Source organism: Richelia sinica FACHB-800 (genome assembly GCF_014698825.1).
Taxonomy (GTDB): domain Bacteria; phylum Cyanobacteriota; class Cyanobacteriia; order Cyanobacteriales; family Nostocaceae; genus FACHB-800.
Map to the genome: position 1 here is coordinate 1 of NZ_JACJTT010000005.1, position 57,671 is coordinate 57,671.

General features: G+C 39.4%; 55 protein-coding genes and 1 pseudogene (1 of these 56 running past the window's edge). 30 read left to right on the top strand and 26 right to left on the bottom strand.

The features are described 5' to 3' along the window. The first annotated feature begins 116 nt into the window (after positions 1-116). The 4 genes from H6G73_RS05845 (at position 117) to H6G73_RS05860 (ending at position 3,988) form a co-directional block, all read left to right on the top strand. Positions 117-1,163 (top strand): CobW family GTP-binding protein, encoded by a 1,047-nt coding sequence (locus tag H6G73_RS05845; protein WP_190602195.1) that lies wholly within the window; start codon positions 117-119, stop codon positions 1,161-1,163. A 109-nt stretch (positions 1,164-1,272) separates the two neighbouring features. Then, the gene (gene folE, locus H6G73_RS05850; protein ID WP_190602197.1) at positions 1,273-1,923 is read left to right on the top strand and encodes a GTP cyclohydrolase I FolE; all 651 of its coding nucleotides are present in this window, start codon (positions 1,273-1,275) and stop codon (positions 1,921-1,923) included. A gap of 156 nt (positions 1,924-2,079) precedes the next feature. Further along, a complete protein-coding gene (locus H6G73_RS05855; RefSeq protein WP_190602199.1) occupies positions 2,080-3,267 on the top strand; it encodes an AAA family ATPase in 1,188 nt (395 codons plus the stop codon). A 1-nt stretch (position 3,268) separates the two neighbouring features. Next, positions 3,269-3,988 carry a hypothetical protein gene (locus tag H6G73_RS05860; RefSeq protein WP_190602201.1) on the top strand — a complete coding sequence of 240 codons (720 nt, stop codon included), beginning with the start codon at positions 3,269-3,271 and terminating at the stop codon, positions 3,986-3,988. A gap of 108 nt (positions 3,989-4,096) precedes the next feature. Here H6G73_RS05860 and H6G73_RS05865 read toward each other — a convergent pair whose 3' ends face one another. The 7 genes from H6G73_RS05865 to H6G73_RS05895 are packed head-to-tail and all read right to left on the bottom strand — an operon-like array spanning position 4,097 to position 7,992. Then, positions 4,097-4,759 (bottom strand): Na(+)/H(+) antiporter subunit B, encoded by a 663-nt coding sequence (locus H6G73_RS05865; RefSeq protein WP_190602202.1) that lies wholly within the window; start codon positions 4,757-4,759, stop codon positions 4,097-4,099. After that, complete coding sequence (locus H6G73_RS05870) at positions 4,756-5,322, bottom strand: DUF4040 domain-containing protein (RefSeq protein ID WP_190602204.1); 567 nt, start codon at positions 5,320-5,322, stop codon at positions 4,756-4,758. The genes H6G73_RS05865 and H6G73_RS05870 overlap by 4 nt, the downstream gene beginning before the upstream one ends. After that, positions 5,315-5,593 (bottom strand): monovalent cation/H(+) antiporter subunit G, encoded by a 279-nt coding sequence (locus tag H6G73_RS05875; RefSeq protein WP_190602206.1) that lies wholly within the window; start codon positions 5,591-5,593, stop codon positions 5,315-5,317. The genes H6G73_RS05870 and H6G73_RS05875 overlap by 8 nt, the downstream gene beginning before the upstream one ends. After that, positions 5,590-5,847, bottom strand: a complete 258-nt coding sequence (locus tag H6G73_RS05880; protein WP_190602208.1) for a hypothetical protein — start codon at positions 5,845-5,847, stop codon at positions 5,590-5,592. Before H6G73_RS05880 ends, H6G73_RS05875 begins: the two co-directional genes overlap by 4 nt. Next, complete coding sequence (locus H6G73_RS05885) at positions 5,844-6,230, bottom strand: Na+/H+ antiporter subunit E (RefSeq protein WP_190602210.1); 387 nt, start codon at positions 6,228-6,230, stop codon at positions 5,844-5,846. The genes H6G73_RS05880 and H6G73_RS05885 overlap by 4 nt, the downstream gene beginning before the upstream one ends. Beyond that, the gene (locus tag H6G73_RS05890; RefSeq protein ID WP_190602212.1) at positions 6,227-7,660 is read right to left on the bottom strand and encodes a cation:proton antiporter; all 1,434 of its coding nucleotides are present in this window, start codon (positions 7,658-7,660) and stop codon (positions 6,227-6,229) included. The genes H6G73_RS05885 and H6G73_RS05890 overlap by 4 nt, the downstream gene beginning before the upstream one ends. Continuing rightward, on the bottom strand, positions 7,657-7,992 hold the full coding sequence (locus H6G73_RS05895) for a cation:proton antiporter subunit C (protein ID WP_190602214.1): 336 nt from the start codon (positions 7,990-7,992) through the stop codon (positions 7,657-7,659). The genes H6G73_RS05890 and H6G73_RS05895 overlap by 4 nt, the downstream gene beginning before the upstream one ends. Before the next feature lie 186 nt (positions 7,993-8,178). On the opposite strand from H6G73_RS05895, the gene H6G73_RS05900 reads away from it, so the two are divergent. Further along, a complete protein-coding gene (locus H6G73_RS05900) occupies positions 8,179-9,297 on the top strand; it encodes an ATP-binding protein (RefSeq protein ID WP_390839267.1) in 1,119 nt (372 codons plus the stop codon). Between the two features lie 46 nt (positions 9,298-9,343). On the opposite strand, the gene H6G73_RS05905 is transcribed toward H6G73_RS05900, so the two are convergent. From H6G73_RS05905 to H6G73_RS05915, 3 genes are read right to left on the bottom strand one after another with little or no spacing between them, the layout of a single operon-like run. Then, positions 9,344-10,567: a Kelch repeat-containing protein gene (locus H6G73_RS05905; protein ID WP_190602217.1), complete on the bottom strand. Its 1,224-nt coding sequence runs from the start codon at positions 10,565-10,567 to the stop codon at positions 9,344-9,346. A 41-nt stretch (positions 10,568-10,608) separates the two neighbouring features. After that, positions 10,609-12,003 (bottom strand): 1-acyl-sn-glycerol-3-phosphate acyltransferase, encoded by a 1,395-nt coding sequence (locus tag H6G73_RS05910; RefSeq protein ID WP_190602219.1) that lies wholly within the window; start codon positions 12,001-12,003, stop codon positions 10,609-10,611. A 13-nt stretch (positions 12,004-12,016) separates the two neighbouring features. Then, the gene (locus H6G73_RS05915; RefSeq protein WP_190602220.1) at positions 12,017-12,217 is read right to left on the bottom strand and encodes a hypothetical protein; all 201 of its coding nucleotides are present in this window, start codon (positions 12,215-12,217) and stop codon (positions 12,017-12,019) included. A 58-nt stretch (positions 12,218-12,275) separates the two neighbouring features. On the opposite strand from H6G73_RS05915, the gene proS reads away from it, so the two are divergent. The 4 genes from proS (at position 12,276) to H6G73_RS05935 (ending at position 16,600) form a co-directional block, all read left to right on the top strand. Next, positions 12,276-14,084, top strand: a complete 1,809-nt coding sequence (proS, locus tag H6G73_RS05920; protein WP_190602222.1) for a proline--tRNA ligase — start codon at positions 12,276-12,278, stop codon at positions 14,082-14,084. Between the two features lie 284 nt (positions 14,085-14,368). Further along, on the top strand, positions 14,369-14,650 hold the full coding sequence (locus H6G73_RS05925; protein WP_190602224.1) for a UPF0175 family protein: 282 nt from the start codon (positions 14,369-14,371) through the stop codon (positions 14,648-14,650). Then, the gene (locus H6G73_RS24935; protein ID WP_190602226.1) at positions 14,647-15,132 is read left to right on the top strand and encodes a DUF3368 domain-containing protein; all 486 of its coding nucleotides are present in this window, start codon (positions 14,647-14,649) and stop codon (positions 15,130-15,132) included. Before H6G73_RS05925 ends, H6G73_RS24935 begins: the two co-directional genes overlap by 4 nt. Positions 15,133-15,304: 172 nt before the next feature. Next, the gene (locus H6G73_RS05935; protein WP_190602228.1) at positions 15,305-16,600 is read left to right on the top strand and encodes a YcjF family protein; all 1,296 of its coding nucleotides are present in this window, start codon (positions 15,305-15,307) and stop codon (positions 16,598-16,600) included. A gap of 116 nt (positions 16,601-16,716) precedes the next feature. Here the strand turns inward: H6G73_RS05935 and H6G73_RS05940 are convergent, their stop codons facing one another. Next, positions 16,717-17,430: a rubrerythrin family protein gene (locus tag H6G73_RS05940; protein ID WP_190602230.1), complete on the bottom strand. Its 714-nt coding sequence runs from the start codon at positions 17,428-17,430 to the stop codon at positions 16,717-16,719. 371 nt (positions 17,431-17,801) lie between these two features. Between H6G73_RS05940 and H6G73_RS05945 the strand changes: the two genes are divergently transcribed. Then, positions 17,802-18,953, top strand: coding sequence for a glycosyltransferase family 4 protein (locus tag H6G73_RS05945; protein WP_244997446.1), 1,152 nt, complete (start codon positions 17,802-17,804; stop codon positions 18,951-18,953). A gap of 64 nt (positions 18,954-19,017) precedes the next feature. Beyond that, complete coding sequence (locus H6G73_RS05950) at positions 19,018-19,377, top strand: hypothetical protein (RefSeq protein ID WP_190602554.1); 360 nt, start codon at positions 19,018-19,020, stop codon at positions 19,375-19,377. 169 nt (positions 19,378-19,546) lie between these two features. Here H6G73_RS05950 and H6G73_RS05955 read toward each other — a convergent pair whose 3' ends face one another. After that, a complete protein-coding gene (locus H6G73_RS05955) occupies positions 19,547-19,978 on the bottom strand; it encodes a hypothetical protein (protein ID WP_190602232.1) in 432 nt (143 codons plus the stop codon). Between the two features lie 478 nt (positions 19,979-20,456). On the opposite strand from H6G73_RS05955, the gene H6G73_RS05960 reads away from it, so the two are divergent. Beyond that, positions 20,457-20,792 (top strand): hypothetical protein, encoded by a 336-nt coding sequence (locus H6G73_RS05960; RefSeq protein WP_190602234.1) that lies wholly within the window; start codon positions 20,457-20,459, stop codon positions 20,790-20,792. Positions 20,793-20,847: 55 nt separating this feature from the next. Then, positions 20,848-22,950, top strand: a complete 2,103-nt coding sequence (locus H6G73_RS05965) for a pentapeptide repeat-containing protein (protein ID WP_190602236.1) — start codon at positions 20,848-20,850, stop codon at positions 22,948-22,950. Between the two features lie 814 nt (positions 22,951-23,764). Here the strand turns inward: H6G73_RS05965 and H6G73_RS05970 are convergent. Together H6G73_RS05970 and folK are read right to left on the bottom strand one after the other, a co-directional pair. Next, positions 23,765-24,313, bottom strand: a complete 549-nt coding sequence (locus tag H6G73_RS05970) for an NUDIX hydrolase (RefSeq protein WP_190602238.1) — start codon at positions 24,311-24,313, stop codon at positions 23,765-23,767. Positions 24,314-24,402: 89 nt separating this feature from the next. Continuing rightward, entirely contained in the window at positions 24,403-24,930 is a 528-nt protein-coding gene (gene folK, locus H6G73_RS05975; protein ID WP_190602240.1) for a 2-amino-4-hydroxy-6-hydroxymethyldihydropteridine diphosphokinase, read from the bottom strand. 297 nt (positions 24,931-25,227) lie between these two features. Here folK and H6G73_RS05980 point away from each other — a divergent pair, with 297 nt between their 5' ends. Together H6G73_RS05980 and psb35 are read left to right on the top strand one after the other, a co-directional pair. After that, the gene (locus H6G73_RS05980; RefSeq protein WP_190602556.1) at positions 25,228-27,540 is read left to right on the top strand and encodes a transglycosylase domain-containing protein; all 2,313 of its coding nucleotides are present in this window, start codon (positions 25,228-25,230) and stop codon (positions 27,538-27,540) included. Between the two features lie 154 nt (positions 27,541-27,694). After that, positions 27,695-27,916, top strand: coding sequence for a photosystem II assembly protein Psb35 (gene psb35 / locus H6G73_RS05985; RefSeq protein WP_190602558.1), 222 nt, complete (start codon positions 27,695-27,697; stop codon positions 27,914-27,916). A 25-nt stretch (positions 27,917-27,941) separates the two neighbouring features. Here the strand turns inward: psb35 and H6G73_RS24735 are convergent, their stop codons facing one another. The 5 genes from H6G73_RS24735 to H6G73_RS06005 all read right to left on the bottom strand — a co-directional run bounded on the left by H6G73_RS24735 (position 27,942) and on the right by H6G73_RS06005 (position 31,702). Further along, positions 27,942-28,064: a hypothetical protein gene (locus H6G73_RS24735; RefSeq protein WP_256443767.1), complete on the bottom strand. Its 123-nt coding sequence runs from the start codon at positions 28,062-28,064 to the stop codon at positions 27,942-27,944. Positions 28,065-28,219: 155 nt separating this feature from the next. Continuing rightward, positions 28,220-28,642 carry a tellurite resistance TerB family protein gene (locus tag H6G73_RS05990; RefSeq protein WP_190602243.1) on the bottom strand — a complete coding sequence of 141 codons (423 nt, stop codon included), beginning with the start codon at positions 28,640-28,642 and terminating at the stop codon, positions 28,220-28,222. A gap of 57 nt (positions 28,643-28,699) precedes the next feature. Continuing rightward, the gene (locus tag H6G73_RS05995) at positions 28,700-30,046 is read right to left on the bottom strand and encodes a 16S rRNA (cytosine(967)-C(5))-methyltransferase (RefSeq protein WP_190602245.1); all 1,347 of its coding nucleotides are present in this window, start codon (positions 30,044-30,046) and stop codon (positions 28,700-28,702) included. Positions 30,047-30,173: 127 nt separating this feature from the next. After that, positions 30,174-31,109: a nucleotidyl transferase AbiEii/AbiGii toxin family protein gene (locus H6G73_RS06000; RefSeq protein WP_190602247.1), complete on the bottom strand. Its 936-nt coding sequence runs from the start codon at positions 31,107-31,109 to the stop codon at positions 30,174-30,176. After that, entirely contained in the window at positions 31,106-31,702 is a 597-nt protein-coding gene (locus tag H6G73_RS06005; RefSeq protein ID WP_190602249.1) for a type IV toxin-antitoxin system AbiEi family antitoxin domain-containing protein, read from the bottom strand. The genes H6G73_RS06000 and H6G73_RS06005 overlap by 4 nt, the downstream gene beginning before the upstream one ends. A 268-nt stretch (positions 31,703-31,970) precedes the next feature. Between H6G73_RS06005 and H6G73_RS06010 the strand changes: the two genes are divergently transcribed. The 8 genes and pseudogenes from H6G73_RS06010 to H6G73_RS25085 all read left to right on the top strand — a co-directional run. Continuing rightward, a complete protein-coding gene (locus H6G73_RS06010; protein WP_190602251.1) occupies positions 31,971-32,498 on the top strand; it encodes a Ycf51 family protein in 528 nt (175 codons plus the stop codon). A gap of 532 nt (positions 32,499-33,030) precedes the next feature. Next, positions 33,031-34,221 (top strand): iron-containing alcohol dehydrogenase family protein, encoded by a 1,191-nt coding sequence (locus H6G73_RS06015; RefSeq protein ID WP_190602253.1) that lies wholly within the window; start codon positions 33,031-33,033, stop codon positions 34,219-34,221. Continuing rightward, on the top strand, positions 34,218-35,423 hold the full coding sequence (locus tag H6G73_RS06020; protein ID WP_190602255.1) for an aspartate aminotransferase: 1,206 nt from the start codon (positions 34,218-34,220) through the stop codon (positions 35,421-35,423). Before H6G73_RS06015 ends, H6G73_RS06020 begins: the two co-directional genes overlap by 4 nt. A gap of 671 nt (positions 35,424-36,094) precedes the next feature. Further along, positions 36,095-36,787 (top strand): hypothetical protein, encoded by a 693-nt coding sequence (locus tag H6G73_RS06025; RefSeq protein WP_190602257.1) that lies wholly within the window; start codon positions 36,095-36,097, stop codon positions 36,785-36,787. A 112-nt stretch (positions 36,788-36,899) separates the two neighbouring features. Beyond that, entirely contained in the window at positions 36,900-37,661 is a 762-nt protein-coding gene (locus H6G73_RS06030; RefSeq protein WP_190602259.1) for an acyl-CoA dehydrogenase family protein, read from the top strand. 105 nt (positions 37,662-37,766) lie between these two features. Then, complete coding sequence (locus H6G73_RS06035) at positions 37,767-39,530, top strand: methyltransferase domain-containing protein (RefSeq protein ID WP_190602260.1); 1,764 nt, start codon at positions 37,767-37,769, stop codon at positions 39,528-39,530. Positions 39,531-39,685: 155 nt separating this feature from the next. Beyond that, on the top strand, positions 39,686-39,868 hold the full coding sequence (locus tag H6G73_RS25080; protein ID WP_390839277.1) for a hypothetical protein: 183 nt from the start codon (positions 39,686-39,688) through the stop codon (positions 39,866-39,868). A 15-nt stretch (positions 39,869-39,883) separates the two neighbouring features. Beyond that, a pseudogene (locus H6G73_RS25085) lies at positions 39,884-40,048 on the top strand (Rieske 2Fe-2S domain-containing protein); the annotation flags it as partial. Between the two features lie 75 nt (positions 40,049-40,123). On the opposite strand, the gene H6G73_RS06045 reads toward H6G73_RS25085, so the two are convergent. Together H6G73_RS06045 and H6G73_RS06050 are read right to left on the bottom strand one after the other, a co-directional pair. Beyond that, positions 40,124-40,465 (bottom strand): ArsR/SmtB family transcription factor, encoded by a 342-nt coding sequence (locus H6G73_RS06045; protein WP_190602262.1) that lies wholly within the window; start codon positions 40,463-40,465, stop codon positions 40,124-40,126. A gap of 76 nt (positions 40,466-40,541) precedes the next feature. Beyond that, positions 40,542-41,792 (bottom strand): CCA tRNA nucleotidyltransferase, encoded by a 1,251-nt coding sequence (locus H6G73_RS06050; RefSeq protein WP_190602264.1) that lies wholly within the window; start codon positions 41,790-41,792, stop codon positions 40,542-40,544. Between the two features lie 87 nt (positions 41,793-41,879). Here H6G73_RS06050 and H6G73_RS06055 point away from each other — a divergent pair, with 87 nt between their 5' ends. The 3 genes from H6G73_RS06055 to H6G73_RS24940 all read left to right on the top strand — a co-directional run bounded on the left by H6G73_RS06055 (position 41,880) and on the right by H6G73_RS24940 (position 44,236). Beyond that, the gene (locus H6G73_RS06055) at positions 41,880-42,128 is read left to right on the top strand and encodes a Ycf34 family protein (protein WP_190602266.1); all 249 of its coding nucleotides are present in this window, start codon (positions 41,880-41,882) and stop codon (positions 42,126-42,128) included. Between the two features lie 201 nt (positions 42,129-42,329). Then, on the top strand, positions 42,330-42,974 hold the full coding sequence (gene tsaB, locus H6G73_RS06060; protein ID WP_190602268.1) for a tRNA (adenosine(37)-N6)-threonylcarbamoyltransferase complex dimerization subunit type 1 TsaB: 645 nt from the start codon (positions 42,330-42,332) through the stop codon (positions 42,972-42,974). A gap of 650 nt (positions 42,975-43,624) precedes the next feature. Then, a complete protein-coding gene (locus tag H6G73_RS24940) occupies positions 43,625-44,236 on the top strand; it encodes a hypothetical protein (protein ID WP_190602270.1) in 612 nt (203 codons plus the stop codon). Positions 44,237-44,263: 27 nt separating this feature from the next. Here H6G73_RS24940 and cobO read toward each other — a convergent pair whose 3' ends face one another. Then, complete coding sequence (gene cobO / locus H6G73_RS06070; protein ID WP_190602272.1) at positions 44,264-44,941, bottom strand: cob(I)yrinic acid a,c-diamide adenosyltransferase; 678 nt, start codon at positions 44,939-44,941, stop codon at positions 44,264-44,266. A 416-nt stretch (positions 44,942-45,357) separates the two neighbouring features. On the opposite strand from cobO, the gene H6G73_RS06075 reads away from it, so the two are divergent. Next, on the top strand, positions 45,358-46,509 hold the full coding sequence (locus tag H6G73_RS06075; protein ID WP_190602274.1) for a homospermidine biosynthesis protein: 1,152 nt from the start codon (positions 45,358-45,360) through the stop codon (positions 46,507-46,509). A 321-nt stretch (positions 46,510-46,830) separates the two neighbouring features. Here the strand turns inward: H6G73_RS06075 and fabG are convergent, their stop codons facing one another. Then, positions 46,831-47,526, bottom strand: coding sequence for a 3-oxoacyl-ACP reductase FabG (gene fabG, locus H6G73_RS06085; RefSeq protein WP_190602276.1), 696 nt, complete (start codon positions 47,524-47,526; stop codon positions 46,831-46,833). 323 nt (positions 47,527-47,849) lie between these two features. On the opposite strand from fabG, the gene H6G73_RS06090 reads away from it, so the two are divergent. Next, positions 47,850-49,538 carry a potassium channel family protein gene (locus tag H6G73_RS06090; RefSeq protein WP_190602278.1) on the top strand — a complete coding sequence of 563 codons (1,689 nt, stop codon included), beginning with the start codon at positions 47,850-47,852 and terminating at the stop codon, positions 49,536-49,538. A gap of 84 nt (positions 49,539-49,622) precedes the next feature. Here the strand turns inward: H6G73_RS06090 and hisG are convergent, their stop codons facing one another. Continuing rightward, positions 49,623-50,267 (bottom strand): ATP phosphoribosyltransferase, encoded by a 645-nt coding sequence (gene hisG, locus H6G73_RS06095; protein ID WP_190602280.1) that lies wholly within the window; start codon positions 50,265-50,267, stop codon positions 49,623-49,625. 74 nt (positions 50,268-50,341) lie between these two features. Between hisG and rppA the strand changes: the two genes are divergently transcribed. Then, the gene (gene rppA / locus H6G73_RS06100) at positions 50,342-51,025 is read left to right on the top strand and encodes a two-component system response regulator RppA (protein WP_190602282.1); all 684 of its coding nucleotides are present in this window, start codon (positions 50,342-50,344) and stop codon (positions 51,023-51,025) included. Between the two features lie 329 nt (positions 51,026-51,354). Beyond that, positions 51,355-55,470 (top strand): response regulator, encoded by a 4,116-nt coding sequence (locus tag H6G73_RS06105; RefSeq protein ID WP_190602284.1) that lies wholly within the window; start codon positions 51,355-51,357, stop codon positions 55,468-55,470. Positions 55,471-55,479: 9 nt separating this feature from the next. Here H6G73_RS06105 and H6G73_RS06110 read toward each other — a convergent pair whose 3' ends face one another. Both H6G73_RS06110 and H6G73_RS06115 read right to left on the bottom strand, forming a co-directional pair. Then, a complete protein-coding gene (locus H6G73_RS06110) occupies positions 55,480-56,460 on the bottom strand; it encodes an ABC transporter ATP-binding protein (protein ID WP_190602286.1) in 981 nt (326 codons plus the stop codon). Positions 56,461-56,465: 5 nt separating this feature from the next. Continuing rightward, positions 56,466-57,671, bottom strand: partial view of an ABC1 kinase family protein gene (locus H6G73_RS06115; protein ID WP_190602288.1) — the 3' portion only. It continues 438 nt past the right edge of the window; 1,206 of the gene's 1,644 nt are visible here — the last part of the coding sequence; the start codon falls outside the window, past its right edge; its stop codon occupies positions 56,466-56,468.

Consider the following 57,671-nt stretch of genomic DNA (forward strand, 5'->3'; position numbering starts at 1 on the left):
TGATACTTATTTTCATTAACTCTCTTAGGACTTAAATAAGCTTTAGTTCTTGTGTACTATTTTGGTGGCTTTTTTTGATGTGTGACAGTTAGGGTGCGGAAGGTGGGTTGATAACTATGACTGACATTATCTCTGCTGTAGATCATGCCCCGAATATCCCCAAAATGGGAATGCCTGTAACCATTATCACAGGGTTTTTAGGCAGTGGTAAAACTACCTTACTCAATCATATTCTCAAAAATAAACAGGATTTAAAAATTGCTGTCTTAGTCAATGAATTTGGTGATATTAATATCGACAGTCAATTGCTAGTTTCCGTAGACCAAGATATGGTAGAACTAACTAATGGCTGTATTTGCTGTACGATAAATGATAGTTTAATTGATGCAGTATATAGAGTTTTAGAAAGACAAGAACGCATTGATTATTTAGTTGTAGAAACTACTGGTGTTGCTGACCCACTACCAATTATTTTAACTTTTTTAGGAACAGAATTAAGAGATTTAGTTAGCCTCGACTCTATTTTGACGGTAGTAGATGCAGAAGCATTTAACCGAGAACATTTTCATAGTGAAGTAGCAATCAAACAAATTACCTATGGAGATTTTATTATTTTAAATAAAACTGATTTAATCAATCATGAACAATTGGTAGATTTAGAAAATTACCTGCAAGAATTGAAGGCGGGAGCTAGAATTTTACATAGTAATTATGGGCATGTACCATTACCTTTAATTCTTGGTGTAGGTTTTACCCCCGTCGAACATTATCTTTCGGAATTTAAGACAAATAATCATGAACATCATCATGACCATGACCATGACCACAACCATGACCATCATCACCACCATCACCACCATCACCACTCTCCACACTTAGAAAATGACGGATTTGTGTCAATTTCTTTCCAGAGCGATCGCCCCTTTGATGTCCACAAGTTTGAACATTTTTTAAATGAACAAATGCCAGAAAATATATTTCGTGCTAAAGGCATTCTCTGGTTTAGTGATAGTGAAAAAAGACATATTTTTCAAATGAGTGGGCCACGCTATAGCTTAAATGCTGATGAATGGCCAAATTCACGCAAAAATCAACTGGTTTTTATTGGTAGAAATTTAGAACATAGCCAAGTTTCCCCACAATTGAATGAATGTTTGTTATGATTAAGATATGTTAAATTACACTTCTTTACAGATTTATCGATTTAAAAAAAGAAGTGTTTTTTGATTTGCATTTAACCATTGATTAAATCATACCCATTCAACAGAGAAAATGACTTTATCGACTCGTCCCGATATCAATTCTGCTGCTCAATTAATTTCATCTGTATCTACTCAGCAACAGCCAACAGTAACAGAAGCAGAAATGATTCAGGCTGTACGTACCTTGCTGATTGGACTAGGAGAAAATCCCGACCGAGAAGGATTAAAAGACACTCCCAAACGAGTTGTTAAATCTTTGCAATTTCTCACCAAGGGATATCACGAATCTTTAGATGAATTGCTCAATGGAGCAGTTTTCACAGAAGATGCCAACGAAATGGTACTAGTTCGGGACATTGATATTTTTAGTTCCTGTGAGCATCATATTCTTCCTATTCTTGGTCGTGCTCATGTTGCCTACATTCCTAATGGAAAAGTCATAGGACTATCGAAAATTGCCCGCATTTGTGAAATGTATGCCCGAAGATTACAAGTACAAGAAAGGTTGACTGCACAAATTGCAGATGCACTACAAGGTTTACTCAAACCTCAAGGTGTTGCAGTAGTTATAGAAGCTAGCCATATGTGTATGGTGATGCGGGGTGTACAAAAACCTGGTTCTTGGACTACAACCAGCGCGATGCGGGGTATCTTTGCAGAAGATGGACGAACTCGCGAAGAGTTCATGAATTTAATCCAGCATAAAGTCAGTTTTCATTAAAAACCTGTTGTTGGTATCGATATAAATTTGGCACTTGTGTGTTTTGTAGAGACAGAAATTTTCTTTGTCTCTACTTTTTTATATGAGCATTGGGTGAAAAAGATATACTATAAAGAAGCCAGTAAATAAATTCTTTATTCTAAACTACACACATTTATGACTCTTAAACTCATATCTGCAAAAATTAAAAATTTTAAAAGCTTAGGAGATGTCGATTTAAATTTCCGAGATTTAACAATTCTAGTAGGAGCTAATGCTAGTGGTAAATCAAACTCTTTAGAAGCTCTAGGTTTTCTTAATAGGCTTTTGATGGCTACAAAGCTACCTCCTGTAGAGTATATGGATAGAATTTTAAGAATTGGTCAAAAACAAATATTCTATGAAATTACTATACAAGATGATGAAAATAATAAAGCAGAATATAGTATTTCAGTTAGCGTCAATGAAAATAACACTTTAATTGATAAAGAGTATCTTTTAGTTAACGGAATTGAAGTAATTAATATTAATAATGGCAAAGGAATAGTGAATGATGAAAATGGCGAAAATTCTCAAACATACCAATCAGATTCTGATGGTGATGGATTGGCATTAACAGATGCTGGTAAATATGGTAATAAACCGTTTACTAAAAAGTTAGCCAGCTATATCAAAGATTGGAAATTTTATGATGTAGATCCTGATAGTGTCAGAATATATCCTAGAGTTCAAAAGAGAACTATAATCTATAAATCTTTACAAAGTGATGAAATAATACCTAGCCTAAATCCCAATGCTAGTAAAGCTCAAGAAATTTTACAGTATTGGGCTAAACATGATAAAAATAAATTTGATGAAATCAGTCAAGAACTCTATGAGTGCCTCAACTTTAAGTTAGATATAGTGGAAGAAAAAGATGAAAACCCACTGATTACAGTCCTTGAAGAAGATGGTAAAAAAATAGCCTTATCTAATATGTCAGATGGTACTTTGAGATTGATAGCTTATTTTATCCTGCTTTATCAATCTGATGTTCCATCTCTTATTGGGATTGAAGAACCTGAGAGAAATTTTCATCCTGGTATTTTACAAGATATTGCTGATATGATCAAAAGGTTATCCAAAAGAACACAAGTGATTTTTACCACTCATAGTTCTCAATTACTTGATTGTTTTTCTCCTGAAGAAATATCATCCGACATTTCAGTAATTCTTTTAAGTCAGAACCGAGAAATTGGCACAAAGGCTTGTCTACTTGATAGATTAGCAGCAAGCCGGGATGATTTTTCTGATTGGATGAATGATTTTGGATTAGGTAGCGCAATTTATCATAGTCACTTAATTGAAGAAATTTTTGCTGATTAATATGCCTAGTGTTCGTCTTTGGGTGCCGGAATCTGACTATGATAGTAAGGCAGTCTGCTGTATTGCTAAAAAAATAGTTGCGTTTTATGGTCGTAATGATATAACAATCCAATTTGCCGATAAACAAGGCTTTAACCAAGCCATACATCCAAAAAATAAAGACGGTTTAAAGAAAGCAGTTAATAATTATTTAAATAATAATGATTTAGTAATATTTCTACTAGATTCAGATGGTACACAATCGCAAGCTCAAAGACGCAGGGAAAAAAATTCTTTAGTTAATCGAATTGAAGAAGTTGTTAACTCTTTTGAAGGCAGAGTGAAATTTTTTCGGATGGTTGAAGAACTTGAAGCTTGGCTATTAATTGATTGCTTGGGTATATGTTGCTATTTTACAAACAATGCTGATAATCGAGATAACCAACAATGGATAAAATTTGCCAATAAAAGGCAACATGGTCAAACTGATTTGATAGCAGAGGCAGAATCAGGGGGAAATGGTGCAAAAGAATATCTGGAAGAATTATCTAAGGAAATATTAATTAAAAAAAATCCTGATTTCAAAGACAAACCCAGAAATTTGGAAGAACGGAAATATAGGGAAAGTCAATCATCTAAAATTGCCGAATATATTGAAATTAATAATCAAACTCTGAAAAAAAATAAATCACTGCTGGAATTTGCCAAATGTTTGGAACAATTAGCTGATAGCAGACAATAATTGATCAATATTATTAATTTAGTATGGTGTGAAATTTACTAAATAATAAGGTGGACATTGCCCACCCTAATATTTCTCGTCTTTGCACGAAAACCATCAAATGCAAAACTACAATAAACCCCGATAACGAATAAAAATCAAAACCACAGCCCAAGAACCCAAAGCCACTTTAATGGCAACGATAATATTGAGTATTGGCAAAATTCCACCACTAAAAAGTGTTCCTAACTCCCCATGGGGTAATTCTATTCCTGACAAAGTGATGACTGATAAAACAATAAAAACTAAAACCGAAATTTTCTCCCAAGTAGCAGCGTGCCAACGTTGGTAAATATCCTGCATCGACTGATAGGATGAAGTTATGGCGATTAACCCTATTGCTGTTCCACCTGCGACACCAGCAGCAAAACCACCACCAGGACTTAAATGTCCCCTAATTGCTAATTCAATGCCTACTAAAGCCGCAATTGTTGCCCCCAACCGAGCTAAGATGATGGATGGCTGATCCTTGAATTGGTAGATAGTACAGGATGGGGTTTCGTTTGCCAGTAAAAAGTTTGCACCGAGAATAGCGATGGTAAATACAATTACTTCAAAAATAGTATCATAGAGGCGATTGCGGAAAATAATTCCTGATACAGCATTGGAAACACCACTTTCTTTCACTACTGTTTCCACAATGGAAATATCTGATAAATTCGCTTCTCCATCAGGCAAAATCAATATTTTTATAAACAAAGCTATTCCCGCAACAATGTAAACCCATTTCATAGATGTTTTTCCCCTGATTCTAAAACATTGATATAAGCTAAACTTGTATTTGGCGATGACAATTCACTTTCCATAATGTTGTATATACGCTGCACTCTAATCTCTGTTTGATAGCTTGTCTGGGGTTGATTAGTTGTTAAAAATGGGGTGCAGGTAGCGTGAACTTCTTTGGATATTAAAGCCTGTTTTAAAGTTTGGCTATTTGGATAAGGTACTAGTTCCAGTCGCATATAGTGTTTATTAAAAACGCTGCGAAACTCTTGGACAATTTGTGAAAAAATACTGTCTTGATTTTTGTCTATTAATTGGTCTTCAAGTACACCCAGCCGTAAAACTAAGGATGAACGCACAGCAATGGCATAGAGAGTAATGGATAACATAGTTCCCATTAATGCTTCTGTTAATGCCACATCTGCTGCCCCTAAAATGGCATCTACCATGGCAGCTATTGCACCCAATACCCCGCGCATAACTAAGGCATGATAGGGGTTGACCTGAGTTATTAATAAGCCGGCGGTTAAAGGTAACAAAGCAATGATGATATAAAGATATGAATCATTCATTTTTTGCCTCTTCAGTAGAACAGTATGCTAAAACATAACCGAGCATGGTATTCCAAATTGCTAAGGAAATAATGCCCAAAATTAGTAATGGCCATTTGCTAGGTATTTTTAGTAAAATACCCAAAATAATCATCATGGAACCAAGGGTATCAGCAACGGATAGACCATGCAATTTGAATAATACTGATCTGTTGCTAATTAAATGAGATGTTCCCCAAAACCAAAAGATAATACCTATAGTGATACAGGTATAGCTGATAAGGTTGATCATGCTTCACTCAATCTTCTTAAAATATGTGCTAACAACATCAAGCCTGCATTACCGACGCTCAACATAATCGCTGCTACTACACCAATCATCCAGTCGTCTCTGGCTACGGAAACCAATAAAATCATGATTGCTCCTTTACTGGATATACTGCCAAAAGCAAGCATTTTTTGCCATGTATCATCAGTTTTCCAGGCTTCATAAATGGGAATGAGTAAGGCTACAATCATAGCGATTAAGACTATTTCTAAATTCATAATGATTTACTCTTTGGGGTAATTTTATGGACTGCATACCAGCCTTCTTCATGGTGTTTGACAACTATGGTTTTAGGCGTGAAAGTAATTAGGAATATATCGATGAACACCAGTAGGGGTGACCGCTGATGTTTGACTTTTTCCATGATTATTTCTTCGTGTTGATGGGGTCTTAGGATAATTTCAAATGCCTCGATAAAAGCTACAGGAATAGCGACAATGATTTGCCAACTTACCTTTAACCATTCTTTTAATTTTTCTGGTGCGGTGTAACCCCGTGGTAAGGCTAAGGCAATAACTATACCAATGATAGTATTGGTTAAACTGAAATCTGATGTGAGTAAAAACCAAATTGATAGTCTGAATATTAAATGTCCGATCATGCTAATGCTATCCAAAAGAGCAGAATTAATGTGAGACTCATGACACCAACTAAATGCTCGAATTGCTCGAAGATGCGTGGCAAATAAATTGATAAATGTTTGAACAGCAAATGATATGCTAACCAACCTATAGCAATGGTAACGATAGCTTTGGTAATATCGGTAATGTTATAGGCAGGAATATAGATAATATTTGCTATACATAAACCAGTTAACAAGAAAATTATTGCTAACCAAAAACCTGGTTTATCTTGCTGTTCTCCATCAATTTTATGGGGGAGAAAGATGAATTTAGCAAAGGATATAGCTGTGCCAACTGCGGCTATATTCATTGCTATTACTTGCCAAGATAATAAGTTTTTTATGGTTAGAACTTTGGCTGCAAAACCTGCCAATAAAGGAAAACCAGATATTGACAAACTAGCGATAACTAAGCACATCCAAAGTTTTGTATTAATTGGCTTATGTTGCAGTTCTTTGAAGTTGCGGCTGGGTAAGGAACCTGCACTCAAAAATAAAGATGATTTGACTAGTCCATGGGAGAGTGTATAAAAGCCTCCGACTGCTGGTGCAGCTAAAATTAAGCCTAACTGGGATATGGTGTGAAAAGCCAACATCCGCTTGGTGTCTTTTTCTAAAACTGCATAGGAGACACCCATTAAAGCCGTACCTACACCGAAAATTCTCACGATGGTGTCAATTTCTTCAGAAATGCCTGCACAACGCAACAAGGGCAAAACGCTGGCTTTAACGACAATACCTGATAGTAAGGCGGAAACTGGGGTTTCTGATTCAGAATGTGTTAAGGGTAGCCATAAGCCAGAAATAAAGACACCAGCTTTAATGAGGAGTCCTAGAAAAATCAACGCTAATGCTTCTGGCGGTGAACCCTGTAAACCTGCAAAGCTAAAGGAATGATGGGTTTGATAAACCAGCACTGCACCAACCAGGTAAAATAACATGGCTGTGTTGCTGATAAAAAGATAGCGTAAACCGACCCAAATTGAGCGATCGCTTCGAGGATAGGCAATTAAAAGAAAAGCTGCAATCCCACTGACTTCTAGTGCTACATATAAACTAATGAAATCTGCACAGACAAAAGCAGCATTTAAACTACCATGGACAAGTAGAGTTTGAGCATAGAAAAAAGCTGTTTTATCACTCTGCCAACAATAGAAAACGACCGCAGCTGTAACTAAGGCATTAGTTAAAATAAAGTAGCCACTTAATTGGTCAACTTCTAAAGTTACACCAAAACTATCTAGTAAGTTTAGTTTAATTGGTGATGGTTCTAAAAATAGTTGAAATCCATAGGCAGCAGAGGCTATACACCCCCAAAGGGTCAAATGTCGGTTGAGTTTGGGGACAAGAAAAATGATGAACCCTAGAAAGAATGGAATACCGATCCAAGCAATGGTGATACTATTCATGGTGTGTTATTTTTCTCAATTTCGTCGCTTTCCAAGGTGGGGTTATCCCGTGCCAATTTCATGACACCAACTAGCATCAATGCCTGAATAGAAAAGCCGATGACGATAGCTGTTAAAATTACGGCTTGGGGCACAGGATCGGCATAGGCAATATTTTGGACATTGGAAATAATGGGAGTAAATAACCCCCCCTGGGATGCAATTAGCACAAAAAAGGCAATTACTCCTGTACTCATCACATCCATGGAAACAATCTTCATTAGCAGGTTTTTTTTCAAAATGATGCCGAAAAATCCACACAGTATAGTTGCCAATACGCAAGCTTCTAACACATTAGTTACCTTTTAAACCCATTTATACACATAAGGAATTGAGTTTCTTGACTGAGAGAAACATAATTTACTGTTTTTTTAAGAGTTAAAATATTTTTAGCACGAAAGATTAGTGTCAAATCATGTAAGACACTCATTTATTTTGATGCTAACCATAGTTACCATTAATGATTTATGCTTTCCCTGATGCTTGCAATCAAAAAAACTGAGGTTAAAACACCTGTGAACTTGGATGTGGCTACTTCTTTACAATTAATTGGGCGATCGCTAGAATTTCAAAAGATTGTGGAAATTTTGGCACAGGATGGAGACTTACTAATTACAGGTGTACCAGGAAGTGGCAGAAGGACTTTAGTCAGGGTTGCAGCCCAGGAAGTTAGTGCTGTTGTATTAGATATAGACTGCATCCGTGCTACAGATGGGGAAAGATTTTTGCAATTACTAGCAGAAGCCATTAACCAAAACTGGGAAGTCCAAAAAATTGAAAAATGGGTGAAGGAAAGTGCAAGTGAGTTCTTTATTTTCAACATTGAAACTAAACTGAAATTAGTACGTTCTCTAACTCAAAAACAACTATGGCAAGCCTTTACTTGCTTACTAGAATTACTGCAAATTATGGCAGTAGATTTAAACCAGCGAGTAGTATTAATTTTACAAAGTTTTCCGCATATTCGCTCTTGGGATCGTAATAATTTATGGGAAGAAACCTTCCGTAGAGAAGTTAAAAATCATCCTTCTGTAAGTTATATTTTAATAGCTACAATTGCCGAAAGCAGTCAAAAAACTGATGATACTAACTATCCCTTAGAAACAATTCAATTAGCCCCATTATCTAGAGATGTATTGGCTATGTGGGCTAGAGAAATGTTACACGCACATAAATTGAAATTTGATACTCGTTCTCCAGCATTATCGCTCTTTTTAGATGCAGTGCAAGGACATATCGGTGATGCCATGACACTAATTCGCCGATTAGTCACGTTGTGCCATCCTGATAGTTTAATTACAGAAAAAGAAGTACAGCAAGCAATTGATGGATTACTCAAAGATTTATCAATGACTTATGAATCCTTGCTCATGCTACTACCAGCTAATCAAGTACATCTTTTAGAATCATTAGCCCTTGACCCTACAGATAAACCCCAAAGTAAAGAATATATTCAAAAGCATGGACTTTCTAGGGGTGGAAGTTTACAAGGTGCTTTAATCGGGTTACAACACAAAGGCTTAATTTATAGTGCTGAACAAAGTTATCGACTAGCATTACCAATACTAGCTTTATGGTTGCAGCAAAGATTGAGTTAAATGCTCTCCTTATCAGTTTATTTTTCTGCTCAATGAGTCAGTTAATTTATAATACTTTCTCTAGGCTTTCCAAAATATATACATCATTATCATGTTGATGATTACCACAATAAGTGTCTAACCATATACCACCAAAAATAATCATTTGTTGATGAAATTGAATTGTTGAATGACCGAATCTAGGAGGAGGGAATTGGCCTTCTACCTGTGGAATCAAACCAGTATAAGTACCAGTATTAGCTTCGTCATGACTAGGAAGATGTAGCATTACTAAATCGTTAATTGTGGCATGACTAACTCCGTTACCAGGTGCCACACCTGCATATAAAACTAAATTGTTGCCAAATTCTCCATAACTGTGAATAGTGCGATAGGGAATTCCATCTCCAAAATCAACGATTTCCTCATCATCATCTAAATAATCATCTTCTATATCTTCATCTTCCTCATCATCACCTAAATAATCATCTTCTATATCTTCCTCGTCATCATCGAAATAATCATCTTCCATTTCTTCCTCATCACCTGAAGCATCTGGAGGGATAGGAACTTTATAACTGTAGTTTTCAATGGCTTGAAAATTAGCTGGTTGGAAACTTAATTTTAATGGTTTAGTAAAATCTAAATTTGTTAAATCTAAAGTTAAAACATCAGAACAAAATCCCTGATAAGCACCATCACCAAAGAATCTGATTAATGTATTACCATGAACTTTTAATCCAGGTAAAGCAACAGGATGACAAAGTTCAAGTTCCACGGGTAGCCAACGCTTTTTCCTTAAATCGAGAATGTATAGGTCGTTGAATGACGCATATATATCGTAAGCACCACCATGAATAATTAATTTATCCTGAAAGATAACTGCACTATGGTGAGAACGGGCTTCTGGTAAAGTTCCCATTGGGGTCATTTTTGACCATCGCCAAGTTTTTAAATCGAGAATATGTAAATAAACATCGTTAAATTTGAAACTACTACTAATTAATTCTTTATAGCCTCCCCACACCAGCATTTTATCTTGATATAACACTGCGGTATGGTAGCTGCGCGGAGATGGAACTTGTCCAGTTACTTTTGGTTTCGTCCATTTCCAAGTTGTCAAATCAAGGACATGAACATCTTTTAAGGATTTATCAGTAATAATATTTGTGCCACCAAAAATAATCATGGAATTGTTGTAACAAATGGCGGAATGTCCATGGCGAGGTCGAGGAATTCGACCTGTAATTTTGGGCTTTTTCCAAATAAATTGAGGTGTTGTTATGTTCATGGCTATGATTTTCAGATATCACCACAAATATTGATGAATAATTAGCCTTGAGTAACTAAACTTTCTAATTGCTGCTGTAAATCATTAGTTAAATCAGCTACTGCTTGTCTAGCAGCAAGACGACTAGTTTTATAGGTTTCATAGCGTCCAGATACAGAAATGGGTTCACCAACTGTAATTTTGACTTGTTGTTTACCCAATTGGGGACGTTGTAAAGGATTACCACCTTTAATTTTTCTGAACATATCCCATAAAATTAACGTTGTTTCTGCAAATCTATCTACAGTTGGTTTTTGGCGAACGTAATTACCAGAAACTGCTACAAAGGTTTCAACTAATCGCATGTGCCACATTCTAGAAAATGCTTCTTCTGCTACTCTATCTCCCAAATTTTTATCTAGTAGTGATAAAGATTTAATATCTTTAAAATCTTCTCTATATATATAGTTCCATGCTGCTTGTTCTACTCTTCTACATCTATCAGTCCAATTACCTCGCGCTGGCAAATCGAAATATTGCTCAGATATAAATAAAGCCGCATTCATCACTGCCTGTAAGCGATAGGCTAAGGCTTCATTTCTATCAGTAATTTCTCCTTTGATAATTTTTTCATCTGGCAGTTTTTGGTGATAGAACCTGGTGTAAAACTTCTCCATGGTTCCTAATAGATGTTCTGCCAAACTTAATAACCGGGGATAGAGAGATTCTAAAGAAAGATTAGTATTATCCGACTTGACAACTAAACCACTAGCTGTCTCTAATTCAGTTAATAAATTAGCGATATTTTCCCAAGGTTCATTAACGTAACTGTACTTTAGTCCCACTGGCACAATTACAACTTCTTCTATCCGTCCTGCTTTTTGCAAATCTTCAGCGCACCAAAAACCTAACTGTGCAATACCAGGTTCCAAGGGACTGATAATTTCAGACAACCCATTTGTAGCACCTTCTGGGGCAGCAGCCATAGGGAAATTGCCATTGACAAATAAATCTCGCGCTGAACGTAACCCTGTCCAGTCAGCCTTCCCCCGTTGAATGGGTGTTCCACCCAAATTAGCAGCTAACCAACCTATATGGGAACCTGCCCACAGAGGTATGCCGCGATCATAGATAAAATGAGCATGAAGCGGATATTGTAGCTGTATACCTTGCTGTCGTGCTACCTTAGGCACGAGTTGAGAAAGTAAATACTCTAAACACAGAGGGTCATCTGTTTTGGGATGGCGAAACGCCAGCATAAAACGGACTTTACCCGCTTGAAACTGACTATAGAGATTAGCCAAAACTTCCACATTCTCAGCTTCAATATGGCTAATAGCTGTTCGCCAGCGTATCCAGTTGGGTAGCAACAAATGAACAAATTTGAGCAATAAGGGGTTAAATGCTGGCGGAATAAATTCTAAAGGTGGTTGTGCTTGATAAATTGCATCCGACAAGATGGTTTTCTCCTTACTTGATAGTTGACAGAAAGAAAAGTAGGGTAAGCAGGGAAACAAATGAATTTATTCTGGACTTCTGTTCGCGCAGCGTGCCATAGGCATACTCCTGTTCGCGCAGCGTGCCATAGGCATACTCCTGTTCGCGCAGCGTGCCGTAGGCATACTCCTGTTCGCGCAGCGTGCCGTAGGCATACTCCTGGACTCCTGACATGGAAACATTTTAGACTTAACTGATTTGAGAAATTAGCGAATTTGTAAAGGTAAAAACGATGCGACTGTCACAAATGTTATTTGTTACTCTGCGGGATGACCCTTCAGATGCGGAAATTCCCAGCCATAAGCTATTACTCCGCGCTGGTTACATCCGTCGCATCGGGAGTGGTGTCTATGCTTATCTACCTTTTATGTGGCGGGTTTTACAGAAAGTTTCCCAAATTGTTCGGGAAGAAATGAATGCCACTGGCGCACAAGAGTGCTTATTACCTCAATTACAACCTGCGGAGTTGTGGAAGGAGTCGGGACGCTGGGACACCTACACGAAGGCTGAGGGAATCATGTTTTCCCTGATAGATAGACGAGAACAACAGTTAGGACTTGGCCCCACCCATGAGGAAGTTATCACAACTGTTGCCCGTGATATGATTCGCTCATATCGTCAATTACCGCTACATCTATATCAAATTCAAACGAAATTCCGCGACGAAATTCGTCCCCGCTTCGGGTTGATGCGCGGACGAGAATTTATCATGAAGGATGGTTATTCCTTCCATGCTGATGAAGATAGTCTGAAAAAAACTTACCAAGATATGTACCAGGCTTATAGCAATATGCTGCGGCGTTCTGGTTTAGCTTTTCGCGCGGTAGAAGCTGATTCTGGTGCTATCGGTGGTTCTGGTTCCACTGAGTTTATGGTGTTAGCAGATGCAGGAGAAGATGAAGTTCTCTACACCGAAGATGGTAAATATGCTGCTAACGTGGAAAAGGCGGTTTCTTTACCTGCTGATGCAGAATTATCAAGTTTTACCAGCTATGAGAAACGGGAAACACCAGGGACGGAAACGATAGAAAAACTTTGTCAAGTTCTCAACTGTTCTCCTACCCAAGTTGTGAAAAACGTTTTATATCAAACTGTCTATGATAGTGGCTTAACTGTGCTGGTGCTGGTAAACATTCGTGGGGATCAGGAAGTTAATGAAGTCAAATTACAAAATGAACTGACCAAATTAGCTCCCCAATTCAGTGCTAAAACTGTCCTTTCTCTCAGTGTACCTACTACAGAAGCAATTGGGGGTTGGGCTGCGAAATCTTTACCTTTAGGTTACATAGCGCCGGATATTGATGACGAGTATATTGCTGGTAGTAAAGATGTCAGTGGGAAGTTTGTTAGGTTAGTTGATCAAACGGCAGTGGAGTTAAAGAATTTTGTCACCGGTGCCAATGAAGCTGGTTTCCATGTGGTGGGTGCTAATTGGGGTGAGCAATTTAAGTTACCAGAAATAGTAGTAGATATTCGTAAGGCAAGACCAGGCGATCACTCGGTGCATGACCCTAGCCAAACCTTACAAACAGCAAGGGGGATTGAGGTTGGTCATATTTTCCAACTGGGGACAAAATACTCGCAAGCAATGGGAGCAAATTATACCAATGAACAAGGGGAAGAGAAACCTTTAGTGATGGGTTGCTATGGTGTGGGTGTCTCCCGCTTGGCACAATCGGCGGTGGAACAATCCTATGATAAAGATGGGATAATTTGGCCAGTAGCGATCGCACCTTATCACGCCATTATCTCCGTTCCCAACATCAACGATGGGCAACAGGTGGAAATTGCTGAAAAACTCTACACCGAACTGAACAAAGCAGGTGTAGAAACCTTGCTAGATGACCGCAATGAACGGGCTGGTGTTAAATTCAAAGATGCTGATTTAATTGGTATTCCCTATCGGATTGTCACAGGTAGAGCGATCGCCAATGGTAAAGTTGAAGTAGTTAAACGTGCCACCCGTGAATCTCAAGAAATAGCTATTGAGGAAGTTGTCAGTACATTACAACAGTGGATTAGAGCAGCAATAGCAGGGTAGAATTTAATTATTGTGAGGCAGGCATCTTGCCTGCCATTCGATAAGTTACCATTAGATAATATTTCCATAGATAAGTTAGATAGATATCAAAAATACATTAAAACTATCCTCCAAAGAATATAGTCCATATGAGCCATCCTTCGGAGATGTGGAATTACGATGACTGCTTGACCCAAAACACGATTCTAATCATTTTTGCTTATTAATAGGAGATGAAGTATGAGAATATAGTTTGATTTTATCTAAGTAAACCTAAATTTGAAAAACTAGGATGCTTAAACAAAATGGCTAGCACAGAGATAAAATTTACCCTTAAATTACCCGAGGTACCGGAAATTCATCGTTTAGAAGCCGAAAAAAAAGCTAAAGAAGCTTATATTATGACATTATTACGTCATGGAGATATCAGTGCGGGACGTGCCGCAGAGTTATTAGAAATTGAACGGTGGCAACTTTCTGATTTGATGGATATATATAAGGTATCCCCCTTTCCTACACAAACTAAGGAAGAACTACTGGAAGAAGTCACTCAAATCTTAGATGTTTTCAATCAGTATAAAAAGTGATTATTGTTTCTGATACTACTCCTTTAAGTGAATTAGCAAAAGTGGGTAAAATTGAGTTACTGCGCGATATTTTCGGCACAGTTATTATTCCTGAAGAAGTTTATATAGAAGTAACCACAGGGAACCATCCAGCAGTTAATTTAGTAAAGTCGGCAGATTGGATAGAAATAAGAGCAGTAAGTGATTTAGAAAAATTATCTAATCTCAGAATAGTTACAAATCTAGGCGCAGGAGAATGTGCTGCGATGATTTTAGCTGAAGAATTAGAAGCTCATCAATTGTTAATGGATGATTTAGATGCTAGAAGAGTTGCTTTATCTAGAAATTTAAAAATTATTGGCACAATTGGCATTTTATTAGTAGCAAAACAACAAGGTTTAATATCATCAATTAAAGATATATTAGATGCTTTAATCGCCGAAGGTAAACATATCAGTTCACGGCTATATGAAGAAGCTTTAGCTGCTGCTCATGAGTTATAGTCTTGAATGGGAATAAAGTTATGTAACTAATAATTAATCCTTTTTATATGCCAATATCTTTTTCTATCAAAATACACTGATTTTACTACACATTAATTCTGAGATTTGCACATAGCCTACCACCAAAAGCTATACTGGAAAAGGCGGCAAAGTCTAATAGCAAACAATAGGTATGACTGAGCAACCTAAATCTAACTCATCAAATCAATCACCACAGGCAGCAACTACCCAGTCTGAACAAGAAGATTGGCAAAATCGTTTTATTAGCATTTGGAACAAAACTACATCTGGCTTAACCCAACTCTTACCAGTCAACCAAGTCGCACAAACAGTAACGCAATGGTTTAGTGTTAGCGATGCTGAAGTAGCAGAGATTTTAGAGAAGGTCCGGTCAGAATTACCAACTACAGAAGCATTATTAATTGGCAAACCTCAAGCGGGTAAAAGTTCAATTGTGCGGGGACTGACAGGAGTTTCTGCGGAAATTGTCGGACAAGGTTTTCGTCCCCATACCCAGCATACCCAACGCTATGCCTATCCTAATAATGATTTACCGTTACTGATTTTTACAGATACGGTGGGACTAGGAGATGTTAGTCAAGATACGGAAACAATTATTCAAGAGTTAATTAGTGATTTAGAAAAGGATAATGATGTTGCTAGGGTTTTGATTCTGACAGTCAAAATTAATGATTTTGCTACAGAAACATTACGACAAATAGCAGAAAAATTACATCAAAAATTTCCCCAAATTCCTTGTTTATTAGTAGTCACTTGTTTACACGAAGTTTATCCGCCAAATATTGATAACCATCCAAATTATCCGCCAGATTTCCCCGAAATTCAACGGACATTTTCCACCATTAAAGATAATTTTGCTGGATTATATAATAGGGCTGTTTTAATAGATTTTACCTTAGAAGAGGATGGATTTAGTCCTGTCTTTTATGGTTTGGAAGCACTGCGTGATTCTTTAGCAGAAATTCTACCCGAAGCAGAAGCTAAAACCATCTATCAGCTATTAGATAAGCAAGCTGGGGAAAAATTGGGTAATATCTACCGGGATGCCGGAAGACGCTATATTTTGCCATTTTCTATTATGGCAGCAACTTTAGCGGCAGTTCCCTTACCCTTTGCAACTATGCCAGTATTGACAGCGTTGCAAGTCTCGATGGTGGGACTTTTGGGTAAATTATATGGGCAGACATTGACACCATCTCAAGCTGGAGGTATTGTAAGTGCGATCGCTGGTGGTTTTTTAGCTCAAGCTGTAGCACGGGAGTTAATTAAATTTGTCCCTGGTTTTGGTAGCGTTATTGCAGCTTCCTGGGCCGCAGCATATACTTGGGCATTGGGTGAAGGTGCTTGTGTCTACTTTGGTGACTTGATGGGTGGCAAAAAACCCGACCCTCAGAAAATTCAAGTAGTTATGCAAGAAGCATTTGCTAAAGCAAAAGAACGTTTTTAAATTTGAGAAACCAACACAGGAAAACAACTCTAACTGAAGAAAAATAAAACCCTCTTCTGTATTTTGTATATTTTCCCAGAAGAGGGGCTAACACTATATTGATCTAACTTTCAACTTTAAGCTGCAACTTTTTCTTCCAAAGGCTTAAAAGTCTTCTTAGTAGCACCACAAATCGGACAAGACCAATCTTCAGGAATATCTTCAAAAGGTGTACCAGGTGCAATACCTGAATCGGGATCACCAACTACAGGATCATAAATCATACTGCATTGTCTGCAAATCCATTTGCGAGTTGCGGGATCTTCACCTGCAACTCTGGTTACAGCTTGTCCACCATTTAATACTTCCAATGCTTCAGAATAGCGGTCTGCATGGTAGTTTTCAATGAATTTCAACAAACCAAATCTGTGAGCAGCTGCGCGGAATGTGTTAGCATGTTCGCTGGATTCTTGCGCTTGCTTGAGAAATTCTTCAGCTGCGGGGTTGTCTCTATCTTTTTGGGCCGCAGCAGCAAAATCAGGATACATGGTGGTGTATTCGTAGGTCTCCCCTTCAATTGCTAAAGATAAACAGCGGGAGATAATTTCTTTCTTTTGTTCTTCTGTTAAAGCAGTAGCATCTGCAACCACTAATTCTGGATGCAACAACTCAAAATGTGCAAATGCGTGTTCTGTTTCTTGGTCTGCTGTCTCTTTAAACAGTTTTGCTAAGTCTGTAAATCCTAATTTACGTGCTACATTTGCAAAAAATAGATACTTGCGATTTGCCATTGATTCTCCAGCAAAGGCAGATTCTAAGTTTTGAAGTGTAGTAAAATTTGACAAATCCATAAGTTAACGCCTGTTCAGTGTTATTGCATGGTATAATACAGACTTTAAAACTGGGTTAAACAAGCTGTGTCTCTAGAGTTGAGGCAAATGTTGAGACAAGGTTTTGCAGCTTATTTTTCATGACCCGTTTACCCGACTGCTTAGAAAGATTATAAAACCGAAAATATTGAAGCGTTGATTTATTTTCTGCAAGATTTCAACCAAGTTTTGACAGGTGATAAAAGAGAGGATGGTAAGTGGTGATCATCAAGGTATTGTAACTGAAGTGTAAAAGATGGAAATTGAAATTTAAATTTTTCATCAATTTCCGTAATTAGGTATCCAGGATTTGCAAAAATAATACGTGACAATATAAAAAACACCTGAAAGCAGTGGTAGATAATTTATTTTTAACAAAAAACATACAACAAAAAACTAATCATGTTTTTGTATTTTTAGAAATTTTTGCCTTAGAAGGTGGTATTCAATCTTACGTCAAAGATATCTTTCGTGCATATCAAGGCTTAAATTCAAACTTCAGTGCTGACGTTTTTTTATTAAGAGATGTTCCCAGTTGTGAAAATAATTTTGCCTCGGAAAATTTAAGATTTCATTATTTCAAAAGTAAATCTCCAGTGGTGGGGAGACTGAAGTTAGCTTTTGCCTTATTGCAGTATTTATTACAGCAGCAACCAGCACAAGTCTTTTGTGGTCATATCAAACTGGCTGTACTCATCCAAACCCTTTGTAAACCCTTGGGTATTCCCTACACAGTTTTAACCTATGGTAAGGAAGTTTGGGAACCATTACCGGAAATAGAACGCCGTGCTTTAGTAGGTGCGAAAAACATTTGGACAATTAGCCGTTACAGTCGCGATCGCGCTAGTGTTGCGAATAAAATAGACCCTGATAAGTTCCAACTTCTACCTTGTGCCATTAATGGGCAAAAATTTACCCCTGGCCCCAAGCAACCAGAATTAGTAGCAAAGTATGGCTTGCAAAATGCCAAAGTATTAATGACCGTAGCACGATTATGGTCGGGGGATATTTACAAAGGAGTAGATGTCACTATTAGGGCTTTACCGCGCATCCTGGCAGCGTTTCCAGAGGTAAAATATTTAGTGATCGGTCGGGGTGATGACCAGCCCAGATTGGCCCAATTAGCCCAAGATTTAGGCGTAAGCGATCGCGTCATCTTTGCCGGTTTCGTACCTACAGACCAATTAATGCTGCACTACCGCCTTGCCGATGCCTATATTATGCCTTCTCAAGAAGGTTTCGGCATAGTTTATTTGGAAGCTATGGCCTGTGAAATTCCCGTATTGGCTGGTGATGATGATGGTTCAGCAGACCCCCTTCAGGATGGTAAGCTAGGATGGCAAGTCCCCCACCGCAACCCTGAAGCTGTAGCCGCAGCTTGTTTAGAAATCCTCCAAGGTGAAGACCAACGTTGTAACGGCAAATGGTTAAGAGAGCAAGCGATCGCTATATTTGGTATAGAGGCTTTCCAAACATGCCTGCAACAACTACTGATTGCCTCTTGATCACTTGCTTATGGGTAAAAGTTCCCTACCCAACACTCACTCACCAATGGCCAAATAACAAATGATGAATCAATATAGCTTTCAACTTCTTCGTCCTTGGCTAACCTTGTTAGCAGTTATCTGGTTGCTAACATCATTTGGTTTAGGTTGGCTGGTTAATTCTTTGCTATTTTTATTCGGCTTATTATTACTTGCACCTGTCGTCTTCTTTTTCGGTTTTCGCTGGTGGCTACAAACGAATTTAGTTACTGACCAATGTCCTGTATGTAGCTATGAACTCACAGGTTTAAATAACAGCCAATTGCAATGTCCCAACTGTGGAGAACGGTTAATCGTTCAAAATCGCCAAATACAGCGGTTTACACCAGATGGGACTATAGATGTCACCGCAGTAGAAGTTCAAGCCCAAGTCCTGGAAGATTAACCTGTTTCTGACTGACCTGGTTTGAGGTTGTGCTGATGCGTCAGGAGACGCATCTTAGTATTTAAGGCAGGAGGCAGGAGGAAAAGTTTTTGTTGTCTGAGTTTTCAGGTTCAGGTTGTACTTGATTAACTGAAGAGTCAATACTGTTTCTCCTCCCAGCAAAATTTTGTTAATTTTTGTTAACAGAGATTGACAAAGTATATTTATGTTTTCCAGGAATTAACTCACCAATATAAACCAAGTACCTGCCGGGTTGCCAGAACCCAGCTAACTCTGGTTTACCTCCAGTGTAATTATCTGCCAACACGCAAAAGCGTCCACCAGGTCCATCAATTAACAAAGTTGGTTTTCCCTGTCCTTCTACCGTTAAACGCAAATAAGGTAGAGATTCTTTCACCTGAATCACTTGGGTGGGTGCGTCAGTGATGTTACCGCAGTTACTAGCGACATTTCCCCCAGACTGACCATTGACAATCATCGGGTCAGTTTTCAGGCTACGACTCACTTCAATCACGGGTATCTCAGCATAAGTAGCTTGGTGGTAAAACAAATTCAGCACCAAAGCGACGGGAACAAAGGCTAATAATTGAAGATTTTTCATATTTATTCATGCTCCCGACAGTTAAACGAGCAATTTTATGATTATTCATATTTCTAATATATAGACGAAAATCTTCCGTTTTTGTTCCGAAGCAAGAGTATAAAATTTTATGGGCAAATTCACCAGCAAGAGAATTGCAGATTAAATTATCCTGAATTGAGTCAATCTACACAGAAAATTTTGGCTGATCCCTGTTGATCCCTCATTCTTACTACGTGTTTTCCCAATTCATCTAGAAGTGGATAAATTGCTATTTTTCCGTACTGATACCCATGGGAAATCATCATGGCGACAAATAGATTGACAATAGCTGTCCCCCAGAGAATCTTCCCAATTGACAATCTCAAATCCAAATTTACAAATGGTATGAGGTGTGAGATAGAAAGACATTAGCTAAAATCACAGACACAACCACCAAGTTAAAGAAGTGGTTAAACTATTGTCGTCTACGTGTCTTAGCTGAGGTAAACACAAGATTATGAACTCTCAACCTGAAGAAGAATTACAACGCCGTCTGGAACAGTTAGAGGCAGAAATTAAATCCGCCCAAGTAGTTCCACCAGAAGTGAAAACCCAAGCCAAAGCCACATGGTTTGCCTTTAACTCCTATGTAGAAAAATTTCAGGCGTGGTTTCAGGGTTTAGCGGGAATGAAAAAAATAGCTGTCGTGGGTGGAATGGTGCTATTAACAGTTTGGATACTACAACTATTATTCAAACTAGTTTCGGCTGCCATCAGTCTGGCACTGTTGGCGGTGTTGGTGTATGTTGGATACAAATTTTTTGTGTCTAGTAGCTTTCAGAACAAGCAATAGCATATATTAATCACGCCGCTAGGGGCGTACAAATAAACTCAAAGGGAATTATGTAATGGCGACCCCAATTGTCAAAAAAAATAATAATCAATCTAGTCAATCTAAAGCAGCAGATAAGACTAATGGCATATCCTTGTCAACCAGAAGGTTGGCTGCGTGGATAGTGGAAATGACCCTAGTGGGGGCCAGTGGCTTAATACCTTTTGGATTAGGGGCCTATCTCAATTCCCGTAGTGATATCAATCGTGTGCCTTTAAATCCAGTGTTGGTATTGACTGAGAGAGCGATCGCCCGCCCCTTGGCTCTACCTGTTAGTTATGGTATCCGTAATGTAGCTTGGCCGACTAATTTCCTCTGGACAGTGGCTTTATTTGCGCCCTTGTCCCTTTCCTGGTGGCAATTGTATTTACTCAGCAAAAGCGGTAGCACTCTCCCTAAACGTTGGTTGGGAGTGCGTGTAGTCAACGAAGACGGTAACGCCCCTGGTTTAGGAACTGTGGTAGTTCGAGAAGGTTTAGGACGTTGGGCAGTTCCTATGTCTATTGCCTATCTTCTGTGGCGTTATAGCTTTGCCTATCCCAATTTAGCCCTATTTACTTCCCTAGCGGTGTTAATGGTGATTGGGGAAGGAATGGGTTGGCCTTCCCAACGCCAACGTCGTGCCTTCCACGACCAAATTGCCGGGACTTATACTGTCGATGCTAAGACTGGAAAACCCAAGGCTGCTACTACCAGTTCTAAAGATGCCGCAGCAACGGCTAAAGCCGCTAAGAAGCCTACGGTGATAGCGGGCATTCATCTCAACCCCAATGTCACTTTATTTTTGGTGGGGTTAGTCAGCATGAGTGCGGTGTTATCAACTTTAGTTGGTACACAAATTTATATCCAAAGCCAAGAAAGTCAAAGACGCACCCAACAAGTTAACGGTCAAAAGTTCCTGGAATTAGTCAGACAGTTAAGTCCCAATTCTGGTGTTACACCGGAAGAACGCCAAAGTGCAGTTTTAGCGTTAGGTGGTCTGAATGATACCCAATCAATCAAGTTTCTGGTTGATTTGCTAGTGCAAGAAACTGACCCAGTCATGTTAGATAAAGTGCAACAAGCTTTAGCCAATAGTGGTATTCAAGCATTGCCAGAATTAAAACGCATGAATCAATTTTTAGCTGGGGAATTGGAATCTGTAGGTAGTAGCCCAGAGAAAGAAGTACGAAAAAAGCAATTAGCTTTTAATCAACAGGCATTAAACAAAATTTTGGCAGTTTATAGCGGCAAAATCAAAGATATTGATTTAAGTAAAAGCCAATTAGGTCCGAAAGGTGCAGGTGAAGGTTCATTGTTTAATTTAGTTTTAGAAAACACCGATTTATCAGGTGTTGTCTTCAAATCTGCCAACTTGAACCAAGCTAATTTACAAGGTAGTCGCTTCCGTAGCCCCGGAGAAGACGGAAAATGGGATACATTTGATGATGCGATCGCTGATTTAAATCAGGTCGAACTCAAACAAGCTAACCTCACTGATGCTAACCTCAGTCGCGTATCCCTCAACCGCAGTGACTTAAGCCGCGCTAACCTTAACAAAGCTAATTTGTCCAATGCCCGGTTACTAAATGCTAACCTTAGTAGTGCCCAATTTGTAGGTAGTGATTTACGTAACGCTATCCTCGAAAATGCCAGCCTCACCGGTGCAGATATCAGTGATGCGAAATTAAATGAAGCTAATTTGTATGCTGCCCATCTGGGTCGTGTTTCTGCCATTGGCACACAATTATCTTTCGCTGACTTAACAAAAACTGATTGGCAAGGTGCTGACCTGTCAGAAGCTTATTTAGACCGCGCAAATCTCACCGATGCTAACTTGAGTGCCACCCGTCTCACAGGGGCAGTTTTACGTTCTGCCAAATTAACAAATGTCAACCTGCGAAATTCTGATTTAAGTCGTGCAGACTTGCGAGGAGCAAATGTAGATGGTGCAGATTTTCAAGATGCAATTCTCTTTCCTCCCAAACAAGACCCTGGTGATCAATTTGTTCAAACCAATGATGTAGGTTCACAAGCAGCCATAGTTAAAGGTGTTGACTTTACCGAAGCCAAAAATTTAGATGCTAAACAATTGGCGTTTATTTGTACCCAAGGTGGGATTCATCCCCGTTGTCCTTAATAGATATCTCCGAAAAACTTTGTAGAGATGTTCCATGGAACGTCTCTACCAGGATGAAAAAAACGCAAAAGCTGTAGATAAGACAGTTAGGAAGTTAACTGAAACTGAGACACCCAAAAGCTTGTAGCACTGTTACATTTCAACTGTCGCAAGTGACAGACCGCCATTTTGATAAAATAAAATGTCCGCAATTGCGGACATAAATTAAGGGCTTCTGTCACTTCTGTTGGCTACAATCATGTATGGAACATGCTTTTTTTATTCTTGATTAATTCTTCAATAAAATCAATAGTAAAAACTAAAAATAGTAGACATAATACCTGTTAACACATCATAAATAAAAATTAAAAATTCCTATTAGACAAGGGGTTTAAGAGTTTGAAAAATTATTGATAATTTTAGACAAAATAACTGGATTTTTATCCTTGAAATTGTGGAACAATTGTCTAAATTAACCTCAGTTCGGGTTGATTAGGGCTATTCGGGCGATAACTTCGAGTTAAGGTGATTCAACGGAACCCGCAAAAATTTGAGCAATTAATTACCGAAATACTGGATTGTAGTGCGTAAATTCGGATTGTTCAGTTGATTTCGTCCTTTGAGTAAGGATTATGATTTGTCTACAGATTTGAGTGATGCTATTCTCCAGGTTTATTGTTTGGACATCAAAGGTATAGCTGCTAGGAAAGACGATGTAGAGATGTGCCAAATATAGGTACTGGTAACAAAATCATTGCTTGGGCATATTCAAATTTTGCACCATCACCATCGTCAAGTGCTGAATCTAGCAGCTTATAACTATGACTGGAAAATATCAGCTTAAAAAGGAACGGGCCAGGAAAAAGCTAGCAATAGATTTAGCATCTACTGGTTCCCCTTCTAAAATAGCTTTTTCTAATTCCTGGGGTGTTAATAAGATGGTTTCAATGTCTTCATCCTCATCGTGTTGGGGAGGAGTTTCTAATTTCTCTAAATCTCTCGCTAAAAAGGCGTAGATAATTTCATCTGAATAACCAGGAGCAAGGAAAAATTCGCCTAATTTATCCCATTTATGGGCACGATAGCCAGTTTCTTCTTCTATTTCCCGTTGTACAGTTCCTAAGGGGTCTTCATTGAGTTCTACTGTTCCGGCTGGGAATTCTAGGAGTCTGCCTTGAACAGCAAAGCGATATTGACGGACAAGAACTAATTTACCATCTGAAGTTACGGGCAAAGCCAGAGCGCCACCAGGATGACGAATACACTCCCATTCTCCTTCGGATTTATTAGGTAAACGCAAGCGGTTGACTTCAAAGTTAAACTTGCGTCCTTTGTGGAATAGACGTTGTTTGAGTAGCTGTGGTAATTCTCTACCTAGTGGCATAGTAAAATTCTGTTGACCGAGAAATACAGATAAAATATACGTGGCTTGTTTGTGTCATCAGTGTTCTTCTGTCTGGGAAGAGGGTAAATTTAATTGCCATTCCATACCTGAACATCGGAACAGTTGACCTCTTGCAGCAGAGATTGAATTGCCCGATGAGATACTGGCTCTATCCAGTTAGGGGCAATTTCTGCCAGTGGTACTAACACAAAAGCTCTCTCCCGCATTCGCGGATGGGGGATTTGCAGACTGGGTTGAACTAAGATTAAGTCATCATATAACAATAAGTCCAAATCTAGGGTGCGTGGTTCCCACCTCCCATGACGTACACGCCCAAAATAATGTTCTATTTCTAACAATGTTGCCAATAATGCTTGAGGTGGCATGGTAACTTGCAAGATAGCGCAACCATTGAGGTAATCTGGCTGGGGTGGGCCAACGGCTTTAGTTTTATACCAACTTGATTGAGACTCTAAGGTAATACCAGGTGTTTGGGCAAGAGTTTCTAAGGCTGCTGCTAAGATAGCTGGAGAATCGCCTATATTACTACCAAGAGCGATCGCACTTCTTTTATACTGTTTACCCCCCTCTAATTCCTGCCTGGGGTGAGAATTCACTGATCTTGTTCCTGTGACTATCAATGGATATTAACTTAATCGGGGATCGCTAAACCAAATTCCTTAAAGGTTTCGCAAAAAACATAATATCGCACTGAATTAAGTTAATTGTTTATGGGATATTATACTAACACGAAGATAGCACCCTAATGCTAATTTTTTGCCTAGCCCTTAGCGGTCGCTACCTTAGTTGCACATTAACTAAATTAAGGTAACGCTAACAAGGAGAAACTGCGCTTGCCCCTTGGGAATCATCACAATAACGAGGAATCCACCCATGAAAACCTACCCCCAACAATGCTGGTGAAGGCGAAGCAGTTATTAACCCAGGTGACGACTATTTCATCTGGAATGGTTGGCAGAATAGTCATGGGCGAACGGCCATTTTACCGTCGCTTTTGGTTTTGGGCAGGTTTAAGTGTAGGTGGTGGCATTATTGCCTACAATTATGGCATCGCTGCCATAGACCGGTCATTACCGAATAAGGCGACTCTGAATGCGATTATCCGAGAACAAACTTTAACGATTAAAGCCGCTGACGGTACGGTTCTCCAACAACAAGGAGAAGCCACCAGGGAACAACTTAAGTTAGAACAAATACCAGATACTTTAAAAAAAGCATTTATCGCCTCAGAAGACCGCAGATTTCAGCAACATAACGGAGTTGATCCCCAAGGTATTATCAGGGCAGTTTTAAGTAATCTGCGATCGCAAAACGTTGTCGAAGGTGGTAGTACCATTACTCAACAGTTAGCACGTATTCTCTTCCTCAAACAAGAACGCACCGTTTGGCGCAAACTGAAGGAAGTGCGGCTAGCCCAAAAAATGGAAGAAGAACTCACCAAAGACCAAATTCTAGAACGTTATTTAAATTTGGTGTACTTGGGTTCCGGGGCTTATGGTGTAGCTGATGCAGCCTGGGTATATTTTAGTAAACCTGTAGATCAACTCACTTTATCGGAAACAGCAACTATTGCCGGACTTGCACCTGCACCGAATATCTACGCCCCTGATAAAAATCCTACAGCAGCATTAATGCGGCGGGATTTGGTTTTGCAGAGAATGGCAGAAGATGGGATCATTACACAGGCACAACAACAAGCTGCACTCCAGGAACCGCTGACCGTTAAAAGTAATGCACCCAGGCGCTTCCAAGTAGATTTTCCCTACTTTACCATCTATATTCAACAAGAACTACCTAAGTATGTTTCCGCTGATGTTCTCGCTGGGGGAGGATTAGTGGTAGAAACTACCCTCAATCCCACTTGGCAAAAAGCAGCAGAGGCAGCTGTGGCGAAAACTTTAAGAAATCAAGGGCGTTGGGAAAACTTTAAAGAAGCAGCTTTAGTGGCTATTGACCCCCGCAACGGTGAAATTTTAGCCATGGTAGGGGGAAAAGATTTTACTAATAATCAGTTTAATCGGGTGACACAGGCCCAGCGTCAACCAGGGTCTACATTTAAAGGCTTTGTCTATGCCACAGCGATCGCTGCTGGAAAAAGCCCCTACGATAGTTATTTAGATGCCCCCTTGGTGGTAGATGGTTACGAGCCGAAAAATTATAGTGATAAATTTTACGGCTGGATGAATATGAGAGATGCTCTCACTCGCTCCATTAATATTGTGGCCGTGAAAATATTGATGGATGTGGGATTTGAGCCGACAATCAAACTAGCCCATGATATGGGAATTAAATCAGAACTCAAGCCTACCTATTCCTTAGCACTAGGTTCCAATGAAGTAAATTTACTGGAATTGACCAGTGCCTATGGTACTTTTGCTACCGAAGGTAAACATATAGAAGCCCATGGAATTAGGCGCATTCTCAACCGTCAAGGTCAGGTAATTTGGTCAGCGGATTTTCAACCCAAGCAAGTTTTGGATGCAGACAGCGCCAATATTATGACTTGGATGCTACGCAATGTCGTACAAAATGGTACTGGTGGGCCTGCCCAATTAAACGACCGCCAAGTGGCTGGGAAAACTGGAACATCAGATGAAGCCCGTGATTTATGGTTTATTGGCTATATTCCCCAAGTTGTCACAGGGGTGTGGTTAGGTAACGATAATAACCGTCCTACCTGGGGAAGTAGCGGTAGTGCAGCTTATACATGGCATGAGTTTATGGAACAGGTCGTGGAGGGAATGCCTGTAGAAAAGTTCCCAAAACGACCTGACTTAGAAAATCGCAAGGGCACAATTAAAGCTCAACCCATCAAAGCGAAAAGAATTAAAATTGGTTCTATTCAGGATGATGATGAAAAAACTAACGATGATAATTCTAGAGATACGGATTATTCTTCCAGACGCAGACGCAGAAGGTCTTCTACTCAAGTAGAGGAACAACCATCGGAATCTACTCCTAGAAGAAGACGGCGTTACCGACAACAAGAGACTTCGGAACAGGAGCAAGAAAGACCAAGCAGAAGAAGACGCGATCGCTCCTCAGAAGCCAGTAGCGAATCTAGCTCCGGTTCCTCTGGTCGCCGTAGACGTAGCTCTACAGGAGATGCTAATCCACCTGCTCAAACCACTCCTAGGGGTGATTCCTCTGCTCCTAAACCTTCTTGGCGGGAAAGACTCAAGCCCAGCACATCTGCCGATAATTAGTCGAAATTAGTAACAATTCTTTATCACCCTATGTGTATAGAGATAGGAGTTTTTCCTCGAAAAACCCCAATTAGTTCAAACTAGAGGGGGATGTAGGTGGTAGGCTAGTTTTATAGTTTGTAAAGAAATGTTACCTACCAGAGGTTTATTAGAAATGCAGTTATTCCTTGAAGTAGCAGCCCCTGTAGCTGGCCCCCATTTTCCATTAGCTTTTACCCTCGTTTATGTAGTTGGTTTTATTGCTGCTGTTACCATTGGTTCCATTGCTTGGTACAACTCCAAACGTCCACCTGGTTGGGAAAGCAAAGAACGTCCTAACTTCGTACCCAAGGTAGATAAAGAAGAAACTCCTGGCTTAGGTGAACCCAAGGCATAATTGGGTGATGGATGAACTGGAGATTTTAGATTTTGGATTGGCACAATTCAAAATCTAAACCAGTTTCTATATACAGGAAGAAGACAGAAGTTACAGAAGTTGCAGGAGTTACAGAATAATTAATGCCATTGCTGACGAATTCTGGCATTTTTAAACTCCTGTTCGCGTAGCGTGTTGGAGGCATTGCTCCTTCGGAGTCACCGGTGAAAGTGCTAGGAGCGTTTTAGGGTGTAAGTTTGAGCATGGGTTAATTTGGTAACTTTCTTGTTCTTTGCTATATCTATAAATTTGCTATCCATTCTCCTAATTTTGAACTTCTACCCAACGACGGTAAAGTTTTTGAATTTGTTTTAGTAGGGCAGTATAAGCAGGTTGATTAGCATCCCTAGCCTTGCTTAACTCTTCTAACTTGGCTAGTAGTCTAGCTTCTTCGATGGCTACTTCACCGTCACTGTAAATCAAGCCACTGATGGCTTCAATTAAACTTTCACAATCTTCTAGACTAGGGCGATCGCCCAAATATTCCTTCACCCATTCATAACACTCTTTTGGCTGTACTGGAACTAGTTCATACAACCAAGGCTTAATTTCTGGGTCGGTAGCTAATCCCTTCGCTTGAGCTATTTCCCGTAAATACTGTCTTTCTTCTGGCTGGATTCTGCCATCAATCCAAGCTGCTCCAATCAAGATTTTAACTAAATTTTTAACATTGGAGTTTTTAACCATTTTTGCCTCCTCTATTAGATTCCGGCTTTTATCAAATGGTACAGTCATCGGCAGTATTCACTCGGAATCGTTGGTTTTTCTTAAGCGCACCATGAAAAAACCATCCATATCTTGGTGATGAGGCCAAACTTTCAGCCCCAAGGAGGAAGTATTAGTTTCTACTTTCGGTAAGTTCAAACTAGGCAGTTGTTGCCAATGGGGATTTGCCGCTAAAAATTTGGCAATTACCTGTTCATTTTCCGCCGGATGGAGAGTACAGGTAGCATAAACCAAAACTCCACCAGGTTTAACAAAGCTGGCTGTATGGGTCAATAATTCCTGTTGAAGCAAGGCTAATTCTTTCACCGATTCTGGTGTTTGTCGCCAACGTGCATCAGCGTGACGGTGGAGAGTCCCTAAACCGGAACATGGGGCATCAAGTAACACCCTGTCAGCAATGTGGTGAAACTGGGTAAAATGACGACTGTCACCTGTACAAATTTCAATGGATTGTAAATGCAGACGTTGGGTATTTTCTTTAAGTTTACGCAACCGAGAGGCAGTGCGATCGCACGCCCAGATTTTGCCCTGATCTCCCATTAACTCTGCCAAATGTGTAGTTTTACCTCCCGGTGCAGCACAAGCATCAATCACCACCTCCCCTGGTTGCGGGTCAAGTAAATGACCTACCAATTGAGCACTACTATCTTGGATAGTCCACCAACCCTCACGAAACCCAGGTAAATTTTGAATCGGCCCAGTATTACCAATTAACCTTAGACCTTGGGGAACATGGGGAATAGGTCTAACCAAAACACCAGCATTTTTAAAGGCTAATTCTACTTTTTCTACAGAACTCCGCAGAATATTTACCCGTAAATCAATAGTCGGGGTTTGATTCATCCATTCACATAATTTTTCTGTTTCTGCTAACCCTAATTGGTCTAACCAAACTTGAATAATCCAGTCAGGAAAACTATATAGAATCCCCAATTTTTCTACCGGATTTTCTGGTAATTTTAAAGGTTCCGGTGATTTTTCTACCAAGCGCAAATACTGACGCAATAACCCATTCACAAAACCTGTTAGTCCAGTAAAACCATTTTCTTTTGCTAATTCAACTGTTGTATTAACACTAGCGGAAACAGGGATTCTTTCTTGATAACGCAGTTGATAAAAGCCTAAATGGAGAATCGTGCGGAGGTCTTTTGGTTGTTGATTGGCTGGCTTAGTTGCTAACTGGTCAATTAGTGCATCAAGAGTGCGCTGTCTTCTCACACTGCCATACAACAATTCTGTCATTAAACGACGGTCATGGTCAGGTAACTTAAACTTTTGCAGCACCCGATCCAGGGCAACATCAGCATAAGCACCCTTGTGAACATCTCGCAGGGCAATAAAAGCTAGTTGACGGGGGTTATTCATGGAATATAGGATTTCCTAGTCTAATGAAGTACAAAATTATCTACGGTTATCTGCGTCCATCTGCGTTTAATTATTACTGCTTGCACCTCACTTGAATATGAAAGATGACAATTTCAACTGGTTTAGATTAATTGTGATTTGCATCTTGCCAACTTCCTGATGTAATCCATAATTTGTCAAATTTTTGGTTTTGGGCAACAGCTAGACAAGGTGGCATGATAAATTTTTGAATTTCATTAATTACTTCGCTAAATGAATTCGGAGTTAGACCGATTCTCGATTTACTTAAAAAAGCTTGCCACTGCTTTTGCTTATCTGAACTATTAACAAATTCTTGTGTTAAGGCTAAAGGTTCTTGCATTGGTATTGCTGTTTTGCGCCTCTCAAAAGTTTTTTTGAATGCTTGACAAAGTAAGTTACCTTGAAATTCATAATTTCTGGAAAGAAACCAAATATCATAAAAATCTTTCATGCGACTATTTTTGATGCCTAGATAAACCATTGCTTGAAACTTTTCAGCTATGACTGTTTCACGAGGATATATTCGTAAAAGCGGTTTTGGTGTGTCTAAGATAGGTTCGATTTCTACTTCTTTCGCATCAGGTGTAACAGCGTCACCAAATCCAATATCTACTTGAATAGTAATTGGTTTGCTTGTACCCAATTTCCCTTGCAAATTAATTCTTACACCTTCATATTCTTGGTCTTCTTTTATGATTTTTCCTTGAACAGATTCAGGCAGAAATATAACTCCATCTTCTGGACAATGAATTAAGCAAATTTCCTTAAATATCTTGTCTAAATCTTCAATTTCATTGTTACCAAAACAAAGTAAGTCTAAATCTTTCGTTGCTCGATGAGGCTCACCATTCCAGACTCTAAAAAGAGTGGCTCCTTTTAAAATAAATTTTTTTTGATATTGGGAGCGACTAATTCTATAAAGCAGCCTTTCACCAAAATACCGCATTAACAAGTAGTTATAATCTTCTTTTCTTTCCTGACGTAATTTCTGTAATTTACCTTGGATAGAGGCTGCTATATTAGTAATCTTTTTTGAACTCATCCCAATGACTCAAGATAAGGACGCATCACGTTATGTACTCGGCAGATTTTAGCATAATGCCATAGATCATCTATTGAGCATCTTTTTTCTTTCCAGCATTCTTGGAGGGCTTCAATAGCAACATCGAGACCAATTTTGTTGCGAAATTTAAAGCAATCTGCCACTGTTTTTGGCAAGGAATAGACACGAACTGGAATACCTTCTACTTGATGTTCTTCTATGCCCTCTTCCAGTGATTTTCCTGACATATAAACAATTCTGAGTGGTAGTAGATCATCTTTAGGAGAACGGGACTTTTGAGGGATAGCAAGCCATACTTCAAAGGGTGTTTGTGTGGTTAGTTCATAGAAACTCAACGCAGATAGAAGACAAACCACTCCATTAGGAATTCTTGTGGCAGCTTCAGCTAGGGTATGATTTTTTGTAATATTCGCATTGGCAAAAGTGTAAACACCACGGGCCGAACGGATAAGTATTCCCTGATCTTCTAGCCGTTTCAGGTGTTGTCTGTGAATGCCTTTTGCTTGTATATCTTTTGCTTTAACTACTCCTAGCTTGCAAGCATAATTTACTATCTGCCGTTTTTTCGACATAGTTATACTGCTCTGTTTAACTACTTGACAACAATACTACGAAATTGATTTTTGTGACAAAACGTTGGTACTTGTTCATAAATGCCTACATTTTATCACATTATTTTGGCTGAAAAGTAGTTATGGCATAGCTTTGAGATTTGTTCAGGTTGCTTGTGAGTGACTTGCCCTATTCTCTGCATCAGTCTTTGACCGCAATGATATGAGGGTGCATTCTGTAAAATAGGTGTGTTCAGCGATAATATCAAACACCGCAGTAGCCAATAATATGCTCACAACGGCTGATTTTCTGCAATATACCCAATGGTCAGGCATTGCTACCTTAGTATTTGCATTCCTGGCAATCTTAGCTTTTGTCTTCAAATGGGGTATCCGCTTTCGCCTAGTGGGTACAACTGGCTTTATGATCGTCCTCACAGGTGGTCTATTTGCACTTTCCCTTGTACCTTTGAGTCGGACGGTGATTCCTGGTGCAGTTAAATACACCCTTGTGTATGATAATGGTGCTACTGAAGCAGTAATTACTACCTCAAAAACAATTACCCCAACTGAATTAGAAGCCACTTTACGCCAAGCTGCGAGTAATCTCTATTCCCCTGGTCGTTTAGGTAGTAAAGGCAACAACTTCTTGACTGTTCGCGCCCGCACTATATTACATCCCGAACCAGGCTTATCTGTCCCATTATATTTGGGAGAAGTCAAGCGATCGCTCACCAGCCGTGACGACAGCACAATGGCTGTGGAAGTATATACAGATCAGTTTGCTAAATTACCAACACAACCAACCGCTTCATAATTACGTGCGGGTGACGGGGAACAGGTGAACCAGCCCGGTCATGGGGGTTTACCCCATGACCGACTGGCGTTCGCGTAGCTTGCTGGAGGCATTACTCCGAAGGAGTGATAGGTAACATGTATCTATGTCTTCTTCTAGAGAAACATCCTGTAAATAGAGGATGATAGGATTTTTTTGTCAAGCACAATACAATAAAGATTATTTTTAGATTAAGATATTAACACTTTAGAATTTTTACTCATGGAAAGAGTTTTATGCGCTGGGAGGTATTGGGCATCATGGGCTATTCCCCAAATCCCACTCCCTCGTCGGTAATTAGCAACTGCTTTTCCAGAGTATTTGATAGTGGTAATGTTATTTAGTTATACGGTAATTCAAAACTTTGATACTTGGAAAATACAGACTCATGGTGAGCATCGAGTCCAATTTTACTATCTATATGTTTTATCAAGTTGTCTAATCAGGGTGGTAGCTAGCATTCTTAGCCATAGTCGTATAGGGCAAATATCAAGGTTTTGACAGACGAATCATCATGCCTAATCAACTTTCTACTCAAACTTTGTCTAATCAAACTTCTAGTCCGTTCTTGACGCTGGCAGTTTCCCCAGCAAAAGTGATTCGCGGTGCAGGTGTTTTGGCATCTGTAGCGGCAGAAATTGCCCAATTAGGTACTAAACCGCTAATTGTGGCAGGAAATCGCACTCTCAACATTAGTCAGGAGAGTTTACAACCGCTGTTTCAAGCCCAACAATTACAAAGTCTTGCGGCTTCCTATGGTGCAGATTGCTGTGAAGTCAGTCTCAAAGCTCTACGCAAGGCAGCCAAGGAACATAAAGCAGATGTCATTATCGGTGTGGGTGGTGGTAAAGCACTGGATACCGCTAAATTAGTTGCCCATCAGTTGCAATTACCAGTGGTGACTATTCCTACTTCTGCCGCTACCTGTGCAGCTTGGACAGCTTTGTCAAACGTTTATTCAGAAACCGGGGCTTTTCTCTATGATGTGGCCCTGTCTCGTTGCCCTGATTTGCTGATTCTCGATTATGATTTAATTCAAACTGCACCGCAACGAACTTTGGTAGCAGGAATTGGGGATGCGATCGCTAAATGGTATGAAGCCTCTGTCAGCAGTGGACACCTCCAGCAAACCCTGATTATTGCTGCTGTCCAACAAGCGCGGATTTTACGAGATATCCTGTTGCAAAAATCCGCAGCAGCTTTACAATCTCCAGGAAGCGAAGTTTGGCAAGAAGTAGTAGATGCCACTGTACTTTTAGCTGGTGTGATTGGGGGACTCGGTGGGGCCCAATGTCGTACTGTTGCTGCCCACGCTGTTCATAATGGCTTGACTCATATTGCCGGACACACCAGCATTCACGGTGAAAAAGTCGCCTATGGAATTTTGGTACAACTACGGCTAGAGGAGATGGTTCTTGGTAATCAACTTGCTACCACCGCACGGCAACAATTGTTGAAATTTTACGCAGAGATTGGACTACCAAAAAATTTAGCAGATTTGGGATTAGGTAATATCACTTTGAGTGAGTTACAAACATCTGCGGAAATTACTTTAGCACCTAATTCTGATATCCATCGTCTACCCTTCAAAGTGGCGTTGGAACAATTAATGGCAGCAATGGTTTCTACCACTGCACCTATCGATAATCGTGAAGTAAATAATCGTGTTTCCACCAGGGCAATGAGTGAAGAGGTGACAGAATGAGTTTAAGTTGGATTACCCCGGCAGAACGTGTACAGAAATTGCCCCCATATGTGTTTGCGCGACTAGATGAACTCAAGGCTAAAGCCAGAGAACAGGGTTTAGATTTGATTGATTTGGGGATGGGTAATCCCGACGGGGCAACACCGGAACCTGTAATAGAAGCTGCCATGGCGGCTTTAAAAAATCCTGCTAATCATGGCTATCCGCCCTTTGAAGGTACAGCCAGTTTCCGCAAGGCTATTACCCAATGGTACAATCGCCGTTATGGTGTAGTCCTTGACCCTGATAGTGAAGCTTTACCTTTACTGGGTTCTAAGGAAGGTTTAGGGCATTTAGCGATCGCCTACATCAATCCCGGTGATGTGGTTCTGGTTCCTTCACCAGCTTACCCTGTGCATTTTCGCGGACCCATCATCGCTGGGGGAGTAATTCACAGCTTAACTCTCAAAGAAGAAAATAACTGGTTAATTGATTTAGCTGCCATTCCCGATGAAGTAGCCAGAAAAGCCAAAATCCTCTATTTCAATTATCCTAGTAACCCCACAGCTGCCACCGCACCCCGCGAATTTTTTGAGGAAATCGTCGCCTTTGCCCGTAAGTATGAAATTCTGTTGGTGCATGACTTGTGTTATGCCGAGTTAGCTTTTGATGGTTATCAACCCACCAGTTTATTAGAAATTCCCGGTGCAAAGGATATTGGTGTAGAGTTTCACACCCTATCTAAAACCTATAATATGGCAGGTTGGCGGGTTGGTTTTGTCGTTGGCAATCGTCATGTTATTCAAGGGTTACGAACCCTCAAAACCAACTTAGATTATGGTATTTTCTCCGCGTTACAAACTGCCGCAGAAACAGCTTTACAACTTCCCGACAGCTATTTACATGAAGTCCAGCAACGCTACCGTAGCCGTCGCGACTTCCTGATTGAGGGTTTGGGTAAATTAGGCTGGAATATTCCCAAAACTAAAGCCACAATGTATTTGTGGGTGAAATGTCCCCCAGGATTGAATTCTACAGACTTTGCTTTGCAAGTTTTACAACAAACTGGTGTAGTAGTGACTCCTGGTAACGCCTTTGGTGCAGGTGGAGAGGGATATGTGCGGATTAGTTTGATTGCGGAGTGCGATCGCTTGGGTGAAGCCTTAAGAAGATTTGAACAAGCAGGAATTCGCTATCAACCAGAAGCTGTAGTTACTGCATGATCATAGAAGTGACAGGTGATAGGGAGTAGAAGGCAATCTTACCAATCACCTGTTAATTTTCCCCTTGATTTAATCAATTTAATCCATAGAGTAATTTATATTGATCAGAATTTTGGCGAAATCCTATTCCCTTAATAATGATTTTCATCAAAAATTGATACTAACTTGAAGTTAACTTGATTATTAAATGGTAATCTGTATTTGTGGGTCAAAAAAATTAGCAAATTTTTGCAGTATTACTGTTAAGTAATGAAAGCCACTGCAAATGATTTATCGATGGCATTGCAATCATTCGTGATTGGCAAATTTTATATTGCAGGTGGCATCATCTTCGCTTTTTTACCAGAACAGGGTCAACATTTTTGATAAATACATCTCTCATCGATAGGTATGTTGGTAAATATTTAACTTACATTATTATCTACCAGCAAAATTTCTTTGTATCTATGGTGAGTACAACCATCAATCTGTATAAAGCAACTGAAATTTACATTAGATATCTCCAATAGATAATGTAAGCATTGTCCATGAAACGTCTCTTCAATGATTCTAGAGGCACTATATTTCATGTCTGGAGATTTCTATAAACTTACCAACTCTTGCTCCTTCTCTACATTTAGAGTTTGAGTCGAAAAACATGTGGTTATTTAGCAAACAATGAGGTTTAAACTATGGCTTACTTACTTGTAGATAACTTGAAAATTAAACTGCGTGAAACTCTATTCAGTAATCGTCAATTTTCCCAAATTTACTACTCTTTGAGCTTTTCTCGTCCAGTCCTTCCCCATCGGGTCGGTGCTGTGTATTACCGGACTAAATCATCTTGGGATTTAAAACCTCATGAGTGTCCTTGCGATTTAGAGTTTCTAGAATATTTGCACAAATTACACATCCAAAATCAAACTATATTTCATTTTGGTACAGGTGCTCATCATATTCTTGGTTTAGAAAATCAAAAATTAGAGTATCCCAATGAAATTATTGGCATTACAGCTTCAACACCTGAGCATGAAGAATATGTTCGCCTTTGTTTAGAAGACCGAAGTTTCAGTAAATATTATAAAGTTATTTGTGCTGATATCTACAATCTAACAGCAAAGTCTTTACCAATGTTAGATATAGTTTCCCTATTTCATTTATGTGAATTTTACATGCCAGAAGAAGCTAAATTTGTGCATCACGATGATGCCTCACTGTTAGATTTATTTCTTTCTAAGTTAAACCCTGGTGGTAAAATTCTGTTTTATCAAGAATCTGTAGGTTGGGGTAAAGCTAAAAATATTGTTCATTCATTTGTTGAGCAAGGAAAAATTCAAAAGATAGATGTATATAAAAATTTGTTGATTTATACCAAAACAAATTAGAAATCATTTTATCTGCTTCCTATTCTCGCCAATGATAAGCTGGAATTTTAGGTATAATTGATCATATCTAAAAAAATCAAGCTAAAAATTGACAAATACTTAGGTAGTGTTTATGTCGTCATTGGAGCAAGCAATTCCAGCAATTGTTTTACCCACCAACTGGAAGAATATTCCCGATCTATTTGAACGAGTGGAAATAATTGCCAAAGATTTTGCTACCCGTGCGGCCATACATGATATAGAAGCTTCCTTTCCCTTCGAGAATTTTAAGATTTTGCATGAAGCAGGACTACTCAGTTTGACTATTCCTCAAGAATTGGGTGGACAGGGTTTAGGACTAGCTCACATTTGTCGGATCATTGAGAAAATAGCTCAAGGTGATGCTTCAACTGCATTAGTGCTGACAATGCACTATGTCCAACATGCTCAAGCATCCCGTCACCGTCGCTGGCCACCAGAAATTTACCAACGTCTGTGTCGTGAATCTGTTGAGGGTATTGCCCTGATTAATGCTGCTCGTGTTGAACCAGAATTAGGAACACCAACTAGAGGGGGAATACCTGCAACCACTGCCAAAAAAACATCAACCGGTTGGGAGTTAACTGGACACAAGCTATATACCACTGGCAGTCCCCTTCTCAGCTATTTTATTGTTTGGGCAAAGACTAATGAACATGAACCCCAAGTAGGTAGTTTTCTCGTTCCTCGTAACTTACCTGGTGTGCAAATTGTCGAAACATGGGATCATCTGGGGATGAGAGCCACAGGTAGTCATGACCGAGATGTTCTATGCAGTCGTATCCATACACCACAAAATGATGTCGTCTGTCAGTCTTTAGGAAAATCTCTACTGACAGATTCTCACTCATCTTGAACTCCTCAGCTAACCGCATATTTTTATAAATCTTGATTGTCAATCAAAAATTGAGCTAAGTTGGAGCGATAACCTGAATACTAAGTATAAACAAGGTATAAATAAATGGTTAATCAGGAACAACTACCTCTTTCCCAGTCGATAACAACAGTTGACAACAAAGATATTCAGCAAAATTCTTTAGATTATTACGATCGCATCAACCCCGATTTATTAAAATTAATACCAGCCGATGCAAAAGTTATTGTCGAAGTAGGTTGTGGTGCTGGAGCATTAGGAGCGCAGTACAAAAGAATTAATCCCCACTGTCAATACATTGGACTAGAAATCAATCCTACCGCAGCGGAAATTGCCACCACCAGACTAGACAGAGTTATTGTTGGCAATGCAGATGACCCAAACTTGGCCACAGGAATTGACCTGGAGAGTGTTGATTGTCTTGTGTATGGAGACGTGTTAGAACATATGCAAGACCCTTGGACAGTCCTGAAACGTCACCTCCTTTGGCTCAAACCAGAAGGACAAGTCTTAGCCTGTATTCCCAATATCCAACATTGGAGTTTAATTATTAAATTATTGCGTGGTGTCTGGGAATATGAAGACGAAGGACTACTAGACCGTACCCATCTCCGCTTTTTTACCTTAGATAGTATTAAAAAATGGTTTGCTGAAGCTGGATTACAAATTTACGAAATTCAGACAAGGGGAAGAAAAGAAGAAAATTATCAAGCATTCCAGCAAATTCTGGCACCTGTAATTAAAAATTTGGGTATAGATCCCACGCAATTTGCTATCCAAACTGGGGCTATTCAGTATGTTGTTAGAGCGTTAAAATCACAACAGCCTCTTCACCGTCTCTTCATTCAAACTATGATGATGGCTCCCTTAGCTTGTGATAGGGTGCGAGTATTAGAACCAGACCGTTTTAGCTCAACTATCCCTGGTGTTCGCACCTTGGCAACGGTGAAAACTGCTGATTTAAGTGTTCCCCAACCAGGAGAAGAAAAAGTATTTATTTGGCAAAGAAGCTGTTTACAATTTCCAGAGGATCTGCCGAAAATTCAAGAACTGCTGCGAAGAGACTATTTAATTGTCGCAGAAATTGATGATGATCCGATGCGTTGGCCTGCTCATATAGATAATCAGTTTCTTACTTATCGTGCTTGTCATTGTATTCAAACTTCCACTGAGCCATTAGCAGAGTTTTTGCGTCAAATTAACCCTAATGTTGCTGTTTTTAGCAATCAACTTGCATATTTACCCCCACCAAGACAATACAGCAGTGATGGCAAGGTTAAGTTGTTTTTTGGAGCATTAAATCGAGAAGAAGATTGGGAGCCAATTATGCCTGCTCTCAACCGGATTCTAGCAGATTATCCAGATAAAGTTTCAGCCCAAGTAATTTATGACCAGAAGTTTTTTGCTGCCTTAGCTACTAACCAAAAACAGTTAGAACCCTTGTGTTCCTATGAGCGTTATCAAGAATTAATGAGAGAGTGTGATATTGGTTTATTACCATTGAATCCTACTCGTTTTAATAGCATGAAATCAGACCTCAAGTTGATTGAATGTGCTGGTCATGGTGTGACGGTGTTGGCCAGCCCAACTGTCTATGAAAAGTCTATTATGGAAGGAGAGACTGGTGTAATTTATAGTTCACCAGAAGATTTTGCAGAAAAGCTCAGACAATTAATTGAAGATATAGCATGGAGACAAAAGTTAGCCACAAATGCCTATGAATGGGTCAAAAATCATCGCTTATTATCTCAAAATTATCGTCAGCGTCGGGATTGGTATGTGCAAATGCGCGCAGATTTACCAAGGTTAAATCAAGAGTTGCAAATGCGAGTACCGGAATTATTTAGTTAGTCTAGTTTGGGATTTTGATTTTTTCACACACCTCTCCAATCCAGTAGAGACGTTACATGTAACGTCTCTACAATGGTTATGGAAACCATATATTTATTTGATAAATAGTCCCTGATATAAAAGCACACATAAAAAATAATTGCATAACCAAATTTATGATGGATACACAACTAGAGGCAGAAATTCTTCCAGGAGGAAATGACTCTGAATTTTTCCAAGTGCAGGAGTCATGGTATCCAGTTCATTATATTAAAGATTTAGATAAATCAAAACCTACTCCTTTTACTTTGTTGGGTCAAGATATTGTGATTTGGTGGGATAAATTTACTCAATCTTAGTTAGCATTTGTAGACCAATGCCCCCATCGTCTCGCGCCGCTTTCAGAAGGTAGAATTAATGAGGATGGGTTGTTAGAGTATTCTGAGCACGGTTGGACTTTTGCACCCCAATTCGATGATAATGGTGGGAATAGAAGCGATCGCACCTCTATATATTTGCAGCAATCTGGTTACAGTTGAGTCGCCTAGAACAGCAATTCTACAATGGACGACTCGTACCACCACGGAATTTACCAGAAAAAGGCTGAAAAAAAATTAGCGGCGTAGGCTTTCTAGTTGTTCTAACTGTTGGGTTTGTTCTTGTAAACGTACATTCAGGCGTTCACAGACTAACTCACATAGGTCAAATATCACTGGGTCAACGATTTGATAAAACACTGTTGCACCCTTTGGTTGTCTAGAAACAATACCTGCTTGTGTTAAAAGTTTAAGATGCTTAGATACGTTAGCTTGCCCCATTCCTGTAATGGCAATGATTTCCGTTACGTTTTTTGGGCCTGTCTTGAGGGAACACAAAACTTGCAGACGGCTAACTTCTGACAACATTTTGAAGTAGTCAGCAACTGGTGTTAACGCTTGGGGAGATGTGACTAACATAGAAAAATCAAAACCAAATTTTTTTACTATATTACTATAGTGTGATATTAAAAATCATTTTTTTACTAACTATCGCTTAATTCTCTATTTCCACTAATTTTTGGGCAAAATTTATCGCTTGTGCCACTGTAGCAATTTTACCCTCCGCTTGAGCAACGGCTATTTCTGTAAGTAAGCGACCCACCTCTGGTGATGCTGGGATTTTCAGTGCTATCATTATTTCTCTGCCACTCACTAAAGGTGAGGGATGAGCTACCAAATCATTAGGGTTCAGATAACGTTGGATGAATGGGGCGATCGCCTCTAGTGGTGTATCATGGGCTAAAGCTAATACAGCTATAGCCGTAAATACATCACCTGCTGCTTGAAAGAAAAAATATTGTTCTCTCAGGGGCATATCTTGTATTGTCAACTGCGGGAACAATTTCAAAGCAGCACTAACAGCGCGAGTTTCTGCACGAGAGTAGCTTAGTTCCAGCAATTCCTGTTCTGCTAATTCTGGAGAAGAGTTAACCAGACAAGCAAGTTTAGCAATGCCTAACCAGGTGGTTTTGATAGTGTCACGGATATATTCTCTGAATTTTTCCCCTAGTTGAGGCCAATTTTCTCCCAACACATCAGCGGCTTTATCGATAGCTGCCAACTGTGCAAAACTCTGAATACAAGCATTTGGAAACCAATTAGTTAACAAACCATCTTCCCAGGCTTGAGTTAGCCAAGGTGTACCTTGAGAATTAGCTAGCAAATAACCAATTTCTACCCGCACTCGTTCCGCAGCCACGGTATTAATAGTTGTTGCGAGGGAACGAATAGTAGCTTGGGTAGCTGCTTCAATTGTAAAACCCAGTTGAGCAGCTTGACGATAGGCCCGCATTAAGCGCAGAGGGTCGTCCTGGAGATTAGCTGGTGAAATCATGCGGAGTATACCAGCGGTAATGTCTGCACAACCTTGAAGAGGGTCGATGATGGCTTGGGTATGGGGATGATAGGCGATCGCATTAATGGTAAAATCTCGTCTATGCAAATCAGTGGTTAAACTCTCCCCTTCCTGTTGAGCAAAGTCCACTGTCGCATTGGGAAACACCACACGAGCTATTTGCCGTTCTGCGTCCAATAGCACAAAACCTGCTTGATAACGTTGAGCAACCGTTTTCGCTACCTTTACAGCCTCACCAGGAATAACAAAATCTAAATCCCAATATTCCCTACTTCTGCCTAACAAAGCATCCCGCACCGCACCACCCACCATATAAGAATTTGGTGGTAAACATTCCAAGCTGAAGGGCCAATTTTCGGCAGCGAGACGTGCGAGAAAGGAATCAGGCATTGTAATAAAAATAAATCCAGTAACTCATAATTAATAGTGTGGCTTAAGCTAGATTAACAATACAAGGTTCCCGGAGTTGGTTCTATTATGTGTATTTGCGTGAATTGCCACTATGTAGACCGTTGTGTAACCTACAATGCTGTAGAAACCCAGCACCAACAACCCCATTTAACTGAAACCCCAGACTTTGACCCCAATGAACCTTCTATCAATGTCAATATCCGTACTAAGGGCGATATTATCGAAATGGAGTGGGATGTAGTTGGTTGTCTGAGTTTTAAACCAGAAATGGGTAAATGGTCTAAGTTACGTCCAGGTGAATTAGTGCCTACGTGAACTTATGAATTGTGTAAATATCAAGGCGGGTTTTTCAGCATTTTCTAAAATCCGCCTGTTTGCATTTTGAAGGAATGTTAGGTTATTGGTTGGTGTATCGACCGAACATTTATTTTGCACCTACAGACGCTACATACAGAAGATATTTGTCTTGCTGTCATAGGGTATGATTTATTTTAACGGTTGATATGAATATTTGCTTTGACCACTCAACTACCAATCACAAAATATGCCCTAGCACTGCACACTACTACACCTGAATTAGGTTTAGCAATTAGTAATGGTGCAGACGATACCCGTCAGCAAGTTTGGAATTTAGGACGGGATTTATCTAGTCATATACATGAATATTTAATGGAATTTATTCAACCACAAACTTGGGCAGATTTAGCTTTTATTGCTGTTGCTCAAGGTCCTGGTGGGTTTACAGGTACTAGAATTGGTGTGGTTACCGCTCGCACATTAGGTCAACAATTAAATATTCCTGTGTTTGCAGTTTCTACTTTAGCTGCTGTCGCTTGGCAAGAATTAAAACAAAATGCCCAACAAGTTATTGCTGTAGAAATGCCAGCACAACGTGGTCAAGTATTTGGTTCTATTTATCAATCTGCATCTGATAATTCGGGCATCATTGCTTTACTACCAGATACTGTGTTTACCCCCTCAGGTTGGCAAGAAACATTAGCAAATTGGCACACCAGTTATCAATTGATTTCCGCTACATCTGGATTAGCAGCAACGGTCGGTAATATATTAGACTTAAGTTATATAGATTGGCAGCAAGGCAAACGTCCTGATTGGTCAGAAGCTTTACCATATTACGGTCAACATCCTGTAGATGTGTAATAGACCTCTCCAGTAATAGATGTAGAGATATTTTATACAACGTCTCTGCATGGGTTATAGAAAACGCATCTTTCATTTTCGGAGATATCTAGTAAATTCAGTAGTTAATGTCCTAACTGCCTGGTCTATCGCTATATCACAAATCATGAAAACCTGACTGGCACAGTCTTTCAGTTTCTGTAACTCAACTTGAGTCACTAACTTCAAAATTTTTTAATTTATTTCTAGCTGCTGATCCGAAATCCTGAGCCTGGCTGTTGTAGTTAATCATAGACAAGCAAGGTAAATTTTCACCGGAGGAAAAAGAATCAAGACTTTGCTTTATATGCCTCTATGGTTAAACATCGTCTTTTTCTGACTGAAAGTGAATTGTAAAATCGCAAATTTAATATCTATTAAATATTTAATTCCCCTTTGTTGAAATTGAATTAGCATCCCCCCGTTGGATGAATCGATTGGGTGAAGCTAGTGAAACTACAACAATGATATTTTCAGAATATCCAGGCTATAAACAGCAATTTTGCAGTTTTTTCTCAATTTAGCTGTCAGATATATAAATAAAACTTTTGAGGGAATCTTAAATTATCTAAGTTTAGTTATTATTTGATTGGCTTGTAGAAGAATAGTGATTTTTTTACAGGAGTGGTTCGGTGCTTAACAATATTTCTCAATTTATTTCTCGCCATCAACTTAAGCTTCCCGTAGCTGGTTTAGTTATTAGTCTAAGTGTTTTAAATCTTAGTTTTTTAGGTGTAGATAATCAGCAGACTAAAGTATTAGCAGCAGCGTTAGAAAATACTGCTCAAAGTGAGCAGCAATCTACACATGTTGCTTTAGTCAAGAACGTTTCAGAATTGCCAAACAATACTAGCAATATTCCAGAGTCATTCTCTAATACTTTTCCTGAACAAGATGGAACCTATCTTTATGGTCAATCACCAAAACCTAACCTATTAGGACAAGGATATATTGTGTTTCAAAAACAGCAAAATCGGGTTTTAGGGGCTTTGTATATGCCTAACTCCGAGTTTAGTTGTTTTCAAGGCACAATTGCTAAGTCTGGAGAACTGGCCATGACTGTGAAAAGTTCACCGGGAGAAGTTGGTGCCACAGAAATTTCCACTGCGAGTCGAATTCCTCCCTTAGTTGATGATGAATCAGTCAGTTATGCCTATTCTGTAACTTTGAAAGATTATCATCGACTCAATGGGTTAAGTGACAATGATCAACAAATTCTACAAATGTGTCGTCAGGTTAAGTAAAATTAAACCCCAGGGATGACTACTATATTAATACTCAATTCCTGGTTGAGCTTTTATTCCTTGATCGCGGAAGGGATGCTTTACTAATGTCATTTCTGTGACTAAATCAGCTTTTTCAATTAGTGATACTGGTGCACCTCTACCTGTCAGGATAATGTGTTTATTTGGGGTTTTTTCAGCAAGACCTGCTAATACTTGATCAACATGGAGATAACCTAGTTTCAAGGCAATATTAATTTCATCTAATAACACTAACTGAAATTCAGGATTACGGATAAATTCTAGGGATTTTTGCCAAGCTGCATTGGCTTTATCCAAATCGCGATCGCGATCCTGGGTCTCCCATGTAAACCCCTCTCCCATAGCATGAAACTCGATTTGGTCTTCCCAGGCACTGAAAGCTAGTTTTTCCGAGGGTTCCCAGGCTCCTTTAATGAACTGGACAATTGCTACCTTATAGCCATGTCCCAAGGATCTTAACACCATTCCCAAGGCTGCCGTCGTTTTCCCTTTACCATTACCAGTATTAACTATAATTAGTCCTTTTTCTGGTACTGCTTCGGCTATACGCTGGTCTTGAATAGCCTTACGGCGTTGCATTTTCTTGCGGTATTGTTCATCACTTAGGGCTGATGACATCACTTCATCAATTAACCGCTCAATCTCTTTATCTGAATTTAACTCTTCTGGTGTGTCAGCTTTCATCAATTAATCTTATCCGCGTCTCAAAGTGAAGCCAAAAATAAAGTATAATGAGGTTTTAAAATTATCTATTTAAAATCCTCAATTTCCCTATCTTTGTTGTCAGTTACCATCAACAATCCGAAATTGGTTGACATTAACTCTATATTCATATTTTAAATATTTTGATAAATTTATTATGGCTATTTTCAGAAAAATTTTTGACACTTTTCTTGATTGACTAAATTAATAGTCAGCTTACAAGTAGAATAGCCGTTACCTAAGTTAATAAGTTTTTACAAAACCATATTACCTCCAAATAGGCGCTATTGATTCGTTTTGCTCCACAAGACCATATTTTGTATCCTTAAGTCTTGAAAGAATTACCAGAAAGCTAGATAACATTAAATGCGGCATACTTACAAGCAACATTATCGAAAATGTCAAAATCACAAGGAAAAAAAATTGCACCCATTCCCATGTCCAGTAATCTGGGTGTAGTTGAATTAATTGATACTTATTTTACAGCGTACAACTCCGCGCGGTTAAGAGAAGCTTGCCAACTTCTCAGTCGGGATGTATTTATTCCTGGTGTAACCGTGGGTGTAAGTCTTTCTGGGGCTATGACCCCAGCAGGTTTTGGCGTTTCTGCCCTAGCACCCCTGATTCGCAATGGTTTTATTGATTGGATGATTAGCACTGGTGCAAATCTTTACCATGATATGCACTATGGTTTAGGGTTTGAACTATTTGCAGGTAGTCCTTTTTTAGATGATGTGAAGCTGCGTCAGGAAGGAACAATCAGAATTTATGACATTATCTTTGGTTATGATGTTCTCCTAGAAACCGATGCCTTCATCCGCAAAATCTTGCAAGCAGAACCCTTCCAAAAGCGTATGGGAACAGCTGAATTTCACTACCTGTTAGGAAAATATGTGCGGGAAGTGGAAAAGCAATTGGGTGTAGAAAACTCTTGTTTATTGGCGACAGCCTATGAATGTGGCGTACCTATTTATACTTCTTCGCCAGGTGATAGTTCTATTGGCATGAACGTAGCTGCTTTAGCTTTAGAAGGTTCTCAGTTAGTCTTAGATCCCGCTATTGACGTAAATGAAACAGCCGCTATTGCCTACGCAGCTAGAGAAGGAGAAGGCAAAAGTGCAGCAGTGATTATTGGTGGTGGTAGTCCCAAGAACTTTTTACTTCAAACCCAACCGCAAATTCACGAGGTATTGGGTTTAGAAGAACGAGGCCATGATTACTTTATTCAGTTTACCGATGCCCGTCCTGATACCGGTGGTTTGTCTGGGGCAACTCCTTCGGAAGCTGTGAGTTGGGGTAAGATTGACCCGGATGAGTTACCTAATACCATTGTTTGTTATACAGATAGCACGATCGCTCTACCGTTAGTAACAGCCTACACCCTAAATCAGTGTCCTCCACGCCCCTTAAAACGTCTCTATGACCAGCGTCCAGCCTTGTTGGAGACACTCCAAAGGGATTATTTAGCAGCTAAAGCAAATCCAGTAGTTAGTGCTGGTGGTACGGAAGAAGTGGCTACCTATCCTTGCGGAACACCAATTAGAAAGTAAGAAAATTTGGGTCTAGTGGCAGAAAAGTGCACAACTGCAACTCAAACATTTTCAGTCATCGCAGGTAACAGTGTGACAAGTCTCTTCTGATGTCCTCATTACTTTGGCCATTGCTATAATTCTGGCGGGGTAGGTATATTCACCTGCCCCTCAACTATTGCGGATGATAGGGAACAGGTAACCAGTCTATTCTTTGTGTCTTTGCGTCTACCTTCTCCTTCGGAGACGCTAACGCGAACGGGAATGCCTACGGCATATGCGCGAGACAAAAATCATTTCCTCCATCAGCAAAACCAATTTTTTGTCTAAACCCATACTCAATTAACAGCTACCATACACAGGAATAGCTGCACCGCGAATATCCTTAGCTGCTTCTGAGGCCAGGAAACAGATAACTTGGCCTATAGATTCAGGTTTTACCCATTTGTCAGCGTTTTCTGCGCCCATTGCTTCCCGGTTGATGGGGGTATCAATGGTACTGGGGAGGACGATATTTGCAGTAATATTAGTACCTTTAGTTTCATTAGCGATCGCTTTTGTTAAGGCTATCACACCTGCCTTAGCGGTTGAGTAGGCTGCCAAAAGTCCCCCAGGTTCTACACCAGCACGGGCACCTACAGTAACTATACGTCCATAACCATTTTCGACCATACTTTTCAAACTGTATTTACAAGTTAAAAAAGTGGTATTGAGATTTAAATCTAATTGTTGTTGCCAATCTGAGTAGCTATATTCATGAGTTTTTCCCATGGAAAAGCCACCTACTAGATGAATTAAAACATCCACCCTACCCATCCGGCTGACAATATTAGCTACGGCTGCTTCCTCTCCTAAATCAGCCTGGATAAATTGAATTCTCGCAAAATCCGCAGGAGAAATCACCCCTTTTAATCTTTCCACATCTTTAGGACTACGATAGGGAATAGTTACCTCCCCACCTTGGGCTAATACCGTAGGTGTCACCCCTAAACCGAGTCCACCAGTACCACCTGTGAGTAAAACTTGCTTGCCTTTCATCCTCATGCACCCCTAAAAGCAGACTTGGAAAATACTGTGCCACAGGACTGCTACATTATACCATTTTTCGTAATTAATTTTTTCCATAACTTAGGTTTATATATTTGATTTTTAACCAAAAAATTGAGAATTACTTTTATAAATTTCCTGGTAATAACTACCTAATTTTTGATATTTGTCTACCGAAATAGACTCAAGATATAAATTTGGAACAATTTCCCATTATTCGTGTTTTCAGTTACAGTCAAATCCGAGAATATTAGGCAAAAATAAAGTGACAAAACTGATTATGCAGCCTTGTATTAAAATTACGCTGCTGTTTCATGAAACCTCGAATTATTGTTTGTGGATTAGGGCGAACCGGATATAAAATCTTTCGTTTGCTCAGACAACAAGGTGCTTTAGTAGTGGGTATTCACCGCAAACCCGTTGCTGGAGAAACTTCCCCAGATGTCATTATCGGTGAATTACAATCAGCTTCTACATTGAAAGCAGCAGGGATTGAAGAAGCCCATACCTTAGTTATTGCTACTTCTGATGATGCAGTCAATTTGTCAATTGTCATGCAAGCCAGGGTACTCAATCCGCAAATTCGGATTATTAATCGTTTTTATAATACGAATTTGGGTGAACGTCTGGATCAGACTTTAGCGAATCATTTTAGTATGAGTGTTGTTGGTTTAGCAGCACCAGTGTTTACCTTTGCTGCCTTGGGCAGTCAAGCCATCGGACAAATTAAATTATTTGATCAAACTTGGCCTATTCAAGAAGAATATATTGACGAACATCATATTTGGTGTGGCCGCAAATTAAGTGATTTGTGGGATGACCCAAGACGGATGCTAATCTATTACTTACCTGTGAAAGGAAAAATGAATTTAGTATCTGCCGTTTTGCTGGAACACAGATTAAAAGTAGGCGATCGCTTAATTATCGGCACTCAACCCCGCATTCGTCCACAACGGAAATCATTTTTTAGAAAAATACTCAAAATTTTTACTCACTTCAAACAGTTTCAGAAACACGCCCAGTCAGTAGTGGGGATGGCGATCGTCCTGCTTGTCATTATTTTAATGGCAACATTTACTTTTGTCTCCACCAAACATCATATTTCCTTTATTGACGCACTCTATTTCGCCGTCGGCATGATTACAGGTGCAGGAGGTAACGATAAAGTAGTTGAAAATGCACCAGATAGCGTGAAACTATTTACCGTCATTGTCATGTTGGTTGGTGCAGGACTAATTGGTATTTGGTATGCTATGCTTACCGACTTCGTATTAGGTAGCCGCCTCAAACAATTCTTAGACGCAGCCAAAATACCTCAACGTCATCATTACATCATCTGTGGCTTAAGCGGCATTGGCATCAAAATTGTCCAGCAACTGCACATGAGTGGTCATGAAGTCGTAGCCATCGAAACAGACCCCAATAATCGCTTTGTCAGCACAGCCAGAGGTATGGGTATTCCTGTAATTAATGCCGATGCTAGCTTCCGCACTACCCTTCACGCCAGCAACATTAACACCGCTGCCGCCGTCCTTGCAGTCACTAATAATGATGCCACAAATTTAGAAATTGCCTTGAAAGCCCAAGGCTTAACTCCAGGTATTTCCGTCATCGTCAATTATGCCGACCCTGACTTTGCTGGTATGGCCCAGCAAGTATTTGATTTTGAAGCCGTTCTCAGCCCAGCAGAATTAGCCGCCCCAGCTTTTGCCGCCGCCGCCTTAGGCGGTAAAATCATCGGTAATGGCATGACCGCCGATAGCTTGTGGGTAGCATTTGGCACAGTGATTACATCTACCCATCCATTTTGCGGTCAAATAGTCAAAGATATTGCCATGTCTGCCGATTTTGTCCCCCTGTATGTAGAAACAAATCACCAAACTATTCACGCTTGGGACTTACTGGTTACTGTTCTTAACCCTGGAGATGTTTTGTATTTAACAATCCCTGCCAATCGGTTAAATCAATTATGGCGGGAAGAAGGTCAGGAGATGATTGATTGAGAAAGCAAGAGCTAGAATGAGGCACATCTGATACCACAACAAGGTGTTAGTTATACTCCTGACCCTTCTCCACATTCGTAGTTATCAAACAGCTGTTAACACTGAATCCCTAATTTTTTCAACTAATTGATGTATACCGCCTATATTCACCCGATAACTAAGGGGATGAACAATTAATCTGGCGGTACTTTCATATAAAGTCGCAATTTCCACCAAACCATTTTCTTTTAAGGTACGACCAGTAGAAACCAAATCCACGATCGCTTCTGACATACCTGTAATTGGCCCTAATTCTACAGAACCATACAAAGGTACAATCTCTATCGGCAAATCCAGACCTTGAAAATATTCTCGCGCACAATTCACATATTTAGAAGCTACTCGACCATGGGCAGGTAAATCTACAGGTAACTTATAGGGACTGGAAGCTTTCACTGCCACTGACATGCGACAATAGCCAAATTGCAAATCTACTAATTGTGCCACTTGTGGTCTTTTTTCACGCAAGACATCGTAACCAACTATCCCCAGTTGTGCTTGACCATATTCTACATATACAGGCACATCCTGGGCCCTCACGAGCAATCCTTTTGCTTGTCCACTAGCATCTAAAATTTGTAACTGGCGGTTGCCAGATTCTAAAAAAGCACTAAAATCCAATCCCACAGATTGTAGTAGGCGGATGCTATGTTTTAGTAGTTCCCCTTTTGGTAGTGCAACAGTCAGCATTATTTTGATTAAAGTCCTTAGCCTTTGGCGATTCACTATATTGAGAATATCTCTATATGCTCACTACCAGCAGCATGAGAATTTTATTAGTTGATGATGAAATAGAATTAACAGACCCCTTAAGCCGTGTCTTAACTAGGGAAGGCTACACAGTGGAAGCTACCTACGACGGCACTAGTGGCAGTGCCTTAGCCCAAGCTGGTAGTTATGATTTACTCATTTTAGATTGGATGTTACCAGGTAAAACAGGGTTAGAAATTTGTCAGGAATTACGTCGTCAAGGCAAAGCCACACCAGTGCTTTTCTTGACAGCCAAGGACACCCTAGATGACCGTGTAGAGGGTTTAGACGCAGGTGCAGATGATTATTTAGTCAAACCCTTTGAACTGCGAGAGTTGTTAGCAAGAGTCCGGGCTTTATTACGTCGTGCTGGTACAGAAGCCTATAGTCCTGCACAAACACATTTAGTCGTTGCTGATTTAGAACTAGATATAGAAAATCAAATTGCCTATCGTCAGGGCAGAATTATTGAACTTTCTCAAAAAGAAAGTCAGCTGCTGCAATATTTTATGGAAAATGCCGGACAATTACTTACCCATGCTCAGATTATGGAGCATTTATGGTCAGATGAAGAACAACCAGCCAGCAATGTCATTGCCGCATTAATTCGGTTGTTACGGCGCAAAGTAGAAGTGGGGAGGGAGTCGCCACTGATTCATACAGTTTACGGTAAAGGCTATCGATTCGGTGCTATTTAAGCCATAGATTGTCTCTAAATTAGCAATTATCCAGTCAATTCACCTCAAACCTCTACCATTGGGCATTTCTTACGTATTGACCCTGGCAGCAGTCTCTATGCGGTGGTTTGTTGGATACCTTGATTAATAAGGAGTAATTAAATATCTGTAAAGCTTGTGTTTAAACATACTAACGTGATCGATAAAATGAGATCATAATTTTATGACATCTTACTAGTTATAAACGTTTAACTACTTTGTTGTTTATGTATAAATACTGAGAAATATGTACTATACATATAGATTGAGTATGCCTCAAATTTTATTGCCTTATTCCCATCCTAATTAAAATGAATTTTCTAAAATCCATTTTGTGGCGGAAATCTTGTTTAGGAATCATATTCTTAATTTTAGCAGCTTATCTAGGTAACTATTTTAAGTTGACTTTATTCTTTGGTGTAGATTTTCTCTTTGGAACTATAGCTGTTTTATTAACTTTATCTATTTACGGGCTGTTTTGGGGAACTGTTGCCGCCATTATTAGTAGTAGTTACACTTATTTACTCTGGGGACATCCCTATGCAATGGTTGTATTAATTTGTGAAGTATTATTTGTAGGATTACTATTACGGCGGAAAAGCTCAAATTTACTTTTATTGGATGGTATTTACTGGGTTTTTATTGGTTCAACCTTAGTTGTTATTTTTTATTATAATCTTTTACATGTTAAACTACTGCCCCTTTGTTTGGTTATTTTCAAGCAAGCTGCTAATGGTTTATTTAATGCTTTAATTGCTAGTTTAATGCTTAACTATTTGCCCATAGCTACATGGTTGAAAGGTTATAAAATTAAACATAAAATTTCATTGCAGCAAACTTTATTTAATTTATTTATTGCCTTTGCTCTTTTTCCCGTGATGGCTATCACCATTACGGACGCTAGACGTGTTGTTGATAATGTAGAAACTGAAATTATCAACAGTTTGAATGCTCTATCTACTAACTTAGCTAATGATATAGGATTTTGGAAAAAAAATACGGTTTTACCTCTCCAGCAAATAGATAATATTCTGATTGAAAATCCTAATAATTTAGAATTAATTAATTCAACCATTAAAAACATTCAAAATAATTTTGGCTATAAACATATTTATATTACTAATAATATCGGTCAAGTTGTTGCTAACTACCCTCAGAACAGTCATCCAGTGAATTTGACTAAATTCGCAACTATCAAAGATCAAAAAAATCCTGTGTATTTCTTAGATACACCAGAAACCTATCACCATGATGGCACTATCTTTATGATTGGCATCCCTATTATGAATGGTGATGAATTCTTAGGGTGTATTATTGGTGAAATAGACACAAAAAATATCAATTACTTGATTCATAAACTAGAACATAACAACAACTTTCATATTAACATTCTCGACCAAGAAAACCGCATCATTGCCACTAATTCTCAGCAGGAAAAAATATTTCAAAAATTCACTCGTGACCAAGGTATAGAAAAACGCAAACTCAATTCAGAGATTGAACAGTGGCTACCACTATCTCCTGGAACACCGATTATGTCAAGGTGGGAAAAATCTTTTTATGTTAAAAAAACCATTTTAGACCGTGATATTCCCCTTCATCTCATTATTGCCGCACCAACTAAGGAGAAAGTTAAATATTTACAAATCGTTTATTTAAAAAAATTGGCGACCATGATCATTACAGCCATCTTAGCATTAATGGTTGTCAATATTATTAGTGAGAGATTAGTTAAACCCCTTGGCACATTAACTAGATTAACTACTGATTTACCTCAAAAAATATGGGGACAAGAAGAAATCAATTTCAGTAATAGTAAAATTTCCGAAATTAATGATTTAACTCATAATTTCAAATCGATGGTTTTGGCTCTTAACCAAATGTTTAAGGAAATCAAAAATGCCAAAGAAAGTTTAGAAGAGCGTGTAGAGTTGCGGACGAAAGAATTATCAATCAGTAATGCAGATTTAGGAGCAGAAATTGTCAGACGTAAACAGGTAGAGAAGATTTTACGGGAACGGGAAGAACGTTATGAATTAGCTATTTCTGGTACTAATGACGGAATTTGGGATTGGAATGTCATCACGAATGAAGTTTATTACTCACCCACATGGATGAGAATTCTTGGCTATGAAAAGGAAACCCTACCCCAAAATATGTCTACATGGTTAGAAAATATCTATCCTGATGATCAAGAATCGGTTTGGTTACAAGTTAATCAACATTTAGATGGTAAAACTACATTTTATCAAACGACCTACAGGATGAAACATCGCAAAGGCTATTACATTTGGGTAGCAGCTAAAGGAAAATGTTTGCGTGATGACCAGGGACAACCTTATCGTTTTGTGGGAATTATTACAGATATTACAGATAAAAAAATAGCTGAGGAAGAACTTAAATCAGCCAAAGAAGCTGCTGAAATTGCCAATATTACTAAGAGTGAATTCCTGGCAACAATGAGTCATGAAATTCGTACTCCTATGAATGCAGTAATTGGCATGACTGGATTACTGTTAGACACGGAACTCACGTCACTACAAAGAGAGTTTGTAGAAATTATCCGTAATAGTGGCGATGCAATGCTGACTTTAATTAACGATATCCTGGATTTTTCTAAAATCGAATCAGGTAAATTAGAAATTGATCAACAAATTTTTAATTTGCGAAATTGTGTGGAAGAATGTTTAGATTTAGTTGCACCTTTAGCCAGTGACAAAGAATTAGAATTAGCTTATTTAATGAGTCCGGAGATAGCCGAGTTAATTAGAGGTGATGTAACTCGTGTCCGCCAAATTTTGGTTAATTTGCTTAGTAATGCCATTAAGTTTACTCATCATGGAGAAATTGTCGTTACTGTTAGTAGTCGTCCTTTAGCTCACCTACCAGAAAGCGATGTTGGTTTAGATGAAAGTGAGCAGATTTACGAAATTCTGTTTAATGTTAAGGATACAGGAATTGGTATTCCTAGCGATAAACAACACAGACTATTTCAACCTTTCAGTCAAGTAGATGCGTCAACTACCCGTCAATATGGTGGAACTGGTTTAGGTTTGGTAATTAGCCAGAAATTGACGGAAATGATGGGTGGTAAGATGTGGTTTGAAAGTCAGGTAGGAGAAGGTTCAACTTTTTTCTTTACTATTGTGGTTGGTTTAGGGAATCAACCCTCTTTGATTAAAACTAATAGTGATTGGCAATACTTAGTCAACAAGCGCTTACTCATTGCTAATCAGCAAACAATTCATCAGCAAGCATTAATTCAACAATCTCAGTGTTTGGGGATGAATCCCATTGTAGCGGCATCGGCACAAGAAGCGATCGCTCTTCTTCAGCAACAAGATTTTGATGTAGCCATTGTTGATATACATACTTTAGATGCATACGGCTCAAATCTAGCCCTGGAAATTCAGAAATTATCTAAATACCAACAAATACCGTTAGTGATGCTAACATCTATTGGTGATGGTCAAAGCAGTAAAATGCCTCCTATCACTGATTTGGATGTTACAGCTTATTTAAATAAACCAATCAAAAAAACTAATTTAGCTAATATTTTACTTGGCGTTTTTAGTAGCCAACTACAGCCAGTGAATACATTTACTCACGCCTTAAACCAATTAAATGGTCATATGGCAGAAACGATGCCTTTAAAAATACTTATCGCTGAAGATAATGTTGTTAATCAAAAGGTAGCACTGCACATGTTACAAAGGCTGGGATATCGGGCTGATATTGTAGCCAATGGGCTGGAAGTATTAACAGCTTTGCGAAGACAGTCTTATGATGTAGTGCTAATGGATATACAAATGCCAGAAATGGACGGGTTAACTGCAACTATGGAAATTTGCCAGGAATGGCCTTCCTCCCGCCGTCCTTGGATTGTAGCGATGACTGCCAATGCCATGCAAGGAGATCAGGAAAAATGTTTAGCGGTGGGGATGAATGATTATATTGCTAAACCAATTCGTATGGAAGAATTAAGTCGTGCTTTAGAGAATTGTTATCGACATATTTTCCAGCAAAATACAGTCAATATCTCCACAGACAAAATGCCCCAAACTCCAACTATTAATAATGTGCTAGACCAATCAATTTTGCAGGAATTAAGAGAAATTATTTGTGACAATCAGATAGAGGAATTTATTCAAATTATTAATTCGTATTTAGAAGATGCCTCTCAACGCTTAATCTCCCTGAATATTGCCATCGTTGAAAATAATGCTAAACAATTACAGTTAGAAGCCCATGCTCTCAAATCTAGTAGTAATATCGTGGGTGCCACTAATTTGTCAAAAATATTTAAAGAATTAGAATCCTTAGGACGTGCTGGCAATACAACTGATGCCACACCTTTATTAAACCAGGCTGTGACAGACTACCAGCAAGTAGAAGCAGAATTAAAATTGATAATTACTAATAATTGATGATATTGATTAAACCAAGCCAGTTTGGAAAATTTTGCCAATTACTTCTTCAACTGGTGGTTCCGTAACTGTGACATCAATTACTTCTAAATCAGCTAATATTTTTGATACCGTCTTCGTCAGTGCTTCTTGGGGAATAATTAAACGCACTGCCCTTCCTTCTACCATTTGTACTTCACCATAGTTAGATAAAATTGCTTGGGGTACAGGTTGCGCTAATTCTATGTAAATTTCCCGGTAGGGAGCCAAACGTTCCAAAAGTCCCTCTAAACTACCGTCATACATGAGCGTACCTTGATGAATTAATAACACTCTTTGACATAAGGCAGTGATATCTGCCATGTAATGACTAGTTAATAATATTGTCGCTTGATAACGCTGGTTGTACTCCCGTAAAAAATCCCGGACACCTACCTGTGCATTGACATCTAAACCTAAAGTAGGTTCATCTAAAAATAAAACTTGGGGATGGTGTAACAGTGCTGCTAATAACTCAGCTTTCATCCGCTCGCCTAATGATAACTTGCGGACTGGTTGATTGAGTTTTCCTTCTAGGGATAACATTTCTGTTAACTCAGCAACTCGACGCTGAAATTCTCTTTCGCCAATATTGTAAACAGCTGCATTGATTTTTAGGGAATCTGCTGCGGGTAAGTCCCACAGTAACTGCTGTTTTTGTCCCATTACCAAGGTAATTTTTTGCAAAAATGCTGCTTGACGACGAAAAGGCACATGTCCAGCTACTCTCACTCTCCCACTTGAAGGATGAATCAGACCAGTGAGCATTTTCAGGGTAGTGGTTTTTCCTGCACCATTGGGTCCTAAAAAACCAACTACTTCACCAGGGGCAATTTCAAAGGAAACATCTCGAACAGCTTGGATGTTACGGTAGGTGCGGCGAAAAAAGTGGGTAATAGTACCGCCAAAACCTGGCTCTTTTACCGCCACTGGATAAAATTTACTAAGGTTTTCAGCGACGATAATTGACATAGGCTTTATCTCAAACGTCCCGATCGCAAAATACTAATGATTAACCATAAGCCTAACAAACTAGCCGCAGCAAATAAAATGTTGCTGACTAGTGATAGTTGGGTAGTGGTGGCTTTGGTGGAAATAATGGCTGCACCCATAATTAGTGAGCCTACAAGGATGCTAAAGGAAAGACGGTTAGCAGCATTCTCCATGGTTAGGCGAAAACTGTCTAATCCTCGGAGTGAGAGATTCCATTGCAGAGTTTCTGATGTCACCCGATCTAAGAGCAGTTCAATTTGTCGAGGAGATTGGAGGGAGAGACTTTTGATATCTAAAGCAGTGCGGAGGAGCGATCGCACTGGATTATCTCCTAATAACTGACGACGAAACAAGTCGGTAATCAGGGGTTTAATTTCCTCGAACAAATTTACCTCTGGGTTAAAGGTTCGGGCCACCCCCTCCAAATTCGCTAAGGTTTTGGCATATAAACCCATGTTGCTGGGTAAGCGAATTTTATTATTGCGGGCAATTTGTAAAATTTCGTAAATAATCTGACTAAAATTAATATCCGTTAAGCTGACGTTGTAATACTTTCGCAACATCCGGTCATAATCATTTTCTAGCCGAGATAAACTCACTGGTTGACGGGAATCAGCTAGTTGCAGCGTTAATTGAGCGCACCTACCCCCATCTAAATCAACGATCGCTAGCAGCATTTCCGTGAGAATTTGCTGGGTGCGGGGATCAAGTCTGCCTACCATCCCACAATCTAACAAGGCGATGCGACCATCCCGCAGATAAAACAAATTCCCTGGATGGGGATCAGCATGAAAAAATCCATCTATATATAGTTGTTGAAAAAAGATGCGAAACAGCAAACTCGTCATTGCTTGGCGTTTAGCAATGGGATCTTTACCGTTATCGCTGTTTAAATCTGCGGACAGGATGGGTACTCCATCTAACCACTGCATCACTAATAACTTTTGGGTGGTCAAATTCCAGTAAATTTCCGCAACCACTATTTCCTGGGGATCATACCAGCGACCTTGTGCTAAGTTCCGCCGCAGTTGGTCTGTGTAACCAGCTTCCCGTGTAAAATCTAACTCTGCTTCTAAAGCTTTGGTAAATTCTTCAGCAATGGCTTTGATATCATAGGTTTGCCCGAACTCAGTCCTGGCCACTAAGTCCGCAATTCCTTGAATTAAAGCTATATCTTGGGTAATGGTGGC

Excerpts from the sequence above, each read along its gene's own strand:
- H6G73_RS06045 (WP_190602262.1), bottom strand. The coding sequence starts at position 40,465 with ATGTTAGTCACATCTCCCCAAGCGTTAACACCAGTTGCTGACTACTTC.
- H6G73_RS05950 (WP_190602554.1), top strand. The coding sequence starts at position 19,018 with ATGAATCAATATAGCTTTCAACTTCTTCGTCCTTGGCTAACCTTGTTA.
- H6G73_RS06050 (WP_190602264.1), bottom strand. The coding sequence starts at position 41,792 with ATGCCTGATTCCTTTCTCGCACGTCTCGCTGCCGAAAATTGGCCCTTC.
- H6G73_RS24735 (WP_256443767.1), bottom strand. The coding sequence starts at position 28,064 with ATGCCAGAATTCGTCAGCAATGGCATTAATTATTCTGTAACTCCTGCA.
- hisG (WP_190602280.1), bottom strand. The coding sequence starts at position 50,267 with ATGCTGACTGTTGCACTACCAAAAGGGGAACTACTAAAACATAGCATC.
- H6G73_RS06015 (WP_190602253.1), top strand. The coding sequence starts at position 33,031 with ATGCCTAATCAACTTTCTACTCAAACTTTGTCTAATCAAACTTCTAGT.
- H6G73_RS05990 (WP_190602243.1), bottom strand. The coding sequence starts at position 28,642 with ATGGTTAAAAACTCCAATGTTAAAAATTTAGTTAAAATCTTGATTGGA.
- folE (WP_190602197.1), top strand. The coding sequence starts at position 1,273 with ATGACTTTATCGACTCGTCCCGATATCAATTCTGCTGCTCAATTAATT.
- H6G73_RS06075 (WP_190602274.1), top strand. The coding sequence starts at position 45,358 with ATGTCAAAATCACAAGGAAAAAAAATTGCACCCATTCCCATGTCCAGT.
- H6G73_RS05855 (WP_190602199.1), top strand. The coding sequence starts at position 2,080 with ATGACTCTTAAACTCATATCTGCAAAAATTAAAAATTTTAAAAGCTTA.
- H6G73_RS25080 (WP_390839277.1), top strand. The coding sequence starts at position 39,686 with ATGATGGATACACAACTAGAGGCAGAAATTCTTCCAGGAGGAAATGAC.
- H6G73_RS05980 (WP_190602556.1), top strand. The coding sequence starts at position 25,228 with ATGCTGGTGAAGGCGAAGCAGTTATTAACCCAGGTGACGACTATTTCA.
- H6G73_RS05965 (WP_190602236.1), top strand. The coding sequence starts at position 20,848 with ATGGCGACCCCAATTGTCAAAAAAAATAATAATCAATCTAGTCAATCT.
- H6G73_RS05870 (WP_190602204.1), bottom strand. The coding sequence starts at position 5,322 with ATGAATGATTCATATCTTTATATCATCATTGCTTTGTTACCTTTAACC.
- H6G73_RS05940 (WP_190602230.1), bottom strand. The coding sequence starts at position 17,430 with ATGGATTTGTCAAATTTTACTACACTTCAAAACTTAGAATCTGCCTTT.
- H6G73_RS05845 (WP_190602195.1), top strand. The coding sequence starts at position 117 with ATGACTGACATTATCTCTGCTGTAGATCATGCCCCGAATATCCCCAAA.
- H6G73_RS05960 (WP_190602234.1), top strand. The coding sequence starts at position 20,457 with ATGAACTCTCAACCTGAAGAAGAATTACAACGCCGTCTGGAACAGTTA.
- H6G73_RS05865 (WP_190602202.1), bottom strand. The coding sequence starts at position 4,759 with ATGAAATGGGTTTACATTGTTGCGGGAATAGCTTTGTTTATAAAAATA.
- H6G73_RS06020 (WP_190602255.1), top strand. The coding sequence starts at position 34,218 with ATGAGTTTAAGTTGGATTACCCCGGCAGAACGTGTACAGAAATTGCCC.
- H6G73_RS06030 (WP_190602259.1), top strand. The coding sequence starts at position 36,900 with ATGTCGTCATTGGAGCAAGCAATTCCAGCAATTGTTTTACCCACCAAC.
- H6G73_RS05925 (WP_190602224.1), top strand. The coding sequence starts at position 14,369 with ATGGCTAGCACAGAGATAAAATTTACCCTTAAATTACCCGAGGTACCG.
- H6G73_RS06035 (WP_190602260.1), top strand. The coding sequence starts at position 37,767 with ATGGTTAATCAGGAACAACTACCTCTTTCCCAGTCGATAACAACAGTT.
- H6G73_RS05995 (WP_190602245.1), bottom strand. The coding sequence starts at position 30,046 with ATGAATAACCCCCGTCAACTAGCTTTTATTGCCCTGCGAGATGTTCAC.
- psb35 (WP_190602558.1), top strand. The coding sequence starts at position 27,695 with ATGCAGTTATTCCTTGAAGTAGCAGCCCCTGTAGCTGGCCCCCATTTT.
- H6G73_RS05890 (WP_190602212.1), bottom strand. The coding sequence starts at position 7,660 with ATGAATAGTATCACCATTGCTTGGATCGGTATTCCATTCTTTCTAGGG.
- H6G73_RS06025 (WP_190602257.1), top strand. The coding sequence starts at position 36,095 with ATGGCTTACTTACTTGTAGATAACTTGAAAATTAAACTGCGTGAAACT.
- H6G73_RS06110 (WP_190602286.1), bottom strand. The coding sequence starts at position 56,460 with ATGTCAATTATCGTCGCTGAAAACCTTAGTAAATTTTATCCAGTGGCG.
- rppA (WP_190602282.1), top strand. The coding sequence starts at position 50,342 with ATGAGAATTTTATTAGTTGATGATGAAATAGAATTAACAGACCCCTTA.
- H6G73_RS06000 (WP_190602247.1), bottom strand. The coding sequence starts at position 31,109 with ATGAGTTCAAAAAAGATTACTAATATAGCAGCCTCTATCCAAGGTAAA.
- H6G73_RS05970 (WP_190602238.1), bottom strand. The coding sequence starts at position 24,313 with ATGCCACTAGGTAGAGAATTACCACAGCTACTCAAACAACGTCTATTC.
- H6G73_RS06090 (WP_190602278.1), top strand. The coding sequence starts at position 47,850 with ATGAAACCTCGAATTATTGTTTGTGGATTAGGGCGAACCGGATATAAA.
- H6G73_RS05860 (WP_190602201.1), top strand. The coding sequence starts at position 3,269 with ATGCCTAGTGTTCGTCTTTGGGTGCCGGAATCTGACTATGATAGTAAG.
- H6G73_RS05885 (WP_190602210.1), bottom strand. The coding sequence starts at position 6,230 with ATGATCGGACATTTAATATTCAGACTATCAATTTGGTTTTTACTCACA.
- H6G73_RS05900 (WP_390839267.1), top strand. The coding sequence starts at position 8,179 with ATGCTTGCAATCAAAAAAACTGAGGTTAAAACACCTGTGAACTTGGAT.
- H6G73_RS06010 (WP_190602251.1), top strand. The coding sequence starts at position 31,971 with ATGCTCACAACGGCTGATTTTCTGCAATATACCCAATGGTCAGGCATT.
- H6G73_RS06005 (WP_190602249.1), bottom strand. The coding sequence starts at position 31,702 with ATGTCGAAAAAACGGCAGATAGTAAATTATGCTTGCAAGCTAGGAGTA.
- H6G73_RS05955 (WP_190602232.1), bottom strand. The coding sequence starts at position 19,978 with ATGAAAAATCTTCAATTATTAGCCTTTGTTCCCGTCGCTTTGGTGCTG.
- cobO (WP_190602272.1), bottom strand. The coding sequence starts at position 44,941 with ATGAAAGCTGACACACCAGAAGAGTTAAATTCAGATAAAGAGATTGAG.
- proS (WP_190602222.1), top strand. The coding sequence starts at position 12,276 with ATGCGACTGTCACAAATGTTATTTGTTACTCTGCGGGATGACCCTTCA.
- H6G73_RS06105 (WP_190602284.1), top strand. The coding sequence starts at position 51,355 with ATGAATTTTCTAAAATCCATTTTGTGGCGGAAATCTTGTTTAGGAATC.
- H6G73_RS05905 (WP_190602217.1), bottom strand. The coding sequence starts at position 10,567 with ATGAACATAACAACACCTCAATTTATTTGGAAAAAGCCCAAAATTACA.
- H6G73_RS06055 (WP_190602266.1), top strand. The coding sequence starts at position 41,880 with ATGTGTATTTGCGTGAATTGCCACTATGTAGACCGTTGTGTAACCTAC.
- H6G73_RS05935 (WP_190602228.1), top strand. The coding sequence starts at position 15,305 with ATGACTGAGCAACCTAAATCTAACTCATCAAATCAATCACCACAGGCA.
- H6G73_RS05875 (WP_190602206.1), bottom strand. The coding sequence starts at position 5,593 with ATGATCAACCTTATCAGCTATACCTGTATCACTATAGGTATTATCTTT.
- H6G73_RS05915 (WP_190602220.1), bottom strand. The coding sequence starts at position 12,217 with ATGTCAGGAGTCCAGGAGTATGCCTACGGCACGCTGCGCGAACAGGAG.
- fabG (WP_190602276.1), bottom strand. The coding sequence starts at position 47,526 with ATGAAAGGCAAGCAAGTTTTACTCACAGGTGGTACTGGTGGACTCGGT.
- H6G73_RS05880 (WP_190602208.1), bottom strand. The coding sequence starts at position 5,847 with ATGAATTTAGAAATAGTCTTAATCGCTATGATTGTAGCCTTACTCATT.